Raw genomic sequence first — 57,032 nt, 5'->3', positions numbered from 1 at the left:
AGCTCATGCGGTGCGCCGAGGTCACCTTCATCCGTGACTGCGCGGAGATGGCCGCCCGTGCCTCGCTCGCCCGCACGGAGTCCCGCTGGGGTCTCTACCACGACCGCACGGACCACCCCGCGCGGGACGACGACGCCTGGTTCCACCACCTCGACCTGCGCAAGTCCCCCTCCGGCGCGATGGAGTTCACTGCCCGCCCCGTGGCCCCTTACCTGGTCCCCGTCGAGGGCTTCACCCCCTCCGGGGGCCCGTCCCGCCACCTCGGCGAGGTCCACCCGGAGGGCGTCGCCACCGCCGGGCCACGCGACGCGGCACCGGTGGCGGCGTCAATCCCCGGGGCAGCTCCGGGGGCGACGGCACGGTCGGCGTCGGACGGCTCCTCCCGTCTCGACGGTGACGCGGGGAGCGCGGGCGTCGAGGGTCGCGCCGGTGACGCGCGCGCGGCGGCCTCACCCCGGCTGCTGGAACTCCTCGCCCTCACCGAGGACGAGCCCGAGCTCTCCGCCGTACGGCCCTATCTGGCCGACCCCGAGCCCGCCGTGCGCCGTGCCGCCGTCGCCCTCCTCACCGAGACGACCCCGCCCGGCACCGGTCCCGCCGTCGGCGCCGCCCTGCGCGACCCCGACGGCGACGTCCGCGCCACCGCCGCCGCGTCGCTGCGCGAACTCGTCGAGACCCTCACCCCCGAACCGGCCCTGCACGACACCCTGGTGCACGCCCTCGCCGGGGAGGACCCCCTCGTCCGCACCACGGCGCTCGACGTCCTGCGCGCCCTGCGCCTCGGCTCCCCCGGCGTCTACGCCGATGCCCTGGACGACCCCGACACCGCCGTCCGCATCGCGGGCGTCCGGGGCCTGGTCTCGGTGGACGCGGCGGGGCCGCTGCTCGCCGCCGCGGGGGACCCGTCCCGCGAGGTCCGCGTCACCGTGGCCAAGGCCCTCGCCGGGGTGAGCCCGTCGGGCGCCGTCGAGGGCGCGCTCGGCCGGCTCACCGGGGACTCCGACGCCCTCGTCCGCGCCGCCGCCTACGAGGCGCTGGCCACCACCGGCTGCCCGCCCGCGCTCGCCGCCCGCGCCGTCGCCGCCGGTACCGATCCGGCCTGGCAGGTCAGGTCGGGCGCCGCCACCGCGCTGTCCGGCGCCGACCCCGAGGTCGCCGTCCCCGCCCTGGCCGGTGCACTCCGGGACCCGAACGCCGACGTCCGCAAGGCAGCCGTCCTCGCACTGGTCCGGCACACCGGGTTCCACGAGGACGCCCGCGCCGCCCTCGCCACGGCCACCTCGGACACCGACGCGGACGTCAGGGCGTATGCCGCACGCGCCCTGTGAGACCGGCGAGATGAGCGGGCCCGAGGGCGCCGCGCCCTACATCCAGTCCTCGGGCTCCGGCTCGGGTCCGTCCAGCTCGGGCCAGTCCGGGTCCGGGACATGAGCGGAACCGGAGCCGGAGGTACGCCCCGTGTCGTCGGAGACGGAAGCGGAGGCGGAGGCGGAGGCGTGCCCAGTCGTACGGCCGCCACCGGAGCCTGAGCTACGGCCCCCACCGGAACGGGCGCCGGAGCCCTCACCGGACCCGGGGCTGCTGTCGGCACCGGAACGGGAAGCGGGGACTTCACTGGACCTGCGGGTCAGTCCCTCATCGGAGCCGGAAGCGGGGCTCTGGCCGGAGCCGCGGGCGGCGCCGTCGCCGGAACCAGAGGTCGGGCTGTCCCCGGCGGCCGGGGCCGCTGTCGTGGCGCCCGCCTCGGCGAGTGCCGCGAGGACTCCCTCCCCGTACGTCGCCAGCTTCTTCTCGCCCACGCCGCCGATCCGGCCCAGCTCCGCCACCGAGGCCGGCGCCGCGGTGGCGATCTCCCGGAGGGTGGCGTCGTGGAAGATGACGTACGCGGGGACGCCCTGCTCCTTGGCCTGGGCCGCGCGCCAGGAGCGCAGGGCCTCGAAGACGGGGACCAGCTCGGCGGGCAGCTCGGCCACGGCGGCCTTGGTCCGCTTCTCGCCCCGGCCGGAACCCGACCGGGAGGTGACCGGCTTCGCCGACTCCTTGCGCAACGGCACCTGGCGCTCGCGTCGCAGCACCGTCCCGCTGGCCTCGGTCAGCACCAGCGTGCCGTAGTCCCCCTCCACCGCGAGCAGGCCCTGGGCCAGCAACTGCCGGACCACACCGCGCCATTCGGACTCCGACAGCTCCTCGCCGATGCCGAACACGGACAGCTGGTCGTGGTCGAACTGGATCACCTTGGCCGTGCGCCGGCCGAGCAGGATGTCGACGATCTGGACCGCGCCGAACTTCTGCCCCCGCTCCCGCTGGAGCCGGACGATCGTCGAGAGCAGCTTCTGGGCGGCGACCGTGCCGTCCCAGGTCTCCGGCGGGGCCAGGCACGTGTCGCAGTTGCCGCAGCGGTCGGCCTGCGGGTCCTGGCCGAAGTAGGCGAGGAGCTGGGAGCGGCGGCACTGGACCGTCTCGCACAGCGCCAGCATCGAGTCCAGGTGGGCGGCGGCCCGGCGGCGGAACGCCTCGTCGCCCTCGCTGCCCTGGATGAGCTTGCGCTGCTGCACCACGTCCTGCAGCCCGTAGGCCATCCAGGCCGTGGACGGCAGTCCGTCGCGTCCCGCGCGGCCGGTCTCCTGGTAGTAGCCCTCGACGGACTTGGGGAGGTCGAGGTGGGCGACGAACCGCACGTCCGGCTTGTCGATGCCCATGCCGAAGGCGATGGTCGCGACGACGACCAGCCCCTCCTCCCGGAGGAAGCGCGACTGGTGGGCCGCGCGGGTGCCCGCGTCCAGCCCCGCGTGGTACGGCACGGCCTCGATGCCGTTGCGCGAGAGGAACTCGGCGGTCTTGTCGACCGAGTTGCGCGAGAGGCAGTACACGATGCCCGCGTCGCCCGCGTGCTCCTCACGCAGGAAGGACAGCAGCTGCTTCTTGGGGTCGGCCTTCGGGACGATGCGGTACTGGATGTTGGGCCGGTCGAAGCTGGCCACGAAGTGGCGGGCGTCCGGCATGCCGAGGCGCTGGGTGATCTCCTTGTGCGTCGCGTGCGTGGCGGTCGCGGTGAGGGCGATGCGGGGGACGTCGGGCCAGCGCTCGCCGAGGAGGGACAGGGCCAGGTAGTCCGGGCGGAAGTCGTGGCCCCACTGGGCGACGCAGTGCGCCTCGTCGATCGCGAAGACCGAGATCTTGGCGCGCGAGAGCAGGTCCAGCGTGCCCTGAAGGCGCAGCCGCTCCGGGGCCAGGTAGAGCAGGTCCAGCTCGCCGGCCAGGAACTCCGCCTCGACCGTCCGCCGCTCGTCGAAGTCCTGCGTGGAGTTCATGAAGCCCGCGCGCACGCCGAGCGCCCGCAGCGCGTCCACCTGGTCCTGCATCAGCGCGATGAGCGGCGAGACGACGACGCCCGTGCCGGGTCTGACCAGGGCCGGGATCTGGTAGCAGAGGGACTTGCCGCCGCCGGTCGGCATGAGGACGACGGCGTCGCCCCCGTCGACCACGTGGTCGATGACGGCTCCCTGCTCGCCGCGGAAGGCCTCGTACCCGAAGACCCGGTGCAGCGTGGCCAGCGCCTCGCTCTGTGCCGGTCCCGTCATCGCGTCCGCTCCGGTCACCACAGCTGTCCCGCCCATCCCGCTCATCGCCCGTCGTCCCCCGTATGCCGTGCTTCGCCCACGACAGCCACCATAGGGCTCCGCACCGACAGCCCCGGGAGTTGTCCACAGGCTGCGACCGTCCCGTTCCGTTGCGCCACGCTCCCGCGGCCCGCACATCCGTACAGGTGTCCGACCCGGCGCCGAGTCCGGAACGCGCGCGGGCCCCGGTCCTCCCTGCGGAGGCCGGGGCCCGGCACGTACACGGTCGGCGTCAGCGGACGAAGACCCCCGCCTGGCCGGCCAGGTCAAGGAAGTACTGGGGCGCCACACCCAGCACCAGCGTGACGGCCACGCCGACCGCGATCGCCGTCATGGTCAGCGGCGACGGCACGGCGACCGTGGGGCCCTCGGGGCGCGGCTCGCTGAAGAACATGAGCACGATGACGCGGATGTAGAAGAAGGCCGCGATCGCCGACGAGATCACACCGACGACGACCAGCGCACCCGCACCGCCTTCCGCCGCCGCCTTGAACACGGCGAACTTGCCCGCGAACCCGGAGGTCAGCGGGATGCCCGCGAAGGCCAGCAGGAAGACCGCGAACACGGCCGCCACCAGCGGGGACCTGCGTCCGAGCCCCGCCCACTTGGACAGGTGCGTGGCCTCGCCGCCCGCGTCCCTGACCAGGGTCACGACCGCGAAGGCGCCGATCGTGACGAAGGAGTACGCGCCCAGGTAGAACAGCACGGACGAGACCCCGTCGGGCGTCGTGGCGATGACACCCGCGAGGATGAAGCCCGCGTGCGCGATGGACGAGTACGCCAGGAGCCGCTTGATGTCGGTCTGGGTGATCGCGACGATCGCGCCGCCCAGCATGGTGACGATCGCGACGGCCCACATGACCGGCCGCCAGTCCCAGCGCAGGCCGGGCAGGACGACGTACAGCAGGCGGAGCAGGGCGCCGAAGGCGGCCACCTTCGTCGCCGCGGCCATGAAGCCGGTGACCGGGGTGGGCGCGCCCTGGTAGACGTCCGGGGTCCACATGTGGAACGGCACGGCGCCGACCTTGAACAGCAGGCCCATGACGACCATCGCGACGCCGATCAGCAGCAGCGCGTCGTTGCCCATGGTGCCGGCGAGCGCCGGGTCCACGTTCTGCACGGTGCCGTCGACGACCTGGGCGACCGTCGCGTACGACACCGAGCCCGCGTACCCGTACAGCAGGGCGATGCCGAACAGGGTGAACGCGGAGGCGAAGGCGCCGAGCAGGAAGTACTTGACGGCGGCCTCCTGCGACATGAGCCGCTTACGGCGGGCCACGGCGCACAGCAGGTACAGCGGGAGGGAGAAGACCTCCAGCGCGATGAACAGCGTCAGCAGGTCGTTCGCCGCGGGGAAGACCAGCATGCCGCCGACCGCGAAGAGCAGCAGCGGGAACACCTCGGTGGTGGTGAAGCCCGCCTTGACGGCGGCCTTCTCGCTGTCGCTGCCGGGCACGGACGCGGCCTGTGCGGCGAAGGAGTCGACGCGGTTGCCGTGCGCCTCCGGGTCGAGCCGGCGCTCGGCGAAGGTGAAGACGCCGAGCACCGCGGCGAGCAGGATCGTGCCCTGCAGGAAGAGCGCGGGTCCGTCCACGGCGATGGCGCCCATGGCCGCGATGTGCGCCTTCGTCGTGCCGTATCCGCCGGCGGCGAGCGCCACGACCGCGGCGAACGCGGCGGCGAGCGCGACGACGGACACGAACACCTGGGCGTAGTAACGGGACTTGCGAGGCACGAACGCCTCGATCAGGACCCCGATGACCGCCGCCCCGATGACGATCAAGGTGGGCGACAACTGCCCGTATTCGATCTTCGGCGCGTCGATCTTCGAGATCGGGTCGGCCGCGTTTGTCCACAGGCTGTGGACGGCTACTGCGCTCACTTGGCCGCCTCCACCTCGGGCTTGGGGTCCTTCTTGTGTACGTCTGACATGGTCTGCTGGACCGCCGGGTTGACGATGTCGGTGAGCGGCTTCGGGTAGACGCCCAGGAAGATCAGCAGCGCGATCAGCGGGGCGACGACCAGGAGCTCACGCACCCTGAGGTCGGGCATCTCCGAGACTTCCGACTTCACCGGGCCCGTCATCGTCCGCTGGTAGAGGACGAGCGTGTAGAGCGCGGCGAGGACGATGCCGAAGGTGGCGATGATGCCGATGGCCGGGTAGCGCGAGAACGTGCCGACCAGCACCAGGAACTCGCTGACGAACGGCGCGAGTCCGGGCAGCGAGAGGGTCGCGAGACCGCCGATCAGGAACGTGCCGGCGAGCACCGGCGCGACCTTCTGCACCCCTCCGTAGTCGGCGATCAGACGCGAGCCGCGCCGCGAGATCAGGAAGCCGGCCACCAGCATCAGGGCGGCCGTCGAGATCCCGTGGTTGACCATGTACAGCGTCGCGCCGGACTGGCCCTGGCTGGTCATCGCGAAGATGCCGAGGATGATGAACCCGAAGTGCGAGATGGACGCGTAGGCCACCAGCCGCTTGATGTCGCGCTGGCCGACCGCGAGCAGCGCCCCGTAGATGATGCTGATCAGCGCCAGTACGAGGATGACGGGCGTCGCCCACTTCGAGGCCTCCGGGAACAGCTGGAGGCAGAAGCGCAGCATCGCGAAGGTGCCGACCTTGTCGACCACCGCGGTGATCAGGACGGCGACCGGGGCCGTGGCCTCACCCATCGCGTTCGGCAGCCAGGTGTGCAGCGGCCACAGCGGCGCCTTCACCGCGAAGGCGAAGAAGAAGCCGAGGAAGAGCCACCGCTCCGTGCTGGTCGCCATGTCCAGCGAGCCGTTGGCCCGGGCCTCGGCGATCTCCTGGAGCGAGAAGTTCCCGGCGACCACGTAGAGGCCGATGACGGCGGCCAGCATGATCAGGCCGCCCGCCAGGTTGTAGAGGAGGAACTTCACGGCGGCGTACGAGCGTTGTGTCGCCGCCACCGCGTCCCCGTGCTCGTGCGCACGGTCCCCGAAGCCGCCGATGAGGAAGTACATCGGGATGAGCATGGCTTCGAAGAAGATGTAGAAGAGGAAGACGTCGGTGGCCTCGAAAGAGATGATCACCATCGCCTCGACGGCCAGGATCAGGGCGAAGAAGCCCTGGGTCGGCCGCCAGCGGCTGCTTCCGGTCTCGTGCGGGTCGGCGTCGTGCCAGCCCGCGAGGATCACGAACGGGATCAGCAGGGCGGTCAGCGCGACGAGCGCCACCCCGATGCCGTCCACGCCCAGTTCGTACCGGACCCCGAAGTCCGCGATCCAGGAGTGGGATTCGGTGAGCTGGTAACGGTCGCCGCCCGGTTCGAAGCGGACCAGGACGACCGCGGCGAGGACCAGGGTGGCGAGCGAGATCAGCAGCGCCAGCCATTTGGCCGCGACGCGTCGCGCGGCCGGCACCGCGGCCGTGGCGATCGCCCCGAGGGCCGGGAGCGCCGCCGTCGCTGTCAGCAGGGGAAAGGACATCGGTATCAGACCGCCCTCATCAGCAGGGTCGCGGCGATGAGGACCGCCGCACCGCCGAACATCGAGACCGCGTACGAGCGCGCGTAGCCGTTCTGCAGCTTGCGCAGGCGCCCGGAGAGCCCGCCGACCGAGGCCGCCGTGCCGTTGACCACGCCGTCGACCAGGGTGTGGTCGACGTACACCAGGGAGCGGGTGAGGTGCTCCCCGCCGCGCACCAGCACGACGTGGTTGAAGTCGTCCTGGAGCAGGTCGCGCCGGGCGGCCCGGGTGAGCAGGGAGCCGCGCGGGGCGACCACCGGGACGGGGCGGCGCCCGTACTGGGCGTAGGCGACGGCGACACCGACGACGAGGACCACCATCGTGGCGAGCGTGACCGTCAGGGCGCTGAGCGGCGAGTCGCCGTGCTCGTGCCCCGTGACCGGCTCCAGCCAGTGCAGGAAGCGGTCGCCGATGCTGAAGAACCCGCCCGCGAAGACCGATCCGAAGGCCAGCACGATCATGGGGATCGTCATGGACTTCGGCGACTCGTGGGGGTGCGGTTCCGCGTGCTCGCCGTGCTGCTCCGCCGCGGGCTCCACGCTCGGCTCGGCCGGGGAGGGCGTCGGCGTGTTCCGCCAGCGCTCCTCGCCGAAGAACGTCATCAGCATCACGCGCGTCATGTAGTACGCGGTGATCGCGGCGCCCAGCAGGGCCGTGCCGCCGAGGATCCAGCCCTCGGTGCCGCCCTTGGCGAAGGCCGCCTCGATGATCTTGTCCTTGGAGAAGAAGCCGGACAGGCCCGGGAAGCCGATGATGGCCAGGTAGCCGAGGCCGAAGGTCACGAAGGTGACCGGCATGTACTTCCGCAGGCCGCCGTACCGGCGCATGTCGACCTCGTCGTTCATGCCGTGCATGACCGAACCGGCGCCGAGGAAGAGCCCGGCCTTGAAGAAGCCGTGCGTGACCAGGTGCATGATCGCGAAGACGTAGCCGATGGGGCCGAGTCCGGCCGCCAGCACCATGTAGCCGATCTGCGACATGGTCGAGCCGGCCAGCGCCTTCTTGATGTCGTCCTTCGCGCAACCGACGATCGCACCGAAGAGGAGCGTGACGGCGCCGACGACGGTGACGACCAGCTGCGCGTCCGGCGCGGCGTTGAAGATCTCGCCGGAGCGGACGATCAGGTAGACGCCCGCGGTCACCATGGTCGCGGCGTGGATGAGGGCCGAGACCGGGGTCGGGCCCTCCATCGCGTCGCCGAGCCAGGACTGCAGCGGCACCTGGGCCGACTTGCCGCAGGCGGCCAGCAGCAGCATCAGGCCGATGGCCGTCAGCTTGCCCTCACCGGAGTCGTCCACGCTGCTCAGCACCGGCCCGAAGGCGAAGGTCCCGAAGGTCGTGAACATCAGCATGATGGCGATCGACAGGCCGACGTCGCCGACGCGGTTGACCAGGAAGGCCTTCTTCGCGGCGGTGGCGGCGCTCGACTTGTGCTGCCAGAAGCCGATCAGCAGGTACGAGGCGAGGCCGACGCCCTCCCAGCCGACGTACAGCAGGAGGTAGTTGTCGGCGAGGACGAGCAGCAGCATCGCCGCGAGGAACAGGTTCAGATAGCCGAAGAAGCGGCGGCGCCGCTCGTCGTGCTCCATGTACCCGATCGAGTACACGTGGATCAGCGAGCCGACGCCGGTGATCAGCAGCACGAACGTCATCGACAGCTGGTCGAGCTGGAAGGCGACGTCCGCCTGGAAGCCCTCGACGGGCACCCAGCTGAACAGGTACTGCGTCAGGGTCCGGTGCTCGGCGTCCTTGCCCAGCATGTCGGCGAAGAGGACCGCGCCGATCACGAAGGACGCGGACGCGAGGATCGTGCCGATCCAGTGCCCGACGGCGTCCAGCCGGCGGCCGCCGCACAGCAGTACGGCCGCTCCGAGCAGAGGCGCCGCCACCAGCAGCGCAATCAAGTTACCCACGATTCAGCGACCCCTTACAGCTTCATCAGGCTGGCGTCGTCGACCGAGGCCGAGTGGCGGGAACGGAACAGCGACACGATGATCGCGAGTCCGACCACGACCTCCGCGGCGGCGACGACCATCGTGAAGAAGGCGATGATCTGGCCGTCGAGATTGCCGTGCAGGCGGGAGAAGGCGACGAACGCGAGGTTGCAGGCGTTGAGCATCAGCTCGACGCACATGAACACCACGATCGCGTTCCGCCTGATGAGCACACCGGTGGCGCCGATCGTGAACAACAGGGCGGCGAGATACAGGTAGTTGACCGGGTTCACTTGGGACCCTCCCCTGTCTTCGTGCGCTCCAGGCGCTCCTCGGCGCGCTGCTCCAGGGCCTTCAGGTCGTTCAGTGCCTCGGTCGACACGTCACGGATCTGGCCGCGCTCGCGCAGCGTCTTGTTGACCGTCAGCTCCGACGGCGTGCCGTCGGGCAGCAGGCCGGCGATGTCCACCGCGTTGTGCCGGGCGTAGACACCGGGCGCCGGCAGCGGCGGCAGGTGCTTGCCCTCGCGGACGCGCTCCTCGGACAGCTGGCGCTGGGTCTTGGCCCGCTCGGTGCGCTCGCGGTGCGTCAGCACCATGGCGCCGACGGTGGCGGTGATGAGCAGCGCGCCGGTGATCTCGAAGGCGAACACGTACTTCGTGAAGATGAGGGAGGCGAGGCCTTCCACGTTCCCGTTCGCGTTCGCCTGGGCGAGGCCGTTGAAGTCCTTCACCGACGCGTTGCCGATGCCGGCGAACAGCAGGATGCCGAAGCCGAGACCGCAGAGCAGGGCCAGCCAGCGCTGGCCCTTGATGGTCTCCTTCAGCGAGTCCGCCGCCGTGACGCCGACGAGCATGACCACGAAGAGGAACAGCATCATGATCGCGCCCGTGTAGACGACGATCTGCACGACGCCCAGGAAGTACGCGCCGTTGGCGAGGTAGAAGACCGCCAGGATGATCATGGTCCCGGCGAGACAGAGCGCGCTGTGCACGGCCTTCTTCATGAAGACGGTGCACAGGGCGCCGATCACGGCGACGGTGCCGAGGACCCAGAACTGGACAGCCTCTCCGGTGGAGGTGGAGTAGGCGGCGAGCGGCATCATCGGCGGATCACCTTCTCCGACGCCGGTTCGTCCTCGCCGAAGGTGGACGCGGCCTCCTGCGGCACCTCGCCCTGGGAGACGGCCACCTGGCGCTCCGTGCCCGGCGCGGCCTCGGTGACCAGTCCGCGGTAGTAGTCCTGCTCGTCCGTGCCGGGGAAGATCGAGTGCGGGCTGTCGACCATGCCCTCCTCCAGTCCGGCGAGCAGCTGCTCCTTGGTGTAGATCAGATTGGCGCGGCTGCTGTCGGCCAGCTCGAACTCGTTCGTCATCGTCAGCGCGCGCGTGGGGCACGCCTCGATGCACAGTCCGCACAGGATGCAGCGGGCGTAGTTGATCTGGTAGACGCGGCCGTACCGCTCGCCCGGCGAGTAGCGCTCCTCGTCGGTGTTGTCCGCGCCCTCCACGTAGATCGCGTCGGCGGGGCAGGCCCAGGCGCACAGCTCGCAGCCGACGCACTTCTCCAGGCCGTCCGGATGGCGGTTGAGCTGGTGCCGGCCGTGGAACCGCGGGGCGGTGGTCTTCGGCTGCTCCGGGTACTGCTCGGTCAGCCGCTTCTTGAACATGGCCTTGAAGGTCACGCCGAAGCCGGCGACGGGGTTCTGGAAGCCGGGTTTCGTCTGCCCGGTCTCCTTCGGCTCCTCAGCCATCGGACCCCTCCTTTCCGTCACGAGTCCCGCCGAGTGATCCGTCACTCGCAGTATCGGACCCACCACTGACAATCAACTCCCGCTCGCGGCGCGGGCGGCGCCGCGGGACCGGCGGCAGTTCCTGGCCGGGCAGCGGCGGCACGGGGAAGCCGCCGGCCATCGGGTCGAAGGCGGCCGGCTCGGCGGGTGCCTCCTGCTCCTTGGATCCCCGGTCGCGGAAGATGTCCACGACGAACGAGAGCAGCAGCAGGGCGAGGACACCGCCGCCCACGTACAGGGCGATGTCGGCGAAGTCGTAGTTCTCGTTGCGCAGGGTCCGGACGGTCGCGACGAGCATCAGCCAGACCACGGAGACCGGGATCAGGACCTTCCAGCCGAGCTTCATCAGCTGGTCGTAGCGGACCCGGGGCAGCGTGCCGCGCAGCCAGATGAAGAAGAACAGCAGCAGCTGCACCTTCACCGTGAACCAGAGCATCGGCCACCAGCCGTGGTTGGCGCCCTCCCAGAAGGTGCTGACCGGCCACGGGGCCCGCCAGCCGCCCAGGAAGAGCGTCGTGGAGACGGCCGAGACCGTCACCATGTTCACGTACTCGGCGAGCATGAACATCGCGAACTTGATCGACGAGTACTCGGTGTTGAAGCCGCCGACCAGGTCGCCCTCGGACTCCGGCATGTCGAACGGGGCGCGGTTGGTCTCGCCGATCATCGTCACGACGTAGATGACGAAGGAGACCGGCAGCAGCACGATGTACCAGCGGTCGTGCTGCTGCTCCACGATCGTGGACGTCGACATCGACCCGGAGTAGAGGAAGACCGAGGCGAACGCGGCGCCCATGGCGATCTCGTAGGAGATCATCTGGGCGCAGGAGCGCAGACCGCCGAGCAGCGGGTACGTCGACCCGGAGGACCAGCCCGCGAGGACGATGCCGTAGATGCCCACCGAGGCGACCGCGAGGATGTAGAGCATCGCGATCGGCAGGTCGGTGAGCTGCATCGTGGTGCGGTGGCCGAAGATCGAGACCTCGTTGCCGGCCGGCCCGAAGGGGATCACCGCGATCGCCATGAACGCCGGGATGGCCGCGACGATCGGCGCGAGGACGTAGACCACCTTGTCCGCGCGTTTGACGATGACGTCTTCCTTGAGCATCAGCTTGATGCCGTCGGCGAGCGACTGGAGCATGCCCCAGGGGCCGTGCCGGTTGGGGCCGATGCGCAGCTGCATCCAGGCGACGACCTTGCGCTCCCACACGATGGAGAAGAGCACGGTGATCATCAGGAAGGCGAAGCAGAAGACCGCCTTGACGACGACCAGCCACCAGGGGTCGCGGCCGAACATCGAGAGGTCTTCAGCGGCGAGGTACGGAGTCATGCCTCCACCTCCTTGGGGGCCTCGGCAGCGTGCGTCGCCGGGCCGATGTGGACGAGTGCGCCGGGCAGCGCCCCGGTGTCGGAGGCGACGCCCCCTCCGGTGGAGTTCAGCGGGAGCCAGACGACCCGGTCGGGCATCTCGGTGATCCGCAGCGGCAGTTCGACGACTCCGGCGGGGCCGGTGACGGCGAGGAGACCGCCCTCCTCGACGCCCGCCTCGGCGGCCGTGGCGGCCGACACCCGCGCGTGTGCGGCGTGCCGGGTCCCGGCCAGCGCCTCGTCGCCCTCCTGGAGGCGGCCGAGGTCGAGCAGCAGCCGGTGGCCCGCGAGCACGGCCTCGCCGGCGGCGGGCCGCGGCAGCAGCGCAGACGTCTCCAGCGGGTCGTCGGCGCGCGGCCCGTCCCAGGCGCCGAGCCGGTCCAGCTCGGCGCGCGCGGTGCGCAGGTCCGGCAGGCCCAGGTGGACATCCATCGCGTCAGCCAGCATCTGCAGGACGCGCGCGTCGGTGGGCGCGAGACGGCGGGTCATCTGGTCGGGCTTGAGCGCCGCCTCGAAGAGCCGCACCCTGCCCTCCCAGTTGAGGAACGTGCCCGACTTCTCGGCGACCGCGGCGACCGGCAGGACGACGTCGGCGTGGTCGGTGACCTCACTGGGACGCAGTTCGAGCGAGACCAGGAAGGGCACCTCGGCGAGGGCGGCACGCGCGCGTACCGGGTCGGGGAGGTCGTTGACCTCGACGCCCGCCACCACCAGCGCCTGCAGCTCACCGCCGGCGGCGGCGTCCACGATCTGGCCGGTGTCGCGGCCGTAGCGGTGCGGGAGTTCGGCGACGCCCCAGACGGCGGCGACCTCGTCCCGCGCGCGCGGGTCGGTGGCCGGGCGGCCGCCCGGCAGCAGCGACGGCAGCGCGCCCGCCTCGATCGCGCCGCGCTCCCCGGCCCGGCGCGGGATCCACACCAGCCGGGCCCCGGTCGCGGTCGCGGCCCGTACGGCGGCGGTCAGACCGCCCGCGACGGCGGCGAGCCGCTCGCCGACCGCGATGACCGCGCCCTCGGTGCGCAGCGCCTCGGCCGCCCGGGCCCCGTCGCCCTCCAGGCCGACGCCGCTCGCGAGGGCGTCCAGCCACTCGGTCTCGGTGCCGGGCGCGGCGGGCAGCAGCGTGCCGCCCGCCTTCTCCAGGCCCCGGGTGGCGTGCGTGGCGAGCGAGAAGGTCCGCTGGCCGTGTCCCCGCCAGGCCTTGCGCAGCCGCAGGAAGACGCCGGGCGCCTCCTCCTCGGACTCGAAGCCCGCGAGCAGCACGGCGGGCGCCTTCTCCAGGGAGGTGTACGTGACGCCCGTGCCGTCGAGGTCCAGGCCGCGGCCGGCGACCCGGGCCGCCAGGAAGTCGGCCTCCTCGCTGCTGTGCACGCGCGCGCGGAAGTCGATGTCGTTCGTGTCGAGGGCCACCCGCGCGAACTTGCTGTACGCGTAGGCGTCCTCGACGGTCAGCCGGCCGCCGGTCAGCACCCCGGCCCGGCCGCGCGCGGCCGACAGCCCGCGGGCCGCCGCCTCCAGCGCCTCCGGCCAGGAGGCGGGCTCCAGCTCACCGGACGCGCCGCGCACCAGCGGGGTGCCGATCCGGTCCGGCCGCTGCGCGTAGCGGAAGCCGAACCGCCCCTTGTCGCACAGCCACTCCTCGTTGACCTCGGGGTCCTCGGCGGCGAGGCGCCGCATGACCTTGCCGCGCCGGTGGTCGGTGCGGGTCGCGCAGCCGCCGGAGCAGTGCTCGCACACCGACGGCGAGGAGATCAGGTCGAAGGGCCGCGAGCGGAAGCGGTACGCCGCCGAGGTGAGCGCGCCGACCGGGCAGATCTGGATCGTGTTCCCGGAGAAGTACGACTCGAAGGGGTCGCCCTCGCCGGTGCCGACCTGCTGGAGCGCGCCGCGCTCGATCAGCTCGATCATCGGGTCGCCGGCGATCTGGTTGGAGAAGCGGGTGCAGCGTGCGCACAGCACGCACCGCTCGCGGTCCAGCAGCACCTGGGTGGAGATCGGGACCGGCTTCTCGTAGGTCCGCTTGCGGCCCTCGAAGCGGGAGTCGGCCTGTCCGTGGGACATGGCCTGGTTCTGCAGCGGGCACTCGCCGCCCTTGTCGCAGACCGGGCAGTCCAGCGGGTGGTTGATGAGCAGCAGCTCCATCACCCCGTGCTGCGCCTTCTCGGCGACGGGCGAGGTGAGCTGCGTCTTGACGACCATCCCGTCGGTGCAGGTGATGGTGCAGGACGCCATGGGCTTGCGCTGGCCCTCGACCTCGACGATGCACTGGCGGCAGGCGCCGGCCGGGGCGAGGAGGGGGTGGTCGCAGAACCTGGGGATCTCGATGCCGAGCTGTTCGGCGGCCCGGATGACCAGGGTGCCCTTGGGCACGCTGATCTCCACGCCGTCGATCGTCAGCGAGACCAGGTCCTCCGGCGGGATCGCCGCCTCGCCGCCTCCGGAGGGAGCGCTGGTGGTCACTGTCATGCGTTCACCTCCGCGTGCTTGTCCGCCCAGGCGGTCGACTTGGCCGGGTCGAAGGGGCAGCCCCGGCCCGTGATGTGCTGCTCGTACTCCTCGCGGAAGTACTTGAGCGAGGAGAAGATCGGCGAGGCCGCGCCGTCGCCGAGGGCGCAGAAGGACTTGCCGTTGATGTTGTCGGCGATGTCGTTCAGCTTGTCGAGGTCGGACATCGCGCCCTTGCCGGCCTCGATGTCGCGCAGCAGCTGGACGAGCCAGTACGTGCCCTCACGGCACGGGGTGCACTTGCCGCAGGACTCGTGGGCGTAGAACTCGGTCCAGCGGGTGACCGCGCGGACGACGCAGGTGGTCTCGTCGAAGCACTGGAGCGCCTTGGTGCCGAGCATGGAGCCCGCGGCGCCGACGCCCTCGTAGTCCAGCGGGACGTCGAGGTGCTCGTCGGTGAACATCGGGGTGGAGGAGCCGCCCGGGGTCCAGAACTTCAGCCGGTGTCCGGGGCGCATCCCGCCGCTCATGTCGAGCAGCTGGCGCAGGGTGATGCCGAGCGGCGCCTCGTACTGGCCGGGGCTCGCGACGTGGCCGCTGAGCGAGTACAGCGTGAAGCCCGGGGACTTCTCACTGCCCATCGACCGGAACCACTCCTTGCCCTTGTTCAGGATGGCGGGAACCGACGCGATCGACTCGACGTTGTTCACCACGGTGGGGCAGGCGTAGAGGCCCGCGACCGCGGGGAAGGGGGGACGCAGGCGCGGCTGGCCGCGGCGCCCCTCCAGCGAGTCGAGCAGCGCGGTCTCCTCACCGCAGATGTACGCGCCCGCTCCGGCGTGCACGGTGAGTTCGAGGTCGAGTCCGCTGCCGAGGATGTTCTCGCCGAGGTACCCGGCGGCGTAGGCCTCGCGGACCGCCTCGTGCAGCCGGCGCAGGACGGGGACGACCTCGCCGCGCAGGTAGATGAAGGCGTGCGAGGACCTGATCGCGTAGCAGGCGATGACGATGCCCTCGATGAGGCTGTGCGGGTTCGCGTAGAGGAGGGGGATGTCCTTGCAGGTCCCCGGCTCCGACTCGTCGGCGTTGACGACCAGGTAGTGCGGCTTGCCGTCGCCCTGGGGGATGAACTGCCACTTCATCCCGGTGGGGAAGCCGGCGCCGCCGCGGCCGCGCAGACCGGAGTCCTTGACGTACGCGATGAGGTCGTCCGGCGACATGGCGAGCGCCTTGCGCAGCCCCTCGTACCCCTCGTGCCTGCGGTAGACGTCCAGGGTCCAGGACTTCTCCTCGTCCCAGAACGCCGACAGCACGGGCGCGAGCAGCTTCTCGGGGCTGCTCCCCCCGCCGGCCTCCGGCTGGGAGGTGCCTCCGTATTGAGTGGACAAGGTCATCACTCCCCCTCCTCGGCTGCGGGACCCGCCGGGTGGGACGGGTCGGAGGCCGACGTGTCCTGCGGCGCGTCGTGCGAGCTGAGGTGTTCGGCAGGCGACGGCTCGTGCGGGGTCCCGTCCTGGGGGCCGGAGCCCCGCGGGTGGACCACCCGTGCGGCGCCGGTCTCGCCCTTGGCCAGCCGCAGACCGGTCAGCGAGGCGGGGCCCGCGCTGCCGCCGGCCTCCACGGCGCCTTCCCGCTCGTCGGGGAAGCCCGCCAGGATCCGGGCGGTGTCCTTGAACGTGCACAGGGGGGCGCCGCGGGTCGGCTCGACCCGGGCTCCGGTGCGCAGGTCGTCGACGAGCCGCTTGGCGGAGTCGACGGTCTGGTTGTCGAAGAACTCCCAGTTGACCATCACGACCGGGGCGAAGTCGCAGGCCGCGTTGCACTCGATGTGCTCCAGGGTGACCTTGCCGTCGCCGGTGGTCTCGCCGTTGCCGACGCCCAGGTGGTCCTGGAGCGCCTCGAAGATGGCGTCGCCGCCCATCACCGCGCACAGGGTGTTGGTGCAGACGCCGACCTGGTAGTCGCCGCTGGGCCTGCGGCGGTACATGGAGTAGAAGGTGGCGACCGCGGTGACCTCGGCGGTGGTCAGGCCGAGCATCTCGGCGCAGAACCGCTGTCCGGTGCGCGTGACGTGGCCCTCCTCGGACTGCACGAGGTGCAGCAGCGGCAGGAGCGCGGAGCGGGAGTCCGGGTAGCGGGCGATGATCTCGCGCGCGTCCGTCTCCAGCCGGGTCCGGACGTCGTCCGGGTAGTCGGGCGCGGGCAGTTGCGGCATGCCCAGGCTGACACCCTCGGGAGTGGTGGTCACCGGTCGACGCCTCCCATCACGGGGTCGATGGACGCGACGGCGACGATGACGTCGGCGACCTGGCCGCCCTCGCACATCGCCGCCATGGCCTGGAGGTTGGTGAAGGACGGGTCGCGGAAGTGGACCCGGTAGGGGCGGGTGCCTCCGTCGGACACGGCGTGCACGCCCAGTTCGCCCTTGGGCGACTCGACGGCCGCGTACGTCTGTCCCGGCGGGACGCGGAAGCCCTCGGTCACCAGCTTGAAGTGGTGGATGAGGGCCTCCATGGAGGTGCCCATGATCTTCTTGATGTGGTCGAGCGAGTTGCCGAGACCGTCGGGGCCGAGCGCGAGCTGGGCGGGCCAGGCGATCTTCTTGTCGGCGACCATGACCGGGCCGGGCTGGAGCCGGTCCAGGCACTGCTCGATGATCCGCAGCGACTGGCGCATCTCCTCCAGGCGGATCAGGAAGCGCCCGTAGGAGTCGCAGGTGTCGGCGGTCGGGACCTCGAAGTCGTAGGTCTCGTAGCCGCAGTACGGCTGGGCCTTGCGCAGGTCGTGCGGCAGGCCCGCCGAGCGCAGGACGGGCCCGGTGGCGCCGAGGGCCATGCAGCCGGCGAGGTCGAGGTAGCCGACGTCCTGCATACGGGCCTTGAAGATGGGGTTCCCGGTGGCGAGCTTGTCGTACTCGGGAAGGTTCTTGTGCATCTTCTTCACGAACTCGCGGATCTGGTCCACCGCGCCGGGCGGCAGGTCCTGGGCGAGTCCGCCGGGCCGGATGTACGCGTGGTTCATCCGCAGGCCGGTGATCAGCTCGTAGATGTCGAGGATGAGCTCGCGGTCGCGGAAGCCGTAGATCATGATCGTCGTGGCGCCGAGCTCCATGCCGCCGGTGGCGATGCACACCAGGTGGGAGGAGAGCCGGTTGAGCTCCATCAGGAGCACCCGGATGATCGTGGCGCGGTCGGGGATCTGGTCCTCGATGCCGAGGAGCTTCTCCACCGCGAGGCAGTACGCCGTCTCGTTGAAGAACGGCGTCAGGTAGTCCATGCGCGTCACGAACGTCGTGCCCTGCGTCCACGTCCGGTACTCGAGGTTCTTCTCGATGCCGGTGTGCAGGTAGCCGATGCCGCAGCGGGCCTCGGTGACGGTCTCGCCGTCGATCTCCAGGATGAGCCGGAGCACGCCGTGCGTGGAGGGGTGCTGCGGCCCCATGTTGACGATGATGCGCTCGTCGTCGGACTTGGCCGCGGCCTGGGCGATCTCGTCCCAGTCGCCGCCGGTGACGGTGTAGACGGTGCCCTCGGTCGTCTCGCGGGCCGAGGCGGCCGATGCCCCGGAAGGGGTCTGCGTGCTCATGAGTACGACCTCCGCTGGTCCGGAGCCGGGATCTGGGCGCCCTTGTACTCGACGGGGATGCCGCCGAGGGGATAGTCCTTGCGCTGCGGGAAGCCCGGCCAGTCGTCCGGCATCATGATCCGCGTCAGTGCCGGGTGGCCGTCGAAGACCAGCCCGAAGAAGTCGTACGTCTCGCGCTCGTGCCAGTCGTTCGTCGGGTAGACGGCGACCAGCGAGGGGACGTGCGGGTCGGCGTCCGGGGCGCTGACCTCCAGGCGGATCAGCCGGTTGTGGGTGATCGAGCGCAGGTGGTAGACGGCGTGCAGCTCGCGGCCCTTGTCCTCGGGGTAGTGCACGCCGGAGACGCCGGTGCACAGCTCGAACCGCAGGGCCGGGTCGTCGCGCAGGGTCCGCGCGACCTGGACCAGGTGCTCGCGCTCGATGTGGAAGGTCAGCTCGTCGCGGTCCACGACCGTCTTGCCGATCGCGTTCTCCGGGACGAGGCCCTGTTCCTCCAGGGCGCCCTCCAGCTCGTCGGCGACCTCGTCGAACCAGCCGCCGTAGGGGCGGGTGGCCGGGCCGGGCAGCCGGATGGAGCGGACCAGGCCGCCGTAGCCGGAGGTGTCGCCGCCGTTGTTCGCGCCGAACATGCCGCGCTGGACGCGGATCTCCTCGCCCTGGTCGCCCCGCTGGCCCGGGAGGTTGGAGGCGCCGAGGTCCTTCTCGGGGTTCACCCCGTTGCCGTTCGCGTCGCTCACCGCAGCAGGCCCTTCATCTCGATGGTGGGAAGCGCCTTGAGCGCCGCTTCCTCCGCCTCGCGGGCCGCCTCCTCGGCGTTCACGCCGAGCTTGGAGGTCTGGATCTTCTGGTGGAGCTTGAGGATCGCGTCCATCAGCATCTCGGGCCGCGGCGGGCAGCCGGGCAGATAGATGTCGACCGGGACGATGTGGTCGACGCCCTGCACGATGGCGTAGTTGTTGAACATTCCGCCCGACGAGGCGCACACCCCCATGGAGATCACCCACTTGGGATCGGGCATCTGGTCGTAGACCTGCCGCAGCACCGGCGCCATCTTCTGGCTGACCCGGCCGGCGACGATCATCAGGTCCGCCTGGCGCGGAGATCCGCGGAAGACCTCCATGCCGAAGCGCGCCAGGTCGTAGCGGCCCGCGCCGGTCGTCATCATCTCGATGGCGCAGCAGGCGAGTCCGAACGTGGCGGGGAAGACGGACGACTTGCGCACCCAGCCCGCGGCCTGCTCGACGGTGGTCAGCAGGAAGCCGCTCGGCAGCTTTTCTTCGAGTCCCATGGCTTAAGGCCCCTCAGTCCCATTCCAAGCCGCCGCGCCGCCATACGTACGCGTACGCGACAAAGACGGTGAGCACGAAGAGCAGCATCTCCACGAGCCCGAAAACACCCAGGGCGTCGAAGGTGACGGCCCAGGGGTAGAGGAAGACGATCTCGATGTCGAAGACGATGAAGAGCATCGCCGTCAGGTAGTACTTGATGGGGAAACGCCCGCCGCCGGCCGGCGTGGGGGTCGGCTCGATGCCGCACTCGTAGGCCTCGAGCTTGGCCCGGTTGTACCGCTTCGGACCGATCAGCGTGGCCATGACCACGGAGAAGATCGCAAAGCCTGCCCCGAGGGCTCCCAGTACGAGGATGGGCGCATACGCGTTCACCGCTCCTCGCTCCTCTCAGTCGGCACTGACTGCTGGCGGTTGTGCCGGACGAGTCACCGCCCCACCCGTCCCACGAGCCCCGTGCGTCCCGACGAAGATCGCGTACATGTGAAGCAGGTCACAAGCCCAACTGCCCCGCATCTTATGCCTGCCGGTCTGTGATCTGCGACACGGGGGTGGGGAAGGACTTTGTGATCTCCACCACCAGTCGAAGGATCATGAAGTCGGATGAGCGGTGATCTTCGTACGCGAAGCAGTCAAGTGATCACCAAGAGGTGACATTTTCGCTCGTCGCCGCTGGTCGGAGCCCTGGCGCATTATCAAGCCACCGCGAGCGCAGGCAAATTGGCGCTGGACCAGATCCCTTGATAGAGGGGCCCGTTCACACATCAGGGGGACCGGTGTGGACGGATGTGGACACGTGCGCCCGTTCACGAGCGGAGGGCGGTCGCGTTTTCGCGCGGGACGCGTCGGCCGGGGCCGCCGTTCCGTGACGTGCGTCACACCGGCGTCGGCTCCGGATAAACGGGGCTTGGCCACTGGCCTCAACCAGTGGTAGGCGCGGGGCAATTCGGGCGTAATTCCGAAAGCCCATGATCACAGGCGTGATCGACTCTGTCCGCAATGCCCGTTACGGCGTCAATGAGGGGCGCAGCGCCCGCTTTTCGGCCGTCCGTTGAACAACTGTGGCGCACCACACGTTTCTTGAAGGTATGGAGGAGCCCCTGGTACCGCTTGTACCCATGTCCCACACCGCTCACATACGCAGCCACCGGAAGCCCCGCCGCAACGCGTCGAGTCTCGCGATGCGCGCCGGAGTTGCCGGTGGCGTTCTCAGCACCCTGGCAGTGGCCGGGGCGTCCGGTGCGGCGAGCGCCGCCGAGCCCGTGACGCAGACCATCGAACTGCCGACCCTGACGGCCGACCTGTCCACTCAGGTCGCCCAGTCCGCGGACGCCACCCAGCAGGCGGCGGCCAACTACGAGCTGCAGGCGGAGCGCGACGCGGCCGCGGCCAAGGCCGCGAAGCAGGCCAAGGCCGACCTCGCCGACGCCAAGAAGAAGGCGGAGGCCCGGAAGAAGGCCGAGGCCGAGCGCAAGGCCGCCGCCACCCAGGCCGCCTCGCGGTCGTCCCAGCGCACCACCCTCGCGGCCTCGGCGGACGCCGACGTCCCCGTCGCCGCCAGCGGCAGCGTCGCCACCGTCATCGCCTTCCTGAAGGCACAGGTCGGTGACGCCTACGTCATGGGCGGCACCGGCCCCAACGCCTGGGACTGCTCCGGGCTCGTCCAGGCCGCGTTCAAGCAGGTCGGCGTCGACCTGCCGCGCGTCTCGGAGGCCCAGTCCACCGCCGGCACCCCCGTGTCGCTCTCCAACGTGCAGGTGGGGGACATCCTGTACTGGGGCTCGGCCGGATCGGCGTACCACGTCGGCGTCTACATCGGCAACGGCCAGTACCTGGACGCCGCCAACCCCTCCAAGGGCGTGGTGATCCAGGATCTTTCGGGCTATCCGGCCACCGGCGCGGTGCGGGTGCTGTAGCCGAGAGCGTTTCACCGAAGGCCACCTTCCGGGCGGGAAGGTGGCCTTCGCGCGCTCCCGACACACCCGCCCCACCCGCCCCGGGGGCCACAGACGCCCCTCAGCGGCCGCTCAGCGCCCTCCGAGAGCCGGAAAGGGGACGAGACCGCCCTACCGGGCGGACACCGCCCCCTGGGGCCGGCGGGCGGTCCGTGCCGTCGGGGGGCTGACTCCGCCCGTTCCGCATCCCGCCCGACCGGGAGCCGGACGCCGAGCCGATCGCCGGCCGCGCACGCACGGGTAAGGACCGAATGCCGGGTCTGCGGGGTTACTTCGCCGAAGCAGGACTCTGCGCGGACCAGAAACCCGACCAGACGTCGGGGGCAGGAATTTCCTTCCCCGCATAGTCGGGGCCGACCGTCTCGGCCTTGGGCGGGGAGACCTCGGACGTCTTCACGCACGGCGTCGCAACCTCGAAGGAGGCTTGCCCGTCGGCGCCGACAAGCACCCGCACGTCGAACCCGTCCGGCGTCCTGTAGTACACGGCCGGAGTCTTCGAGTTGTTCACGGCGAGCCGCTTGTAGCCCTCGCTCTTCCAGTGCCGCTCGATCACTCCGAGGAAGCTCCCTCTGCGCTCCTCGGAAATGATCGTCATGACGGTACGGCGCCGTTGAACGTCGCACTCGCCCTCGGTCGACTCTCCGTGCGTCCAGTGCACCGGCGGCTTGATGACCTGGAACGTTCCGTCGAGGACGGCGTCGGCACGGTCTGCCGCCTCTTGCATGTCCATCATCGACTTCTCCCGCCCGGTGGAGCCGTCCGACGAGCCACATCCGGCCAGGAGCAGAGCCCCGGCCGCGAGCACGACGACTCCTGGAGTCCACCTCATCGAGACGCCCCCAAAATGATCGCGTCGAACCTGCCGACCACGGACTTGGCGGGAGCGACAGCCGTCACTCCGTGGACGGGGACCCGCCGCATCGGCGAAGCGGGTCCCGACCACCTCGCATGGTCACGCCTTCGGTGCGACCTTCGACAGGCCGTTGATGATGCGGTCCATCGCGTCGCCGCCCGTCGGGTCGGTGAGGTTCGCGAGCATCTTCAGCGTGAACTTCATCAGCATCGGGTGGCTCAGCCCTCGCTGCGTCGCGATCTTCATGACCTTCGGGTTGCCGATGAGCTTCACGAAGGCGCGGCCGAGCGTGTAGTAGCCGCCGTAGGTGTCCTTCAGGACGCGCGGGTAGCGCTGGAGCGCCAGTTCGCGCTGGCCCGGCGTCGAGCGGGCGTGCGCCTGGACGATGACGTCCGCGGCGATCTGGCCGGACTCCATGGCGTACGCGATGCCCTCGCCGTTGAACGGGTTCACCAGGCCGCCCGCGTCGCCGACGAGCAGCAGGCCCTTGGTGTAGTGGGGCTGGCGGTTGAAGGCCATGGGGAGCGCGGCGCCGCGGATCGGGCCGGTCATGTTCTCCGGGGTGTAGCCCCAGTCCTCCGGCATCGAGGCGCACCACGCCTTGAGGACCTCGCGCCAGTCCAGCTCCTTGAAGGAGTCGGAGGTGTTCAGCACACCCAGGCCGACGTTCGACGTGCCGTCGCCCATCCCGAAGATCCAGCCGTAGCCGGGCAGCAGCCGGTCCTCGGCGCCCCGGCGGTCCCACAGTTCCAGCCAGGACTCCAGGTAGTCGTCCTCGTGCCGGGGGCTGGTGAAGTACGTGCGCACCGCGACGCCCATCGGACGGTCCTCGCGGCGGTGCAGGCCCATCGCCAGCGACAGCCGGGTCGAGTTGCCGTCGGCCGCCACGACGAGCGGCGCGTGGAAGGTGACCTCGCGCTTCTCCTCGCCGAGCTTGGCGTTGACGCCCGTGATGCGGCCGGTGCGGTCGTCCAGGATCGGGGCGCCGACGTTGCAGCGCTCGTACAGCCGGGCGCCCGCCTTCTGCGCCTGCCGGGCCAGCTGCTCGTCGAAGTCGTCGCGCTTGCGGACGAGTCCGTAGTCGGGGAAGGAGGCGAGATCCGGCCAGTCCAGCTGGAGCCGGACGCCGCCACCGATGATGCGCAGGCCCTTGTTCCGCAGCCAGCCGGCCTCTTCCGAGATGTCGATGCCCATCGCGACGAGCTGCTTGGTGGCGCGCGGGGTGAGGCCGTCGCCGCACACCTTCTCCCGCGGGAAGGCGGTCTTCTCGAGCAGCAGGACGTCGAGTCCGGCCTTCGCCAGGTGGTACGCGGTCGCGGAACCGGCTGGCCCGGCACCGACGACGATCACATCGGCGGTGTTTTCGGAGAGGGGCTCGGTCACGGCGGGTTCTCCCCAAGGTTCGGAATGTGCGTGCTGACGGGCACTGGACATGGGCAGTCTATGCAGCGGTACTGATCACCCGGCTGAAGGGCTGCCCCGTGAACCGAGCTCTCCCCGTAGTACAGCTTCGTGTGCCCACCGACGAGGACGCCTTCGCCTGGCACCGGCTCTTCGCCGACCCGGAGGTGATGGAGTTCCACGGGGGCGCGCCGGCCGAACTGTCCGTGTACGAGGAGCTGACCGCGCGGCAGCGCCGGCACGACGCCGAGCGCGGCTTCTGCCTGTGGACGATGACCGGCGCCGACGGCGAGGTGCTCGGCTTCACCGGCGCCCAGCCCTGGCCGCACGAGTGGGGCCCGCGGGGCGAGGTCGAGATCGGCTGGCGGCTCGGGCGCCGGTTCTGGGGCCGGGGATACGTCACCGCCGCCGCCCGCACGACGCTGGAGCGGGTGCGCTCGGCGGGCGTACCGAGTGTCGTGGCCATGGTCCACGCCCGCAACGAGCGGTCCATCTCGGTGACCAGACGCCTCGGCATGGAGCTGGCCGAGCGGTTCACGACCCCGGCCTCGCAACAGGAGGGCCACTGCTACCGGCTGGCCCTCTGACGGCTCCGGCGGTGCCCGTCCCGGCCGGGCGCCGCCGCCTCCGACGCCTTTCCCCGGCGCCGGGGCCGGGCTTACCCTTCCGGTACCGCTGGGGGGTGACGTCCGTGCGCTTGACACCCAGGACACCCGAGGTGCGCGTACCGCGGCTGGTCGGCCTGATGGCCGTGGACGCGCGCGAGACCGCCGAGACGCAGGGCATCGTGCTCGTCGCGCCCGACCGGCCGGACTTCCACCTCGCCGTCGTCGACTACGTCGTACGCCAGTACCCTCCGCCGGGTTCCGAGATCCCGCGCGGCGCCGCGGTCACCGTGTGGTGCGAGTTCACCGACGGCGAGGGCGGCGGGGGCTCGGGCGTGCGCGAGCCGCGCACGCCCGGTCCGCCACCCGGCGGCCTGCGCCGCGAACTGGACGAACCGGGCGACCCGTTCGAGCTGCTCAGGTGAGTCGCCAGGACTCCAGGGCGACCCGGAAGGTCTCCGAGAGGTCGCTGTCCCACAGCTCGCCGGGGCCGACGATCATGATCGCGTACTCGGTGCCGTTGTCGGCGACGTAGCCCTGGTCCTTCGCGTGGACGGTCCGGCCGGACTCGTCCGTGTACGTGTACTCCCAGATCGCTCCCGCGCGCCCCTGGAAGGTGTTCCGCTCCAGCTTGACGCGCCGGTAGTCGGTGTCCTTGCGCTTGGCGGTCTTCTCCAGGGTCACGAAGTTGTCGTACGAGGTGTAGCCCGCGTTCGCGATCACCCCGACCTGGAGGTGGGAGGACCCGGTCGATCCCGCGTACGTCACCTGCGTGCCGTTCTTGACGCCCTCGCGGCCCCACACCTCGGGGACGCCGAAGGAGAAGCCCATCGGGTCGGTCAGCCGGTGGTAGCCGTCGGGGAGTCCGGAGGCCGCCGCGGGCCCCTCCGTGGTCTCGTCCGGCGGGGACGGCTTGGGCGAGTCGCCGGTCTCCGCGGATGGGGCGGGGGCGCTCTCGTTCGCGGGCGTGGGCGTCACCTTCGTGCTCCCCTTGTCCGAGGTGCCTTCCGACTCCATGTCCTGCCACACGAGCACGCCGGCCGCGGCGCCTCCCCCGACGACGAACGCCACGACGAGGGTGACCACCCAGACGAGTGCCCTGCTCCGCGGCTTCGGGGTGACGGGTGCCGTGGAGAGGGTGGACGGGTCGTAGGCGGCGGGGCCCGCCGGCGCGACGGGGAGCGCGGGGAGCGCCGGGGCCGCGGGGAGCGCCGGGATGGCGGGGACGAAGGGGACCGGCGGGGCGGGCGGGCCCTGGTCGTGCGGAGCCTGGTCCGCCTGGGTCCGGTCGTGCGGGGCCGGGTCGGGCGGGGTCTGGTGGCCGAGCCGTACGGTGTGCGGGTCGCCGGGAGCGGAGGCGGGAGCGGAGGCGGGAGCCTCGAATCCGGCGGGGCCTGTGGGGCCGGTGGGGCCGACGAGCGGCGGGGGTGGCGGCGGCACGGCCGGGGCCGTCCGCGTCCCGGTCATCCGCAGGAGGTACGGCGCCAGGAGGGCCGCCCCGAAGATCCAGAGCAGCCCGAAGAGCAGCGCGTCCGGGACGCTCACCCCGATGCCGAAGCCGCCCGCGAGCGCGTCGCCGGAGCCGAAGCCCGAGCCCTGGTCCGAGCTGTCGGACAGACCGCCCGCGGCCTCCACGCCCAGGCCCCCGGTCCCGGCCAGCAGCAGGAACAGCCCGAGGAGGACACCGGCCGACAGCAGTTGCTCGCGCCGGTCGCCGGAGCGCCGCGCGGCCAGGACCCCCAGGGTCAGCGCGCAGACCAGGCCGAGGGCCAGCGCGCCCACTACGGCCCAGGAGTTGACGGCGTCACCGAGGTCCGAGAGACCGAAGGCGCGGTGCTCGTGCCCGCCGCCGTACGGTGTGCTGCCGCGGGCCTCCACCTCGACGGGCGCGCCCCAGGACAGGCCGAGGACCAGCACCGCGAGGTTGGGCAGCAGGAGCAGCGCGATCAGGAACGGGGAGACGCCGGAGCCGTCGAGCTCGGACCCCTCACCGAGGTCGTCGGCCTGCGCCAGCCGGACGAGGACGACGAGGGAGCACAGGACCAGGACGACGGCGAGCGCCCGCAGGGCCGTGCCGGTCGCGCGGACGAACGCCCGCGCCCCCGGCCGGACGGCGAGCCACTGGGCGAGGCCGTCGCGGTGCAGCATCCCGGCGCCGACGGCGAGGCCGAGCAGCAGGGCGCCGAGCGTGGCGAGCCACGGCGACGTCGAGATCTCGACCTCGTCGGCCACGGTCGGCTGCGCGAACAGCCCGAGCACGAGCACGGCGCCGGTCACCAGGAGCGCCACCCGCAGGGCCGCCTCCAGTCCGGCGGTGACGCCGCGCTCCGTGCGCACGGCGAGTCGCGTGCGCAGCATCCGCACGCCGACCGCGTACGCGGCGAGCCACAGCGCGGTGACGGTCAGCGGGATCAGCGACAGCTCCGCCCCGCCGCCGAGTTCGGAGCCGAGGCCGCTGCCGCCGTCGGTGCCGAAGACCGAGTCGGTGGCCTCCTTCACCTCGAATCCGCCGCCGAGCGCCTGGAGCAGCACGGCCAGGGCGATCCGCATCCGGTCGCCGAACCCGACGACGACGTCGTCGCCCTGCCCGTAGGAGGGGATCGCCAGGGCCACGGCCGCGACGAGCAGCAGTCCGACCGGCCACAGCGCGGCCTGCGCGGCCCCCGCCCAGTCGCCCCGCAGCGCGCGGCCGAGGAAGGCGCCGACGGGCGACGGCCCGGCGGGCGCGGGCGGGTGCGGGGGTGGCGGCGGTCCGGGCGGCACGGCTCCCGGGAGGGGCGGAGCACCGGGCGCGGCGAACGCCCCGGGAGCGGGCGCGGCGGCCGGCGGCCCGGGCGGCGGATCCGCGGCGGGTACCGCCGGCCGCTCACGGCCGCACTTCATGCAGAAGCGCGCCTCCTCGGGAGCGGGTGCACCGCAGTGCGGGCAGTACGACGCCATGGGAACGCTCCGTCATTCAGAGAACTCGTGCCGTGACCGGACGAAGTCAGGCGTTATGAACGGACACGAGTTTCCCATTGACCGGTTCCCGACAACGCCCCCCTCGTACGGGTGAATTGACGCCGCGTCGGACCGTCGGCCGCGCTCAGCCCTGCTTGTAACCCCGGTGCAGCGCCACGACCCCGCCCGTCAGGTTCCGCCAGGCCACCTTCGACCAGCCCGCCTTCTGCAGGCGCTGGGCCAGGGCCGGCTGGTCGGGCCAGGCGCGGATGGACTCGGCCAGGTAGACGTACGCGTCCGGGTTCGAGGACACCGAGCGGGCGACCGGCGGCAGCGCGCGCATCAGGTACTCGGTGTAGACGGTCCGGAAGGGCGCCCAGGTCGGGTGCGAGAACTCGCAGATCACGACCCGCCCGCCGGGCTTGGTCACCCGGTACAGCTCGCTCAGGGCGGCGTCCGTGTCCTGCACGTTGCGCAGCCCGAAGGAGATCGTCACCGCGTCGAAGGTGTCGTCCCGGAAGGGCAGCTTCGTCGCGTCGCCCGCCGTCAGCGGCAGCCAGGGGTTGCGCCGCTTGCCGACCTGGAGCATGCCGAGCGAGAAGTCGCAGGGCACCACGTAGGCGCCGGTGCGGGCGAAGGGGAGGGAGGAGGTGGCGGTGCCGGCCGCCAGGTCCAGGACCTTCTGGGCGGGCCGGGCGTCGACCGCCTTCGCGACCTCTTTCCGCCAGAGCCGGGCCTGACCGAGTGACAGCACGTCGTTCGTCAGGTCGTACCGTTCCGCCACGTCGTCGAACATCGAGGCGACTTCGTGCGGCTGCTTGTCCAGGGATGCGCGGGTCACGGGCCCATTGTGGCAGTACGGGCCGGGCGCGTCCCAGGCGCCCGGCCCGTACGCCGGTCGATCGGCCACCGCTCAGGGCGGCAGCCGCGGTCTCCTGCGCGCCGCGACGTCCTCGACCCACCCGGCGAGCGGAAGGGCGATCCCGGTCAGCACCCAGCCGACGGCGAACAGGAACCACTGGCTCCAGCGGCAGGTACGCCTCGAAGGCCGGCACCTGCCAGAACCGGTCGACCAGCGGGACCGCGAGCACCAGCGCGATCTCGTGCCAGAGGCAGATCGTCACCGCCCGCGCGTTGAAGACCGTGACGATCCGGTCGAGCCGCTCGCGGCGGGCGAGCCACGCGAGGTCCACACCGCGGTACGCCGTGCAGTACAGGAGCAGCGTCACGAACCCGGCGGACCAGAACGCCTGCGCGAGCGGGATGTCGTCCAGGTCGTACGTGCCGAACCCGCCCGGTGCGCGAGCGCGAACCAGCCCCCGTAGGCCGGGGCGGCGGCCGCCGGCACGATCACCGCGGCGGGCCTGAGCCCCGCCGGAGGACGCCCTTTCGCCAAGGCGTTCGCGGGCTGAGCGGGCGCCGGGTGCCGGGTGCCGTGATCAGCGGCTCCGGTACACCAGCCGCCCGCCGATCACGGTCGCCACGCAGGTCCCCGCACCACGCCGGACCAGTTCGGCGCGGTCCGCGACGTCGAACACGGCGAATCGCGCGGGACCGCCGGGCACCAGCGCCGGCAGCACGATCAGCGGGCTCGGGGACAGTGCCGGCGGACCCGGGAGCCGGTCCGGCCGCCGTCCCACCGCGAGGCCCACCCTGCGCACCGCGTCGGCCACGGCCCGCGACCGCAGCTCCCCGGCCACCGCCACCATGCCGTGCGCCAGCAGGCGTTGGATCCCGCGCCGCGCGCTCGCGCCGACGCGTGCGGGATCGGCGCGGAAGATCCGCCGGGCCCGCTCCCCGCCGATGGGCTCGGTGCCGAAGCCGTCGGCCTCGCGCGGGTCCGGGTGGTACATGGCTTCCAGGAGCTCCGGGCCGTACGGGTTGAGCAGTCCCGGCGTCAGGATGCCGGGCCACCGCCGCACCTTCGCGTCCGGGTGGGCGGCGGCCAGCTCCTCGTACGGGCCGACGGCGGCGACGACTGCCCCGTCGACCAGGACCGCCGCCTCGGGCGAATGCTCGGCTACGTGAAGTGTCAGCACCAGGGGCCTAGTTGGAGGCCAGCAGCTTCAGCTCGGGGTGAGCCGTGCCGCCCTCGATCGCGGTGGACGAGATGTGCGAGACCACGCGCTCGTCGACCGGGTCGTCCGCCGGGTCGTCGTGCACGACGATGTGCTCGTACGTCGTGGTCCGCTGCGCCGGGACCCGGCCCGCCTTGCGGATCAGGTCGATGATCTCCATGCGGTTGGAGCGGTGCTTGGCGCCGGCCGAGGAGACCACGTTCTCCTCCAGCATGATCGAGCCGAGGTCGTCCGCGCCGTAGTGCAGCGACAGCTGGCCGACCTCCTTGCCGGTGGTCAGCCACGAGCCCTGGATGTGGGCGACGTTGTCGAGGAACAGCCGGGCGATGGCGATCATGCGCAGGTACTCGAAGAGCGTGGCCTGCGTCCGGCCCTTGAGGTGGTTGTTCTCGGGCTGGTAGGTGTACGGGATGAAGGCGCGGAAGCCGCCGGTGCGGTCCTGCACGTCCCGGATCATCCGCAGGTGCTCGATGCGCTCGGCGTTCGTCTCGCCGGTGCCCATCAGCATGGTGGACGTCGACTCCACTCCCAGCCCGTGCGCGATCTCCATGATCTCCAGCCAGCGCTCGCCGCTCTCCTTCAGCGGGGCGATCGCCTTGCGGGGCCGCGCGGGCAGCAGCTCGGCGCCGGCACCGGCGAAGGAGTCGAGCCCGGCGGCGTGGATGCGCTGGATCGCCTCCTCCACGGAGACACCGGAGATGCGGGCCATGTGCTCGACCTCGCTGGCCCCCAGGCTGTGGATGACGAGCTGCGGGTACGCCTGCTTGATCGCGGCGAAGTGCTTCTCGTAGTACTCGACGCCGTAGTCCGGGTGGTGGCCGCCCTGGAACATGATCTGCGTGCCGCCGAGTTCGACCGTCTCCGCGCAGCGGCGCAGGATGTCGTCGAGGTCGCGCGTCCAGCCCTTGGCGGTGTCCTTGGGGGCCGCGTAGAACGCGCAGAACTTGCACGCCGTGACGCACACGTTCGTGTAGTTGATGTTGCGCTCGATGATGTACGTCGCGATGTGCTCGGTGCCGGCGTACCGGCGGCGGCGTACGGCGTCGGCGGCGGCGCCCAGCGCGTGCAGCGGGGCGTCGCGGTAGAGGTCGAGCGCCTCTTCGGGGGTGATCCGCCCACCCTCGGCGGCACGGTCGAGGACGGACTGGAGGTCGGCCTTCTCGGTCACCGGGTGTGTCCCTTTCGTAAGGGTGTGGACGGACCGAACCAGCCTACGCCAGCGCTTCGGGCGCCCCGACGTCAGGCCGCGTACGCCCCGACCAGCAGGCCCGCGAAGGCTCCCGCGAGCAGGAACGGGCCGAAGGGGATCGACGTCCGGCGTCCGGCGCGCCGCGCCACGACGAGCGCCAGCCCGTAGAGACCCCCGAACAGGAACCCGGCGAAGGTCCCGAGGAACAGCACGCTCCACCCGTACCAGCCGAGGACGGCGCCGAGTCCGAGGGCCAGCTTCACGTCCCCGAAGCCCATCCCCCGGGGGCTGATGAGGAACAGGACGAAGTAGGCGCCGCCGAGGGCGAGCGAACCGAGGAGCGCGGTCGGCCAGTCCCCCGCGTGCTCCGGCGCCAGCGCGGCCACCCCGAGCAGGGCGAGCGCGGCGGCCGCGAGCGGCAGGGTGAGCGCGTCGGGCAGCCGCTGCACCCGGAAGTCGACGAGGGCGAGCAGCACCGCGAGCGGCGCGAGCAGCAGCCAGGCGAACAGTTCGGGCCGCGTCCCGGTGGCGAGCGCCAGGGCGGCGCAGACGAGGGCGGTGGCCAGGCAGACGGCGGCGGTCGCGGGCCCGTACCGGTCGCCGTCCGGGCAGCGCGCCGGGCCGAGCCAGCCGCCCGCGACACCGGTGATCGCGTGGCCGTCGGGGCAGCGGTCCCGCCACGGCTCGTCCGGCGCGACGGCGAAGCGGTACGCCGCCCGCGGCACCAGCAGCCCGACGGCCGCGCCCCATCCGGCGGCGAGCGCGGTGAGCCACACGACGAGATCCACGCGCCCACCCTACGAGGGCGGGCCGCGCGGATGAACCCCGACAGCGGCCCCGGGCCCGCTACTTGACCCGGGACATCTTCGCGGTCGGGTTGCCGGCCGCCTGGTTGTCCGTCTCGTAGGCGAGATCGCCGCCGGTCGGGGTGAGCCGCACCTCGTGCCGGCCCGTCGTGCACTGCGAGCCGTTGGACTTCTCGGCCACGCTGGTGGCGACGAGCTGCTTGGCGGTGACCTTCTTCAGCACGAGGACGTCGTCGCAGACCCCGCCGAGCTGGTCGGTCTGCCGGAACGTGCCGAACTCCTTTCCGGGCGCGGCCTGGCGCACGGTGACGCGGATCGTGCCGGCGGGAAGGGCGCCGTCGAGCGCGAGGGCGTCCCCCTCCCAGGTGCCGAGGTAGGACGCCGGGATGCCGGACGCGTCACTGCCGGGCTCGGGGGTGCTCGCCGAGACCGACGGGCGCCCGCCCGCCGTGTCGTTGCCGCCCGAGTCCTCGCCCTGGATGAGGCGGAAGAGGGACACCGACCCCACCGTCACCGCGGCCAGCGCACCGACGACCGCGAGTGCGACCGTGCAACTCAGCCTCCTGCCGCGCCCGTTCGCCCCGGGCGCGGAGGTCGCGGCCACGCTCACGGAGAGCCTGCCGGGCCGTCCGCCCTCGTCCGGTCCGGCGTCCTCGCGGGGCGGTACGGAGTCCGCGGGCCCCACAGCGCCCTCGGTCCCCGGGGAGGAACGCGGCGGACCGTCGGGGACGCGCGGCACCGGCAGGGACGCGGACGGCATCGCGGGCGGCGGCCCGAACACCCCCGTCGGCGGCCCGGACCGCCCGCCGGAGCCTCCCGCCGCGAGGGCCCCCTCGGCCGGCACGGCCTCCCGGGCGGACCCGGCGCCCGCGGACAGCGGCCCCGGCGTCCCGGCCACCGAGGGACTGGTGAACCCGACCGGCCCCGAGGGCGCCGCCTCGCCCGCCTCCAGGTTCAGCAGTTGTACGGCGCTGCGGCTGACCTGCTCCACCAGCGGCCCCGGCAGCCAGCCCGCCGCGACCAGCCGGGCCGCGCCCTGCGGGGCCAGCCGCCGGGCGACCTCCTCCGGGGCGGGCCGGGCGCCGGGGTCCTTCGCCAGGCAGCGGGACACCAGCTCCCGCAGCTCGCCCGCCAGTTCGCCGAGTTCGGGCTCCTCGTGCACCACCTTGTAGAGGAGCGAGGCGGAGGAGTCGCCGGGGAAGGGGGACCGGCCCGTCGCCGCGTACGCCAGCACCGCGCCCAGGGAGAAGACGTCCGCGGCGGCGGCGACGCCCCTGCCGAGGATCTGCTCGGGCGCCATGTAGCCGGGCGAGCCGATCGACACGCCCGTCGAGGTCAGGGAGGCCGTGCCGTCCGTGGCCCGGGCGATGCCGAAGTCGATCAGCAGCGGGCCGTCCAGGGTCAGCAGGACGTTGGACGGCTTGACGTCGCGGTGGACCAGCCCGAGCGCGTGCACCGCCGCGAGCGCCTCGCCGAGGCCCGCGCCGAGCACCCGTACGGAGTGCTCGGGCAGCGCTCCGCCGTCCGCGACCGCGCCCGCCAGCGAGGGGCCCGCCGCGTATCCGGTGGCGACCCAGGGCACCGGGGCCTGCGGGTCGGCGTCCAGCACGGGGGCCGTCCAGGCGCCGCCGACCCGGCGCGCGGCGTCCACCTCGCGCCGGAAGCGGGCCCGGAACTCCTCGTCCAGCGCGAAGTGCGGGTGCACCATCTTGACCGCGACCGTGCGCCCGCCCGCGCTGCGTCCCAGATAGACCCGGCCCATACCGCCGGAGCCGAGCCGGCCGAGCAGCCGGTAGGGCCCCACGACGGTGGGTTCGCCGGATTCCAGCGGCTGCATCGCGCCCACCTCTCCCCCGTACGCGTGCGTTCCCCCAGCAGGGTAGTGCCGCCGGGGCCGGGAGCCTCAGGGCTTCAGCAGCCGCACCTCGACGTCGGCCGGGAACCCGGTCGTGGGCCCGACGCGGCGGGCGAACTCCGTGACGGCCTCCAGCTGCGGGCCGCCGAAGCGGAAGTCGAGCGTCGTGAAGTACCGCTCCAGGACCCGCTCGTCGAAGGCCTCCCAGCGGGCCGCCTGCTCGGCGACCTTGGCGACCTCGTCGAGCGAGAGGTCCCGGGAGGCGAGGAAGGCCTCGTGGACCTTGCGGGTGACGACGGGCTCGCGCTCCAGGTAGTCGCGCCGGGCCGCCCACACCGCGAAGACGAACGGCAGGCCCGTCCACTCCTTCCACAGCGCGCCCAGGTCGTGCACCTCCAGGCCGAACTTCGGGCCGTCCAGGAGGTTGGCCCGCAGCGCCGCGTCGCCGATGAGGACGGCGGCGTCGGCCTCCTGCATCATCAGGCTGAGATCCGGCGGGCACGTGTAGTACGAGGGCTGGACCCCGACCTTCTCCGCCAGCAGCAGCTGGGCCAGGCGCACGGAGGTGCGCGAGGTCGAGCCGAGGGCGACCCGGGCGCCGTCCAGCCGGTCCAGCGGGACCTGCGAGACGATCACGCACGACATCACCGGGCCGTCGCAGCCGACCGCGATGTCGGGGAAGGCGACCAGGTCGTCGGCGTGCTTGAGGAACTCGACGAGCGTGATCGGCCCGATGTCGAGATCTCCCTGCACCAGCTTCTCGCTGAGCTTCTCCGGGGTGTCCTTCGTGAGCTCGAAGTCGAGGAGCGTGCCCGTTCTCGCGAGCCCCCAGTACAGGGGCAGGCAGTTCAGGAACTGGATGTGGCCGACGCGCGGCCGGGTGCGAGAATTGTCCACAACGCGAGGCTAGCCCCCATGCGGTACGGTGCAGGTTCCGGGTCCCCGAGTGGTTCGAGAAACCCTCCCGACCTCTTGTGTCAACCCTCGTGACAGCGAGTCGGCACCGCTACGTCAACCCCGGCCAGAGGCTGGTCGGACATCCGGGTGACGTGATCTTTCCCTCTGTTGCTTTCGGCTGCCCGCATGCTAGGCTCGCCGCAAGTTGCAGTTTGGTTTCCCTTGCAGTACAGAGCCTGCGGAGCATGTGACCGCGGGCTCTCGTCGTTTTCAGACGAATGCAGTTGTCAACACGCAGTTGTTTACACCTTGCAGGTTCTGGAGCAGGGCAACCCTTTGGGCCCAAGGAGGGCTTATGGCTACCGGAACCGTGAAGTGGTTCAACGCCGAAAAGGGCTTTGGCTTCATTGCCCAAGAAGGCGGCGGCCCGGACGTCTTCGTCCACTACTCCGCCATCAACGCGAGCGGTTTCCGCTCTCTCGAAGAGAACCAGTCGGTTTCCTTCGACGTCACCCAGGGCCCGAAGGGTCCTCAGGCGGAGAACGTCACCCCGCTCTAAGCCTTCGGCTCCAAGAGCCCAGTGCTTTGATCCGGAACGATCAGTAGTACCCAAGGAGCCCCGCACCAGCCCGGTGCGGGGCTCCTGCCTTTCCCCTCACCGCTCGTACATCGCCTCCACCTGGCGGGAGAAGTCCCGCAGGATCACCTCGCGGCGCAGCTTCATCGACGGGGTCAGCTGGCCGGCCTCCTCGGTGAAGGCGCCGGGCAGGATGGCGTAGCGGCGGATGGACTCCGGGCGGGAGACGAGCTTGTTGGCCTCGTCGACGGCGCGCTGGAGGACGGCGTGCAGGTCCGGGTCGTCCAGCAGGAGCTGCGGCGGCACGCCGTGCTTGCCGTTCATCTGGCGCCAGTGGGTGATGCCCTCGGGGTCCAGGGTGATGAGGGCCGTGATGTAGGGGCGGCGGTCGCCGAGGACCATGCACTGGGCGATCAGGGGGTGGGCGCGGAGCCAGTCCTCCAGCGGGGCCGGGGCCACGTTCTTCCCGCCGGCGGTGATCAGGATCTCCTTCTTGCGGCCGGTGATGGTCAGATAGCCGTCGTCGTCCAGCTCGCCGAGGTCGCCCGTGGCGAACCAGCCGTCCGGAGCCGCGTCGACGACGCCGCCCGCGTGCGGGTCCCAGTAGCCGCGGAAGACCTGTCCGCCGCTCAGCAGCACCTCGCCGTCGGCGGCGACGCGCACCCGGGTGCCCGGCAGGGGCAGGCCGACGGTGCCCAGCCGGGGCTTGGCCGGCGGGGTGACGGTGGCGGCGGCGGTGGTCTCGGTGAGGCCGTAGCCCTCGTAGATCTCGATGCCGGCGCCGGCGTAGAAGGCGGCCATGCGGCGGCCGAGCGGGGAGCCGCCACAGATCGCGTAGCGCACCCGGCCGCCGAGGGCGTTGCGGATCCGGCGGTAGACCAGCGGGTCGTAGAGGGCGCGGGCCGCCCGCAGGCTGCGGCCGGGGCCCGGGCCGGTGCCGTGCTGACGGGCCTCCAGGGCCTCGCCGTAGCGGCGCGCGATGCCGGCCGCGCGGTCGAAGGAGGAGGCGCGGCCCAGCTTCTCGGCCGTCGCGCGGCCGGTGTTGAAGACCTTCTCCAGGACGTAGGGGATGGCCAGCAGGAAGGTGGGCCGGAAGCCGGCCAGGTCGGCGAGGAGATCGTCGGTGCGCAGGCTCGGGGCGTGGCCCAGTTTGACCCGGGCGCGCAGACAGGCGATGGCGACCATCCTGCCGAAGACGTGCGACAGCGGCAGGAAGAGCAGCGTGGAGGCGGCTTCCGAGGTCCGCGCCTTGAAGATCGGGTAGAGCAGTTCGATCGCGTTGTCGATCTCGGCGAAGAAGTTGCCGTGGGTGAGGGCGCAGCCCTTGGGGCGGCCGGTGGTGCCCGAGGTGTAGATGAGGGTGGCGAGGGTGTCGGGGCCGAGCACGCCCCGGCGTACGGCGACCTCCTGGTCCGGGATCTCGCGGCCCAGCTCGGCGAGCCGCTCCAGGTGGCCCTTCTCGAAGACCCACATGTGCCGCAGGTCCGGGATGCGGTCGCGCTCGGGGCCGAGGGCGGCGGCCTGGGCGACGGACTCCGCGGCGAGGGCGACGGCTCCCGAGTCCTGGAGGATCCAGCGGGTCTGGAAGACGGAGGAGGTCGGGTAGACGGGGACAGTGACCAGGCCGGCCGCCCAGGCGGCGAAGTCCAGGAGCGTCCACTCGTACGTGGTCCGCGACATGATGGCGATGCGGTCGCCCGGCATCAGGCCCTCGGCTATCAGGCCCTTGGCGACCGCGAGCACCTCGGCCGCGAACTCGGCGGCGCTCACGTCGTGCCAGCGGCCGTCCTGGTCCTTGCGGCTGAGGACGGGGTCCCCGGGAGCGGCCGTCGCGTTGTCGAAGGGGATGTCCGCGAGCGAGCCGTGGGTGACCGGTGCGACGAGGGGCGGCAGGGACACCTCGCGCACGACGCCGTCCAGCCGCTTGATCTCCGGTTCCGCCGGCGGGGGCGGGGACGCGTACAGGCTGGACACGGGGCGGCTCCTTGGCTGCGGGGACCCGGAAGGGACGAGGGTCGCGCTCCCTCGTACGGCGCCGGGGGTCGGGAAGTTCAGCCGGGCGGCGTCCGCCGCGCCGGGTGAGACGGGGATCGTACGGCGCCCGCGTGTGGGGCTTGTGGGGCTCCGGGGCGGGCGGCGTGCGAGTTGTTACCGCCGGTAGGCGCGGGCGTCGCGGCGTCGGGCGCCCGCGTCCGTCAGGGGCGCTCCAGGATCGCCGTCACCCCCTGGCCGCCGGCCGCGCAGACGGAGATGAGTCCGCGGCCCGGCGTGCCCCGCTCGGCGAGGAGCGCGGCGAGGGTGGCGACGATGCGGGCGCCGGTCGCGGCGAAGGGGTGACCGGTGGCCAGGGACGAGCCCGCGACGTTGAGGCGGGCGCGGTCGACGGGGGCGAGTCCGCGCTTCTCCCAGGCGGCCAGCGTGGCGAGGACCTGGGAGGCGAACGCCTCGTGGACCTCGACGAAGTCGAAGTCCTCGATGCCGAGTCCGGCCCGCTCCAGCATGCGCGGCACCGCGTACGCCGGTGCCATCAGCAGCCCGTCCTCGCCGCCCGCGACGTCGCCGCCGACGAAGTCGACCGCGGCGGTCTCGTACGCCGTCAGGTACGCGAGCGGCTCCAGGTCCCGGGCCTCCGCCCACTCCTGGCTCGCCAGCAGGACGACGGCCGCGCCGTCCGTGAGCGGCGTCGAGTTGCCCGCCGTCATGGTCGGGCCGGGGGCGCCGGTGCCGAACACCGGCTTGAGCGTGGCGAGTTTCTCCACCGTGGACCCCGGCCGCAGGTTCTGGTCCCGGGTGAGCCCGCGGAAGGGGACCACCAGGCCGTCGAGCAGGCCCCGGTCGTACGCGGCCGCCAGCCGCCGGTGGCTCGTCGCCGCGAGTTCGTCCTGCGCCTCGCGCGGGACGCCCCAGGCGCGGGCGGTGACGGCGGCGTGCTCGCCCATGGACAGGCCGGTGCGCGGCTCGGCGTTGCGGGGGATGTCGGGGACGACGTGCGAGGGCCGGATCCGGGCCAGGGCCTTCAGGCGCGCGCCGGGCGACTTGGCGCGGCGCGCTTCGAGAAGGATGCGGCGCAGCGAGTCGTTGACGCCGAGGGGCGCGTCGCTCGCGGTGTCGGCGCCGCCCGCGACGGCGGACTCGGTCTGGCCGAGGGTGATCTTGTTGGCGGCGGCGACGACCGCCTGGAGGCCGGTGCCGCAGGCCTGCTGGATGTCGTACGCGGGGGTGCGGGCGTCCAGCAGCGAGCCGAGCACGGTCTCGCGGGCGAGGTTGAAGTCGCGGCTGTGCTTGAGGACGGCGCCGGCGACCAACTCCCCGACGGCGCCCGGCTCCTGGAGGCCGAAGCGCTCCACGAGGCCGTCGACGGCGGCGGTCAGCATCTCCTGGACGGAGGCCGTCGCGTACGGGCCGTCGGAGCGGGCGAAGGGGATGCGGGTGCCGCCGACGACCGCGACGGGGCGTGCGGCCGCCGCGCCGAGGGGCGCCCGTGCCGGACCGATGGGGTTCATCTCGACCTGCTCCTGACCCTGCCGTAGCCTTACCAGCGGTAACCTTACTCCGGAGTAAAGTAACGTCCTAGCCGGGAGTTGGACAATGGCCGACCGCTATCTGCGCTTCGCCGGCACCGCGCCGGGCCGCTTCCTGACCCGCGGACTCGGGCTGCCGCAGCCCGCCGCGCTGCACCGCTGGTCGGCCGAAAGGCCCACGCTGGAGGGGCCGTTGCTGCATCTGACGGCGGGGAAACCGGGCTTCGACCTCGCGGACGTGCCGGCGCGCACGGGTCTGGAGGTGCGCACGGAGGCCGCCCGGCCGGCGGCCGTGCTGCTCGACGCCACCGGGGTCGCCGACGTCGACGCACTCGCCGAGGTCCACGCCGAGCTGCACCCCGTGGTCGGTTCGGTCGCCGCGAGCGGGCGGGTCGTGGTCCTCGGGACGCCGCCCGACCCCGCCGACCATCACCGGGCCGCGGCCCAGCAGGCGCTGGAGGGGTTCGTCCGCTCGCTGGGCAAGGAGATCGGACGCGGCCGCACGGTCACGCTGGTGCGCGTCACCGGCACCGCGACCGCCGCCGCCCTCGAATCGACGCTGCGCTTCCTCCTCTCCCCCAAGTCGGCGTACGTCAGCGGGCAGGTGATCGAGGTCGGCGGCGGCGAGGTGACGGCGCCCGAGGACTGGTCGCGGCCGCTCGCCGGGCGGACCGCGCTCGTCACGGGAGCCGCGCGCGGCATCGGTGAGGCGGTCGCCGCGACGCTGGCCCGGGACGGGGCCACGGTGGTGTGCCTGGACGTGCCCTCGGCGGGCGCCGAGCTGACGGCGGTCGCCGAGCGGCTCGGCGGCAGCGCGCTCGCGCTCGACATCACCGCGGCCGACGCGGGCGCCCGGATCGCGGACGCGCTGCCCGGCGGGCTCGACGTCCTCGTCCACAACGCGGGCATCACCCGGGACCGGCGGCTCGTCAACATGCCCGCCGAGCGGTGGAGTCCGGTCCTCGACGTGAACCTCGCGAGCGTGCTGCGCACGACCGACGCGCTGCTGGACGCCGGGGCGCTGCGGCGGGGCGGGCGGATCGTGGCCACCGCGTCCATCGCGGGGCTCGCCGGGAACGCGGGGCAGACGAACTACGCCGCCGCCAAGGCGGGTGTGGCCGGACTCGTCCGGTCACTGGCGCCGCGGGCCCTGGCCGAGCACGGGATCACGGTCAACGCGGTCGCCCCCGGATTCGTCGAGACCCGCATGACCGCCGCGGTGCCGCTGTTCATCCGGGAGGCGGGGCGCCGGATGAACTCCCTCGGGCAGGGCGGCCTGCCGGTCGACGTCGCCGAGACCACGGCCTACTTCGCCCATCCGGCATCCGGGGCCGTGAACGGGCAGGTGCTACGGGTGTGTGGCCAGAGCCTCCTAGGAGCGTAGGGCTGACGCGCCCGGCTCACCGGAGAGGCCGGCCCGCTCCCCTCGCCCACACCGGCACCCGGCGCCGCCGTGGACGCGGCGGCGGTTCGACGCACCCGGCACCCCCGCCGCACCGCCGGACAGGCCAACTCCCCTCATCCGCATCAGCACCCGGCGCCGCCGTGGACGTGCGGGCGGGTCGGCGAACCCGGCACCCCATCGCACCGCCCGAGCGGGCCAACTCCCCTTCTCCTGCATCAGCACCAGCGTTGCACTCCACGTCGAGGTGGGTCGGCGAGCCCGGCGCCTACGGGGCACCGCCTGCGCCCACCCTCCCCCATTCTCGGCTCCGCTCGAGCGGGGGGGACCCCCATCGCCCCAGCGGCACGATTGCCCGCAGCTCATGCGGCAGACTGCCGCCCCACGCCGCACGCCTGGCGGCCTCTGGAGGAGGCCGGTCCGCCGGCGCCAGCCGGGTGGGTGGGCGCCACCCCACGCCGCATGCCCGTCCGCCAGGTTGGCGTCGCCCACCGGCCCGCACCCGAGCCACCGGGCCGGCGCCCCCTCGGCTCAGCCCCCACGGCCCGCAGTCGCCATCGCACCGAAGGGGCCGTGCCGGTACATCAAATGGCCGTCGAGACGGGGACGTACGCAACCGAGGAACGCTGGTGACGGACGCCGACACCAACTACCGACGGCCGGATGTACCGGCACGGCCCCGACCCACCCACCGGACGGCCAGCGCCCCGACGCCCACCACACCGCACCCACGCCAGGAGCCCCCGTGCACAACCGCACCACCGTCCTCGACGCGCCCCCCGCGCTCACTCCCCTTCTCGCCCGTGGTGCCGCCCTCTCCCTGTTGAAGCGGCGGCCCCGCCCCGGGGTCGTTCACACGCCGACGCGCCTCACCCTGCCCGGCGTCCGCATCGACCTGGCCCGGCTCGCGGCCTACGAGCGCGTGTGCGGTTTCGTGACCGGCGCCGACGCCCTCCCGGTGACGTACCCGCACGTCCTGGGCTTCCCGCTCGCCATGCGGCTCATGGCGGCCCGCTCGTTCCCGCTACCGCTCCTCGGCCTGGTGCACACCTCGATAGAGATCACCCGGCACCAGCCCCTCAGCACCACGTCGGAGTACGAACTCACCACGTACGTGGAGGAGTTGACGCCCCATCACCGGGGCACGCAGGCGGTCGTCGTGACCAAGGCCGGCACCGACGGCACCGTCGTGTGGGAGTCCCGCAGCACCTACCTGGCCCGCCACCGCACACCCCGCCAGACCGGTCCCACCCCACCACCGACGGCGCCCAGGGAGCAGAACCCCACGTCGTCCGAGGCCGGGCGCCCGCCCGTCATGGCGACCTGGCGGGTCGGAGCCGACACCGGCCGGCGCTACGCCGCCGTCTCCGGCGACCGCAACCCGATCCACCTGCACCCCCTCACCGCCCGCCCCTTCGGCTTCCCCCGGGCCATCGCCCACGGCATGTGGACGGTCGCCCGCTGTCTGGCGGAGCACCCCAGCGACGGTCCGGTGCACGTGCGCGCCGAGTTCAAGGCCCCGGTCCTGCTCCCGGGCACGGTGACGTACACGTCCGAGGGGACGTCCTTCGCGCTCCGGGGCGAGGGCGACCGCCTGCACCTGACGGGCGAGGCCCGCGACCTCGGCGCCCTCCCGGCGGACGGCTAGTGCTCCGCCGGCGGCGACCAGGGACGCCCCGCCATCAGCTCTCCGAGCCCCGCCCAGGCGAAGTTCATGAGGGTCGCCGACGCCTGCTTGGCCGAGACGCCCGGCGTCGCGTTGGCCCAGGCGGCGAGCGACTCGGCGGCACCGACGAGGGCCTCCGCGAGCCCGGCGACCTCGCGCTCGGCGAGCGAGGGATCCCGGTGCGCCTCACGGGCCGCGATGACGATCAACTGGGTGACGAACGCGACGAGTTCCTCCCGCATCGCGGTGACCTCGGCGGCGAACGGCTCCCCGTGCGTACGGGCCTGCCGGTGCAACACCGCCCACCCGTCGGGGTTGCGCGCGGTGTGCTCGAAGAACGCCCGCAGCCCTTCCCAGAGTTGGCGGTCGGCGGGCAGCCCCGCCCGCACCCCCGCCCGCACCGCCGCGGTCAGCGCCTTCGCCTCACGCCGAATGCATGCCGTGAACAGGTCTTCCTTGGAGTTCAGGTACAGGTACACCAACGGCTTGGACACGCCCGCCAGATCGGCGATCTCGTCCATCGACGCGGCCCGGTACCCCCGTTGCCCGAAGGTCTGTACGGCGGCGTCGAGCATCTGCTGCTCCCGCACCGCACGCGGCATCCGCTTGTTCTTCACAGCACCCATACGGGCAAGCGTACGATCGGCCGCTCGCGCCCGGGGGCGGAGCGGAACGTCAGGAAGCGCCGCCGTGCGCGCCCCGGGCGGCGTCGTCGACGACGTCCTCCTGGGAGCGGTTGCGCTCCAGGTTGGCCTTGGCGCGGTCGACCCGGGCCACGACCTGCGCGGAGGCGCGGTCGCGCTCGCCGCGCAGCACGACGAAGCTGATGGGTGCGGAGATCACCAGGGCGAGCAGGACGACCCACATGTAGTTGGAGTCGCCGAGGCCGCGCGGGGCGATGCCGGAGTAGACGAGGCCCCAGACGACCACGAAGCAAGCCACGAAGACACCGAGGCGCATCAGTGTGTAGCGGAGCATCTCAATCCACTCTTCCGTTCCGTGGGGATCTCCCCTCCCGCGTTCCCGGGGGCGCGGGGAGGTCCCGAAGGGGCACTCTCCAGTGAAGCACGCCCCAAAGCGGATCTTTCGCCGGGGGCTCGCTCGCCGGGGGCGGCCAGCGGCAGCAGCATCGTGACGTCGTCGCGGTCGTCGCCGGGCGCGACCCGGATCGCGCCGGGCACCCGGCCGACCTCCTGGTAGCCGCAGGAGGCGTAGAAGCGCTCCAGGCCCTCGCCGCCGCGGCAGGTGAGCCGTACCGCCTCGATACCGGGCAGGGTGGCGGCGGCCTCCGCGGCGGCGGCGAGCAGGTCACGGCCGTAGCCGCGGCCCTGGTGCCGGGGGTGCACCATCACCGTGTAGAGCCACAGCCAGTGCCGCATCAGCCGGTGCGTGTTGAGGGCGAGGAAGGCGGTGGCGGCGACCGCGCCGTCCTCGTCGTGACCGACGAGGAGGCGGGTGCGCCGCTCGGTCATCGCGGCGAGGTGCTTGAGCCACTCGGGCCGGATGTCCTCGGCCGTCACGGGCGGTACGAAGCCGACGGAACCGCCCGCGTTGGAGACGTCCGTCCACAGCGCTAGCACGCCGTCACGGAGCTCCGGGCCCACGGGCGGGTCCAGGCGGAAGGTCAGTCCCATCGGAGGGTCAGACCCGCATCGGCTGGGGGGACTCGCGGCGCGCCGGGTCGGGACCGTCGTACTCGCGGATGATCTCGTACCGGGTGTTGCGCTCGACCGGGCGGAAACCGGCGTCGCGGATCAGGTCGAGCAGGTCCTCGCGGGTCAGCTTGTTCGGCGTGCCGTAGTTGTCCGCGTCGTGCGTGATCTTGTACTCGACGACCGAGCCGTCCATGTCGTCCGCGCCGTGCTGGAGGGCGAGCTGGGCGGTCTGCACGCCGTGCATGACCCAGAACACCTTCACGTGCGGCACGTTGTCGAAGAGCAGCCGGGAGACCGCGAAGGTCTTGAGGGCCTCGGCGCCGGTCGCCATCTGCGTGCGCGCCTGGAGCCGGTTGCGGACCTTGCCGTCCTTCACGTCCACGAAGTCGTGCTGGTAGCGCAGCGGGATGAAGACCTGGAACCCGCCGGTCTCGTCCTGGAGTTCGCGCAGCCGCAGCACGTGGTCCACGCGGTGGCGCGGCTCCTCGATGTGGCCGTACAGCATCGTGCACGGGGTCTTGAGACCCTTCTCGTGCGCGAGGCGGTGGATGCGCGACCAGTCCTCCCAGTGCGTGCGGTGGTCCACGATGTGCTGGCGGACCTCCCAGTCGAAGATCTCGGCGCCGCCGCCGGTCAGCGACTCCAGACCGGCGTCGATCAGCTCGTCGAGGATCTCGGAGGCGCTCAGCCCGGAGATGGTCTCGAAGTGGTGGATCTCCGTCGCGGTGAACGCCTTCAGCGAGACGTCCGGGAGGGCCTTCTTCAGCTCGCTGAGCGACCGCGGGTAGTAGCGCCACGGCAGGTTCGGGTGCAGGCCGTTGACGATGTGCAGCTCGGTGAGGTTCTCGCCCTCCATCGCCTTGGCGAGCCGGACGGCCTCCTCGATGCGCATCGTGTACGCGTCCTTCTCGCCCGGCTTGCGCTGGAACGAGCAGTACGCGCAGGAGGCGGTGCACACGTTCGTCATGTTCAGGTGACGGTTGACGTTGAAGTGGACGACGTCGCCGTTCTTGCGCGTCCGCACCTCGTGCGCGAGACCGCCGAGCCAGGCGAGGTCGTCCGACTCGTACAGCGCGATGCCGTCCTCGCGGGTCAGCCGCTCACCGGCCCGGACCTTGTCCTCCAGCTCGCGCTTGAGCCCGACATCCATGCGTGTACCTCTCCCTGTGACGAACCGAGTCCACGGTACTCCCCCGCGGATCGCGGGCGAGCGGCCCCCATCAGGCGCTTTCGGCGCCCTACTCCTCTTCCGGCAGCTCGCCGACGCGGTTCTCCCACTTCGTGGAGAGCACGATCGTCGTACGGGTCCGGGAGACGCCCTTGGTGCCGGACAGCCGGCGGATGGTCTTCTCCAGTCCGTCCACGTCGCTGGAGCGCACCTTGAGCATGAACGAGTCGTCGCCGGCGATGAACCAGCAGTCCTCGATCTCGGTGAGGTCCTTCAGCCGGCGCGCCACGTCCTCGTGGTCGGCGGCGTCGGAGAGCGAGATGCCGATCAGGGCGGTGACGCCGAGACCGAGCGAGGCGGAGTCGACCGTCGCGCGGTAACCGGTGATGACCCCGGCGGCCTCCAGCCGGTTGATCCGGTCGGTGACACTGGGTCCCGACAGTCCGACGAGGCGTCCCAGCTCCGCGTAGGAGGCCCGGCCGTTCTCCCTCAGGGCCTGGATGAGCTGCCTGTCCACCGCGTCCATGCGATCGATAGCCTTCCGCTGAAGAGATCCTGAAAGTTGATGACGTGCTGTGCTCAGGTGGTGCCGTGGGAACCGCCGCCGAGTTCGCCCTTCCAGCGGCGGTAGAGCCGGTGCTCGACGCCCGCCGCGTCGAGGACCCGTCCGGCGACGAAGTCCACCAGGTCCTGGATGTGCGTGGCGCCCGCGTAGAACGCGGGTGAGGCGGGGACGACGGCCGCGCCCGCGTCGTCCAGCGTGACGAGGTGACGCAGCGTCTGCCCGTTCAGCGGGGTCTCGCGGACGGCGACGACGAGCGGGCGCCCCTCCTTGAGGGTCACGCTCGCCGCCCGCTGGAGCAGGTCCTTGGAGAGGCCGAGGGCGACTCCGGCGACACAGGCGGTGGAGGCGGGCACGATGATCATGCCCTTCACGGGGTACGAGCCGGAGGACGGCCCGGCCGCCAGGTCCCCGGCGCTCCAGTGGCGTACGGCGTCGATCCGGTCCTCGAAGGCGTCGAAGGTGCCGGGCTTGCCGTCGGCCCCGCGGGCCAGCCAGGCGCGCAGGTCGTCCCGCCAGTGCGCGTCCCGGAAGCTGATCCCGGTCTCGTCGAGCAGGGTGAGGCGGGAGGCCCGGCTGACGACCAGGTCGACGCTCTCCTCGGCGTCCAGGAGGGCGCGCAGCACGGCCGCCGCATACGGGGTTCCGGACGCGCCGGACACCCCCACGATCCAAGGCCGCCGCTGTGTTTCTCCTGCGTTCACACCCCGAGCCTACCGGCGTCGCGGCATCGACTCAGGACCGGCGGGCCTTTGGGTCCACGGGCAGCCGGTCCGTGCGCAGCGTCAGCTCGCCCAGGGGCGAGTCCACGGTCAGATCGACGCCGTACGGGACGACGTCCCGCCCGCGGTAGCCGTCGGGGCCCGGGTTCCACATCGTCACGCAGTGGCCTTCGAGCGGGTCGACGACGAGATAGTTGGCGATGCCTCGGGAGGCGTACCACCAGGGTTTGACCTCGTGGTCACGGCGGACGCTGCTCGGCGAGACCACCTCGACGACGAACTCGATCACGTCGGCGGGGTAGGCACTCACGCCGACGACGCCGACGCGGGCCGGCGGCTAGACCGTCAGCCCGCGCACCAGCAGGTCCAGCAGGGCGCAGACGAAGAGCGCGATGCCGATGAAGCCGTTGACCTGGAAGAACGCCCGGTTGAGCCGGGAGAGGTCGTGCGGGCGCACGATGGAGTGCTCGTAGAGGAACGCGCCCGCGACGATCACCAGGCCGAGCCAGAAGAACGCGCCGGCGCCGGTGGCCGCCCCGTACCAGACGAACAGGCCGGTGGTGACGGCGTGACAGACGCGCGCTCCCCGGATCGCGGCGGGGATGCCGAAGCGGGCCGGGACCGACTTCACGCCGACCTCGCGGTCGGTCTCGACGTCCTGGCAGGCGTAGATCAGGTCGAAGCCGCCGATCCAGACGCCGACCGCGAGGCCGAGGATCACCGCGTCCCAGGACCACTCGCCGGTGATCGCGAGCCAGCCGCCGATCGGGCCCATGGCCTGGGCCAGACCGAGGATGGCCTGGGGGAAGTTCGTGAACCGCTTGCCGTACGGATAGACCACCATCGGGACGACGGCGATGGGCGCGAGGGCGAGGCACAGCGGGTTGAGCAGCGCCGCCGCGCCCAGGAAGAAGACGAGGGCGACCAGGGCGCCGGTCCAGGCGTGCTTCACCGACATGGCGCCGGTGACCAGTTCGCGGTGGGCGGTGCGGGGGTTGCGGGCGTCGATCTCGCGGTCGATGATCCGGTTCGCGGCCATGGCGAACGTCCGCAGCCCGACCATCGCGACCGTGACGAGCAGCAGCCGTCCCCAGTGGATGTTCCCGTCGAGCTCGAACATCGCCGTCAGCGCCGCGATGTACGCGAAGGGCAGCGCGAAGACGGAGTGCTCGATCATGACGAGGCGCAGGAACGCCTTGGTGCGCCCCGGCTGCGGGATCGCCGCTGATGCGCTGCTCACGAGAGTCCGTACTCCTTCCAGCGGCGGTCGACCTTCGCCGCCGTCTCCGGGTCCGACAGCACCATGTCGGGCCAGCCGCCGTCCCGGGTGTAGCCCTCCTCGGGCCACTTCCGCGTCGCGTCGATGCCCGCCTTGCCGCCCCAGAACTGCTGGTAGGAGGCGTGGTCGAGGTGGTCGACCGGGCCCTCGACGACGGTGAGATCGCGGGCGTAGTCGGTGTTGCCGAGGGCACGCCAGGCGACCTCGTGCAGATCGTGGACGTCACAGTCGGAGTCGACGACGACGATCAGTTTGGTCAGGGACATCATGTGGGCGCCCCACACGGCGTGCATGACCTTCTGGGCGTGCTTGGGGTACTTCTTGTCGATCGAGACGATCGCGCAGTTGTGGAAGCCGCCGGCCTCGGGGAGGTGGTAGTCCACGATGTCCGGGACGATGATCTTGAGGAGGGGGAGGAAGAACCTCTCCGTCGCGCGGCCCAGCGGGCCGTCCTCGGTCGGCGGGCGGCCGACGACGATCGACTGGAGCAACGGCCGCTTGCGCATGGTGACGCAGTCGATGGTCAGCGCCGGGAACGGCTCCTGCGGGGTGTAGAACCCGGTGTGGTCGCCGAACGGGCCTTCGGGCAGCATCTCGCCGGGCTCCAGCCAGCCCTCCAGGACGACCTCGGCGTTCGCCGGCACCTGGAGCGGCACCGTCTTGCAGTCGACCATCTCGATCCGCTTGCCCTGCACGAACCCGGCGAACAGGTACTCGTCGATGTCGCCGGGCAGCGGGGCGGTGGAGGCGTACGTGACGGCGGGCGGGCAGCCGAAGGCGATCGCGACCGGCAGCCGCTCACCCCGGCGGGCCGCCACCTGGTAGTGGTTGCGGCTGTCCTTGTGGATCTGCCAGTGCATGCCGATGGTCCGCTTGTCGTGGCGCTGGAGGCGGTAGAGCCCGAGGTTGCGGATGCCGCTCTCGGGGTCCTTGGTGTGGGTCAGCCCGAGGTTGAAGAAGGAGCCGCCGTCCTTCGGCCAGGTGAAGAGGGCGGGCAGCGCGTCGAGGTCGACGTCGTCACCGCGCAGGACGACCTCCTGGACGGGGGCGTCCTTCACCTTCTTCGGCGGTACGTGGGTCATCGCGCCGAGCTTGCCGAACGCCTCGCGCACCCCGACGAACCCGTGCGGCAGCTCGGGCCTGAGCAGGCCGCCGATCTTGTCGCTGATGTCGCCGTACGACTTCAGGCCGAGCGCCTTGAGGAGGCGGCGGTCGGTGCCGAACACGTTCATCGCGAGCGGCATGGAGGAGCCGCGCACGTTCTCGAAGAGGAGCGCCGGGCCCTGGGCCTTCTGGACCCGGTCGACGATCTCCCCGACCTCCAGATACGGGTCGACCTCGGCCTTGATGCGCTTGAGGTCGCCCTCGCGCTCCAGCGCCCGGAGCAGGGAGCGAAGATCGTCGTAAGCCATGCGTCCCAGTATCGCCGAGGCACCCCGTCCGCCCGCGCGCGCCCCACCCGGCGGACGCGGGCGGCCCGGGTCCGGGGCCGGGCAGCGCCCCCTTGGCCGACATCCGCACCCGCTACCCTGTGGCCGTCACCGGGGCCCCGCGTCGCCCCGCCGTCGTTCAGTGGGGGATCGTCCGGCCATGCTGAGGTATCTGCCGTTCCTGTTGGTTCTGGCACTGTGGATCTACGCGTTCATCGACTGCCTGAACACGCCGGAGGAAGAGGTCCGCGGCCTGCCCAAGGTCGTCTGGGTGATCATCATCCTGCTCTTCGGCGAGGTGCTGGTCGGTCCGATCGCCTGGCTGGTGGCCGGCAAGGTCCGCCACACCCCGGCGAACGGCTCCACGCCCTCCCAGTGGCACCGCAACCACGGCACCCGGCAGCTCGCGCCCGACGACGACCCGGAGTTCCTGAACTCCCTCAAGGCCGAGAACCGCAAGGACGAGTCGCTCCTCAAGGACTGGGAGGCCGACCTGCGGCGCCGCGAGGAGGAGCTGCGGCGGCGCGAGCGGGGCGAGGACGCCAAGGAGTGACGGCTCCCCGCGAGCGGCCCGCGCCCGGCCGCCCACGTCCCTGACGCCGGTTCAGGGCTCCACGGCCGGCACGGGTGCGAGCAGCCCCGGGAGGACGGGAAGCCCGTCGCGCGTTGCCCCGACCGTCCGGCCGCAGCAGAGTGGGGGCATGGAGCCCATCGACCAGGCACAGGCCCGCGCGTGGCTCGCCACCGCCGTCGCCGAGGCCCGCGCCGGGCTCGCCGAGGGCGGCATCCCTGTCGGGGCGGCGCTGTACGGCGCGGACGGCACCCTCCTCGGCCGCGGCCGCAACCGCCGCGTCCAGGACGACGACCCCTCCGTGCACGCCGAGACCGCGGCCTTCCGGGCCGCCGGACGGCAGCGGACGTACCGCGGCACGACGATGGTGACGACCCTGTCGCCGTGCTGGTACTGCAGCGGCCTGGTGCGCCAGTTCGGCATCTCCCGGGTCGTGATCGGGGAGTCCGAGACCTTCCACGGCGGCCACGACTGGCTCGCGGAGCACGGCGTGCGGGTGGTCCTCCTCGACGATCCCGAATGCGTCGCCCTCATGCGCGACTTCGTCCGCCGCGAACCGGCCCTGTGGAACGAGGACATCGGTGAGTGACCCCCGGCCCCCGCTCGTCCCCCGCGACCCCGCCGCGCACGCCACCGAGCCGGCCACCGCGCCCGGGGCCCGGACCGGCCCGCGCATCCCCACGATCGACCTGCGCCCCTGGCTCACCGGGGACGCCGACGCCCGCGCCGGTATCGCCCGCACCGTCGACGACGCCCTGCGCACCGCCGGGTTCCTGCTCGTCACCGGCCACGGCGTGGACCCCGGCCTGCGCACCCGCGTCCGCGCGGAGGCCCGCGCCTTCTTCGCGCTGCCGGCCGAGGTGAAGCAGCGCTACGCCACCCGGGTCGGCGGCCGGGGCTGGCTGGGCCGGGGAGCCGAGGCCAACGGCGGCGCCGAGGGCACCCCGACCCCGCCCGACCTGAAGGAGTCGCTGACCTTCGCCACCGACGAGCCCTTCGGCGACCCCGAACTCGACGCGCGGTGGTACGCCCCCAACGTCTGGCCCGCCGAGGTCCCCGGACTGCGCGGCCCGTGCGAGGAGTACCTCACGCGGATGAGCGGCCTCCAGCACCATCTCCTCGCCCTCCTCGGCGAGGCCCTGGGCCTGGAACCCGACTTCTTCACCCGGCACATGGCCCACCCGACGTACGGCTTCAACATCAACTGGTATCCGGGCACCGAGGTCGTCGGCGCCCCCGAGCCCGGCCAGTTCCGCATCGGCCCGCACACCGACTTCGGCACCGTGACGATCCTCGACCGCCAGACGGGCAAGGGGGGCCTCCAGGTCTTCACCGACGACGGCGGCTGGGAGGACGCGCCCCACGACCCGGCCGCGTTCACCGTCAACATCGGTGACCTGATGGCCCGCTGGACGGGCGACCGCTGGCGCTCGGGCCGCCACCGCGTGCTGCCGCCGCCCGCCGACGCCCCCGCGGAGGAGCTGATCTCCCTGGTGTACTTCGGCGAGTGCACCCCCGGCACGCGGGTCGAGTCGGTGCCCGCCCCCGTCGGCCGCGTCGCCCACGAACCGGTCGACTCCCACGTGTACCTCCGGGAGAAGCTCGACTCGATCACAGTCGGCTGACCGGCGAAAGCGTTGCGCGGCCGAACGGACAGCACGTGCCCTACTCCGAAGCAACTCCCCGCGCCGCGCACCGCTGTTGATACACCTCACCTCAGCCATGACAGGAACAGCGGCGGGACCGACGGCGACCGGCGGAGCGCGCACCGCGACGGACGAGGACGCGCTGCGCGCCGGACTGCGCGGGCGCGGGCCGCTCTTCGGCGCGGATCCGCCCGGACTCGCGGCCCGGCTGGTCGGCCGGACGCCCTACCGGCACGGCCCGGTACCGCAGGAGCACGCGCGGACCTCCCCGTTCGTGTTGCTCACCGGCGCCCGCGGACTGGGCGGGACCACCGTCCTGCGCGAACTGCGCGAGTCCTTCCGCGGCCACGTTCCGGTCGCGCTGATCGACGGTGCCGACAGCCGGCGCGCCGCCGGACCGCCCCGCCCGCCCGAAGCCTGGTCGCCGGTCGCACAGGCCCTCGCCGACGCCGCCGAACAGCTCGCGGAGCCGGTGAGCGGCGCGGGACGCCTCCAGTTCCCGCGTCTCGCGTGCGGGCTGCTGGCCGTCGCGGCGGGCGGCTGGGGCGACCGCGACGAGACCCGCGTGCGGCGGGAGTCCGAGCGCGTCCTGCTGCTCAACGACTCCGGCTCCTGGGTCCCGGGCCTCGCCGGGCGCTGGGTCGGCCGGGTCGTCACCCGGCTGACCGACACGGTGTCCGGCACCGGCCAGGGGGTGGAACCGCTCATCGAGGCGGCCCTGGAAGCCTTCTCCGAAGGGGTCTCGCCCACCCATCTGCGGCTGCGCAAGGGCGCCACCTGGTACCGGGACTGCCCGGACGCGGGCGGCAGCCCCAAGCTCGGGCTGGTCCTGCTCTCCGGCCGCTTCCGGGCGGGCGGCGACTCCCGCGCCCGGGCCGAACGCCACCTCGTACGCGCCCTGCTGGCCGATCTGGACGACGCCTACGCGGGGCCGCTCCAGCGCACCAGGCGGACCGGCCGGCCCCTCGTCCTCGTCGACGACGTGCAGGCGGCGCCCGGCCTCGCGCTCATGGAGGCGGTCCTGCGCGACCGCGCCGACGGCTTCCCCGACCCCGCCGTGTTCTTCGCCGCCCTGCGCGGCCCCACGCACCCGGCCCTGCGCGACGCCGCCCGCCGTACGCTCCCGGACCTCGCCCGGCACACCGGCTGGACGCCGGGCACCTCGCCGTCCTCCGGCGCGCTGCTCGTCCCGCTGCCGCCGCTGGCCCCCGACGACACCGCGCACCTCCTGGGCGCCGCGTGCCGGCCGGTCCCGGTGCCGCCGCACCTCCCGCCCGCCGTCCACCGGCTGACCGGGGGCAGTCCGCTGGGGGTCGCGCTGTTCGCCGAGTGCGCCCGGCAGAACCCGGCCGCGGCCTCGCCGGGCGCGCTCCTCACCGCCTCCCTCGTGCTGCCCGGGGACCACGAAGCGCGCCCCCTCCACCGGGAACTGCTCGACCGGCTGATGCCCGCAGGCGTGCTGGACGCGCTCACCGTGCTCGCCGCCGCCCACGACCGCGACTCGGCCCACGCCCTCGCCGCGGCACGGCTGCCCGACGGCTCGGGCGCCCCGGGAGTGCGCGACCTGGAGGAGCTGCTCGCGCGGGAGGGCCGTCCCGCGGCCGGCGGACACTTCGTCGGGGACCCGTTCCTGCGGGCGCTGCTGCTCCTGCGGCTGCACCGCCTCGACCCGGGCCGCCTCGCGTGGCGGGCCGCCCACCGCGCGCTCGTCCGCCACTACACCGACCCTCCCGGGGCCGCGGGCGGCCCCGGGCGCGCCCGCCTGCGCCTGCACCACGAACTGGCCCTGGGCGACACCGAGGGCGCGGTCGCCCACCTGCGCGACACCTTCGCCCGCGCCGACTGCGGCGACTGGCTGTCCTCCCTGTTGTTCATCGCCTCCGCGCCGTACCACCCCGGTCCCGACGGCCGCGACCGGCGGACCCCGGTCGCGCTCGGCCGTACGGACCCGGCCGTGCCCCCGCCGGACGGCACGCACGGCGCCCTCCATCTGCGGACACGCCGGCTGCTGCACGCTCTCTGGCGGCTGACCGACCCGCTCGTACCGCCGGACCCCGAGATGGGCAGGCGGGTGCGGTCCGAGCTGGAGGAGCTGTCGCAGGCGCGGCCCGCGGACGGCGCCGCGCTGCGGCGGGCGGCCCGGGACTGGCCGGCGGACGCCCTGGCCGGCCGGCCCCCGCGCACACCCGACGCGAGCGGCGACACGGCCGGGGAGCGGTGACCGCGGCCCGGGGCGGGCTCAGTCCCGGGCGAGCGCGGTCACGAGCCGCTCCAGGCGGGCGCGCCAGCCGGGCTCCGGGCCGCTCCGCGTCTCGTGGGTGAAGCGGAGCGTGGTGCCGCCGTCCGGCGCGGCCTCCAGGTGGAAGCGGATCCGCCCGCGCTCCTCGGCCGTGTACTCGGCGACGCGCTCCACGTCCCACGCCGTGACCCGTCCCTCGCCCAGCTCGCCCAGGCGGGCCGCTCCGCCGAGCCGCGGCTCCAGGTCCACGGCGCCGGCGAGCCATTCCCGCAGGCCCTCGGCGGTGGCCACCGCCGGCCAGACGTCCTCCACGGGCTGGGGAAGGCGCAGCAGGTAGTGCAGCAGACGCAGGTCCCCGCGGGTCTCGGCGGTGCCCTCTTCGATGACGTCGCTCATGACACCAGCGTGGCGCGGCACCAGGGGATGCGCACCCCTGCCCGTACGCCGAGGGCCGGCCGCCCGTGCCCCGGGTCGGGGTCACGGGCGGCCGGCCCTGTCGGTCGTGCGTGCGTGCGGATCAGACGCCGGCGTAGGAGTGCTTGCCGGTGACGAAGATGTTGACGCCGTAGTAGTTGAACAGCCAGCACGCGAAGGCGATCAGCGCGATGTAGGCGGCCTTGCGGCCCTTCCAGCCGGCCGTGGCCCGGGCGTGCAGGTATCCGGCGTACGCGACCCAGGTGATGAACGACCAGGTCTCCTTGGGGTCCCAGCCCCAGTAGCGGCCCCAGGCGTCGCCCGCCCAGATCGCGCCCGCGATGATCGTGAACGTCCACAGCGGGAAGACGGCGGCGTTCACGCGGTAGGAGAACTTGTCGAGCGAGGCCGCCGCGGGCAGCCGCTCCAGCACCGAGGTCGCGAACCGGCCGGGCTTCCCGCCGCCCGCCAGCTTGTTCTCGTAGGAGTCCTTGAAGAGGTACAGCAGGGTGCCGACCGCGCCCACGTAGAAGACGGCGCCGCAGAAGATCGCGGTGGAGACGTGGATGTACAGCCAGTACGAGTGGAGCGCGGGGACCAGCTGGTCGCTGGCGGTGTACAGGACGGTGACGGCGAGACCGAGGTCGAGCAGGACCGTCGTGACCAGCGGGAGGCCGAGCCAGCGGATGTTCTTCTTCAGCGCCAGCAGCGCGAGGTACACGCCGACGGCCACCGTGGAGAAGGTGAGGTTGAACTCGTACATGTTGCCCCACGGCGCCCGCTGCACCGACAGGGCGCGGGCGAGCACGCCCGCCGCCTCGACGGCGAAGGCGAGCACGGTGAGGGAGACGGCGATGCGGCCGTAGAGGTCGCCCTGCTCGTCGCCGCCGTGCGCGCCGGGGCCGTCCGGCACGTCACGGGCGCCGGCCGCGGAGCGGACGACGACCTTGGGCCGCTCCAGGACGGCGGTGCCGCCGGCCTGCTGCACGGTGACCGCCGGCGCCTGCGCGGCACCGCTCTGCGTGAGCGCGGCGGCCGTGCGGCCGACCTTGCTGCGGCTGCCGAAGAGCCACTCGGCGATGTACGCGAAGAAGGCCAGGGTGTAGACGGCCATCGACGAGTAGATCAGCGTGTTGCTGATACTGGCGAGGTTTTCGTTCGTTGCGGCGGCGAGAGTCACTGCTTCTCAGCCCCTTCGGCGGCAGGTACGGCGTGGGGTTCGGGGATGTCCGGGTCGGGCTCGGTCGGGTCGGGGTCGGGGGCGCTCGGTGCCCGGTCGTGCACGAGCGCCGCCAGGTCGCCGAGTTCCTCGGGGAGCTTCGCGGACTCGCTGCGGCCGAGCCCGGCCATCTCCACGACGGTCACCCCGTCCGCCCCGGTGGTGGCGCGCACCCAGACCCTGCGGCGCTGGATGAACAGGGAGGCGGCGAGGCCGAGGATCGCGGCGATGGCACCGGCCAGCGCCCAGTCACTGCCGGGCTGCTGAGTGACCTGGAAACCGGCCCACTCCTTGATGTCCTTCTCGAAGGTGATCGAGCCGGCGCCGTTCGGGAGCTGCATGGTCTCGCCGGGGGTCAGCCGCTGCTTGAGGATGTCGCCCTGGGCGTTCTTGAACTGCTTCAGCTTCGCGGTGTCGAGCTGGTACACGTTCTGCGGGATGCCCGAGTCGACGCCCAGGCTGCCGTGGTACGCGGACAGCGCGAGCACCGGCCGGTCCAGCGCCGGGAACTGGGAGAACATCGTGCCCTTGCCGGCGCCCGCGAAGGTCGGCACGAAGAACGCGGAGAAGCCGAGCTGCTCCTTCTTCCCCGCGGCGTTCCGGTAGCCGTCGAGCACCTTGATGGCGCCCTGCGAGGTCACGTTGGAGTCGAGCGGAAGCATCGGCACGGGCTGGCGGAAGACGACGTCGCCCTTGCCGTCCCGCACGGTGACGACGGGCGCGTAGCCGTGGCTGACGAGGTAGACCTTGGAGTCGCCGATCACCAGCGGCTCGTTGACCTGGACGGACGTGCGCTTCGGGGTGCCGTCGGCGCCCTCGCTGTAGGTGATGTCCGCCTGGTACGTGCGCGGGGTGCCCTTGTTGGGGCCGGTCCGCTCGTAGGTGCCGGTGAACTTCTTCAGGTCGAAGCTGAACGGCGTCAGGTCGTCGACGTCGAAGAGGCTGCCGGACTTGAAGTCGTCGTACTGCAGCAGCGTGTTGGAGAAACCGTCGCCCTCGACGACCAGCTTGTTGCCCTCGGACTTGAAGAGCTGTCCCCAGGCGAAGGCGACCAGCATCACGATCAGGGCGATGTGGAAGAGCAGGTTGCCCGCCTCGCGCACGTAGCCCTTCTCGGCGGCGACCGCGTCCCCGGCGACGTGCGCCCGGAAGCGGCGCTGCTTGAGCACCGTGAGCGCGGCCTCGCGGACCTGCTCGGGCTCGGCCCCGGTGCGCCAGGTGGTGTACGCGGGCAGCCGGGTCAGCCGCTTCGGGGCGCCCGGCGGACGGCTGCGCAGCTGCCCCACGAACTGCCAGGTGCGCGGCACGATGCAGCCGATGAGCGAGACGAACAGCAGGATGTAGATCGCGGAGAACCACACCGAGCTGTAGACGTGGAAGAGGCCGAGCTTCTCGTAGACGGGCGCGAGCGTGGTGTGCCCCTGCTGGAACTCGGCGACCTTCGTCGCGTCGTTCCCGGTCTGCGGGATCAGCGAGCCGGGGATCGCCCCGAGCGACAGCAGGAAGAGCAGGATCAGCGCGACCCGCATGGAGGTGAGCTGGCGCCAGAACCAGCGGGTCCAGCCGACGAGCTCACGCCCGGTCCAGGCGAGCCAGCCGGCGGCGCCGGGGGCCCGGTTGCCGCCGAAGGAGCCGGGGACGACCGTCTCGGTGGGCGCCGTGGACAGCTGCGAGCCGGCCTCGCCGAGTTCCCGCGCGTCCCGGGCGGCCTCCGCGCCGGGACCGTCCCCGGAGGGGGATCCGTCGGCCGGACCGGTCGTGGTGCTGGTGTCAGTCGTGCTCATGGAACCGGTTTCGGTCTCGGCGTCGGTTTCGGCCTTGCGCATGGATCAGATCCCCACCGCGAAGCCGTTGGACCAGGTCTGCATCTGCTGCATCATGCTGTCCCACGCACCGGTCAGCAGCAGCACGCCGGTCACGATCATCATGCCGCCGCCGATCCGCATCACCCACGCGTAGTGGCGCTTGACCCAGCCGAAGGCGCCGAGCGCCTTGCGGAAGGCGACCGCGGCGAGCACGAAGGGCACCCCGAGGCCGGCGCAGTACGCGACCGTCAGTATGGCCCCGCGCCCGGCGCTCGCCTGGTCGACCGCGAGGGCCTGCACGGACGCGAGGGTCGGGCCGATGCAGGGGGTCCAGCCGATGCCGAAGAGGGCGCCGAGCACCGGCGCCCCGGCCAGACCGGCCACCGGCCGCTGGTGGAAGCGGAACTCGCGCTGGGTGAGCCAGGGCATCAGCCCGAGGAAGAAGACACCCATGAGGATCATGAGTCCGCCGAGCACGGTGGTCAACGTGTCCTGGTACTCCTGCAGGGTCGAGCCGAAGTAGCCGAAGAGCGCTCCGCCGGAGACGAAGACGGCCGTGAAGCCGAGCACGAACAGGGACGCGCCCGCGGCCATCCGCCCGCGCCTCGCGTCCGCGAGGTCGGTGCCGCTGACCCCGGTGACGTACGAGAGGTATCCGGGCACCAGCGGCAGCACGCACGGGGAGAAGAAGGAGACGAGTCCGCCGAGCACGGCGACCGGCACGGCGAGCAGCAGCGCGCCGTTCAGCACGGTGTGGTTCACCCCGTCGGACGCGGCGAGGACCGCGGTGGCGTGGAGCACGGAGGCGTCGCTCACGTCACTTCTCCGCGAGGATCGGCTTGAGCATGCCGCGCAGCTTGTCCTCGCTCAGCGGCGACAGCGAGCGGGCCGCGATCTTCCCGTCCCGGTCGAGGACGACGGTGGAGGGGATGGCCTGGGGGTTGAGCGAGCCCTTGGGGAAGCGGAGCATCAGCTTGCCGGTGGGGTCGTACAGGCTCGGGTAGGGCACCTCGTAGTCCTTCTCGAACTCCTTGGCCGGACCCGTGCTGGTGTCACGCGTGT

Annotated in this window: 50 protein-coding genes and 2 pseudogenes (2 of these 52 running past the window's edge); 11 read left to right on the top strand and 41 right to left on the bottom strand. The window is 72.3% G+C overall.

The window, feature by feature from the left end; all coding sequences use genetic code 11:
- A protein-coding gene (locus ACZ4VA_RS21525) for a fumarate reductase/succinate dehydrogenase flavoprotein subunit (protein ID WP_468082374.1) crosses the window boundary here: on the top strand, positions 1–1,328 show its final stretch. The gene continues 1,519 nt to the left of window position 1, outside the view; the window shows 1,328 of its 2,847 coding nt (coding positions 1,520–2,847); its start codon lies off the left edge, out of view; the stop codon is at positions 1,326–1,328.
- 36 nt (positions 1,329–1,364) lie between these two features.
- Here the strand turns inward: ACZ4VA_RS21525 and recQ are convergent, their stop codons facing one another.
- The 15 genes from recQ to ACZ4VA_RS21450 form a co-directional block, all read right to left on the bottom strand.
- Positions 1,365–3,617 (bottom strand): DNA helicase RecQ, encoded by a 2,253-nt coding sequence (gene recQ / locus ACZ4VA_RS21520; RefSeq protein ID WP_388906551.1) that lies wholly within the window; start codon positions 3,615–3,617, stop codon positions 1,365–1,367.
- A 235-nt stretch (positions 3,618–3,852) separates the two neighbouring features.
- On the bottom strand, positions 3,853–5,502 hold the full coding sequence (gene nuoN / locus ACZ4VA_RS21515; RefSeq protein ID WP_356167088.1) for an NADH-quinone oxidoreductase subunit NuoN: 1,650 nt from the start codon (positions 5,500–5,502) through the stop codon (positions 3,853–3,855).
- Complete coding sequence (locus tag ACZ4VA_RS21510) at positions 5,499–7,070, bottom strand: NADH-quinone oxidoreductase subunit M (protein ID WP_356167085.1); 1,572 nt, start codon at positions 7,068–7,070, stop codon at positions 5,499–5,501. The genes nuoN and ACZ4VA_RS21510 overlap by 4 nt, the downstream gene beginning before the upstream one ends.
- Before the next feature lie 5 nt (positions 7,071–7,075).
- Entirely contained in the window at positions 7,076–9,022 is a 1,947-nt protein-coding gene (gene nuoL / locus ACZ4VA_RS21505) for an NADH-quinone oxidoreductase subunit L (protein ID WP_355786329.1), read from the bottom strand.
- Positions 9,023–9,036: 14 nt separating this feature from the next.
- Complete coding sequence (gene nuoK / locus ACZ4VA_RS21500) at positions 9,037–9,336, bottom strand: NADH-quinone oxidoreductase subunit NuoK (protein WP_006133113.1); 300 nt, start codon at positions 9,334–9,336, stop codon at positions 9,037–9,039.
- Positions 9,333–10,148: an NADH-quinone oxidoreductase subunit J gene (locus ACZ4VA_RS21495; RefSeq protein ID WP_355786325.1), complete on the bottom strand. Its 816-nt coding sequence runs from the start codon at positions 10,146–10,148 to the stop codon at positions 9,333–9,335. The genes nuoK and ACZ4VA_RS21495 overlap by 4 nt, the downstream gene beginning before the upstream one ends.
- Positions 10,145–10,795 carry an NADH-quinone oxidoreductase subunit NuoI gene (gene nuoI, locus ACZ4VA_RS21490; protein WP_355786322.1) on the bottom strand — a complete coding sequence of 217 codons (651 nt, stop codon included), beginning with the start codon at positions 10,793–10,795 and terminating at the stop codon, positions 10,145–10,147. The genes ACZ4VA_RS21495 and nuoI overlap by 4 nt, the downstream gene beginning before the upstream one ends.
- Positions 10,788–12,164, bottom strand: a complete 1,377-nt coding sequence (gene nuoH, locus ACZ4VA_RS21485) for an NADH-quinone oxidoreductase subunit NuoH (RefSeq protein WP_388906557.1) — start codon at positions 12,162–12,164, stop codon at positions 10,788–10,790. Before nuoH ends, nuoI begins: the two co-directional genes overlap by 8 nt.
- Complete coding sequence (locus ACZ4VA_RS21480) at positions 12,161–14,665, bottom strand: NADH-quinone oxidoreductase subunit G (RefSeq protein ID WP_356167074.1); 2,505 nt, start codon at positions 14,663–14,665, stop codon at positions 12,161–12,163. Before ACZ4VA_RS21480 ends, nuoH begins: the two co-directional genes overlap by 4 nt.
- A complete protein-coding gene (gene nuoF / locus ACZ4VA_RS21475) occupies positions 14,662–16,038 on the bottom strand; it encodes an NADH-quinone oxidoreductase subunit NuoF (protein ID WP_355779453.1) in 1,377 nt (458 codons plus the stop codon). Before nuoF ends, ACZ4VA_RS21480 begins: the two co-directional genes overlap by 4 nt.
- Positions 16,038–16,859 (bottom strand): NADH-quinone oxidoreductase subunit NuoE, encoded by an 822-nt coding sequence (nuoE, locus tag ACZ4VA_RS21470; protein WP_355779494.1) that lies wholly within the window; start codon positions 16,857–16,859, stop codon positions 16,038–16,040. The genes nuoF and nuoE overlap by 1 nt, the downstream gene beginning before the upstream one ends.
- Positions 16,860–16,888: 29 nt before the next feature.
- The gene (locus ACZ4VA_RS21465) at positions 16,889–18,229 is read right to left on the bottom strand and encodes an NADH-quinone oxidoreductase subunit D (protein ID WP_355779456.1); all 1,341 of its coding nucleotides are present in this window, start codon (positions 18,227–18,229) and stop codon (positions 16,889–16,891) included.
- Entirely contained in the window at positions 18,226–18,966 is a 741-nt protein-coding gene (locus tag ACZ4VA_RS21460; protein ID WP_355779458.1) for an NADH-quinone oxidoreductase subunit C, read from the bottom strand. Before ACZ4VA_RS21460 ends, ACZ4VA_RS21465 begins: the two co-directional genes overlap by 4 nt.
- On the bottom strand, positions 18,963–19,517 hold the full coding sequence (locus ACZ4VA_RS21455) for a NuoB/complex I 20 kDa subunit family protein (RefSeq protein WP_355779461.1): 555 nt from the start codon (positions 19,515–19,517) through the stop codon (positions 18,963–18,965). The genes ACZ4VA_RS21460 and ACZ4VA_RS21455 overlap by 4 nt, the downstream gene beginning before the upstream one ends.
- Positions 19,518–19,530: 13 nt before the next feature.
- Complete coding sequence (locus ACZ4VA_RS21450) at positions 19,531–19,890, bottom strand: NADH-quinone oxidoreductase subunit A (protein ID WP_007383963.1); 360 nt, start codon at positions 19,888–19,890, stop codon at positions 19,531–19,533.
- Between the two features lie 713 nt (positions 19,891–20,603).
- Between ACZ4VA_RS21450 and ACZ4VA_RS21445 the strand changes: the two genes are divergently transcribed.
- The gene (locus ACZ4VA_RS21445) at positions 20,604–21,431 is read left to right on the top strand and encodes a C40 family peptidase (RefSeq protein WP_121405424.1); all 828 of its coding nucleotides are present in this window, start codon (positions 20,604–20,606) and stop codon (positions 21,429–21,431) included.
- Between the two features lie 307 nt (positions 21,432–21,738).
- Here ACZ4VA_RS21445 and ACZ4VA_RS21440 read toward each other — a convergent pair whose 3' ends face one another.
- Positions 21,739–22,299, bottom strand: coding sequence for a hypothetical protein (locus tag ACZ4VA_RS21440; RefSeq protein WP_388906563.1), 561 nt, complete (start codon positions 22,297–22,299; stop codon positions 21,739–21,741).
- A gap of 123 nt (positions 22,300–22,422) precedes the next feature.
- Positions 22,423–23,757 (bottom strand): geranylgeranyl reductase family protein, encoded by a 1,335-nt coding sequence (locus ACZ4VA_RS21435; RefSeq protein ID WP_356167065.1) that lies wholly within the window; start codon positions 23,755–23,757, stop codon positions 22,423–22,425.
- A 47-nt stretch (positions 23,758–23,804) separates the two neighbouring features.
- On the opposite strand from ACZ4VA_RS21435, the gene ACZ4VA_RS21430 reads away from it, so the two are divergent.
- The gene (locus ACZ4VA_RS21430) at positions 23,805–24,311 is read left to right on the top strand and encodes a GNAT family N-acetyltransferase (protein ID WP_355792547.1); all 507 of its coding nucleotides are present in this window, start codon (positions 23,805–23,807) and stop codon (positions 24,309–24,311) included.
- Positions 24,312–24,415: 104 nt separating this feature from the next.
- The gene (locus tag ACZ4VA_RS21425) at positions 24,416–24,754 is read left to right on the top strand and encodes a PASTA domain-containing protein (protein WP_356242372.1); all 339 of its coding nucleotides are present in this window, start codon (positions 24,416–24,418) and stop codon (positions 24,752–24,754) included.
- On the opposite strand, the gene ACZ4VA_RS21420 is transcribed toward ACZ4VA_RS21425, so the two are convergent.
- The 8 genes and pseudogenes from ACZ4VA_RS21420 to ACZ4VA_RS21385 all read right to left on the bottom strand — a co-directional run bounded on the left by ACZ4VA_RS21420 (position 24,747) and on the right by ACZ4VA_RS21385 (position 34,094).
- On the bottom strand, positions 24,747–27,269 hold the full coding sequence (locus ACZ4VA_RS21420; RefSeq protein ID WP_468082373.1) for a zinc ribbon domain-containing protein: 2,523 nt from the start codon (positions 27,267–27,269) through the stop codon (positions 24,747–24,749). The two genes, ACZ4VA_RS21425 and ACZ4VA_RS21420, sit on opposite strands and share 8 nt — an antisense overlap.
- A gap of 145 nt (positions 27,270–27,414) precedes the next feature.
- Positions 27,415–28,110, bottom strand: coding sequence for a demethylmenaquinone methyltransferase (locus ACZ4VA_RS21415; RefSeq protein WP_355785342.1), 696 nt, complete (start codon positions 28,108–28,110; stop codon positions 27,415–27,417).
- A gap of 72 nt (positions 28,111–28,182) precedes the next feature.
- Positions 28,183–28,638: pseudogene (locus ACZ4VA_RS21410) on the bottom strand (acyltransferase family protein); the annotation flags it as partial.
- 70 nt (positions 28,639–28,708) lie between these two features.
- Complete coding sequence (locus ACZ4VA_RS21405; protein WP_468082372.1) at positions 28,709–29,308, bottom strand: imidazolonepropionase-like domain-containing protein; 600 nt, start codon at positions 29,306–29,308, stop codon at positions 28,709–28,711.
- A gap of 7 nt (positions 29,309–29,315) precedes the next feature.
- Entirely contained in the window at positions 29,316–30,515 is a 1,200-nt protein-coding gene (gene mqnC / locus ACZ4VA_RS21400) for a cyclic dehypoxanthinyl futalosine synthase (RefSeq protein WP_356167056.1), read from the bottom strand.
- A 71-nt stretch (positions 30,516–30,586) separates the two neighbouring features.
- Positions 30,587–31,324: an A24 family peptidase gene (locus tag ACZ4VA_RS21395; protein ID WP_355785333.1), complete on the bottom strand. Its 738-nt coding sequence runs from the start codon at positions 31,322–31,324 to the stop codon at positions 30,587–30,589.
- Between the two features lie 58 nt (positions 31,325–31,382).
- The gene (locus ACZ4VA_RS21390; protein WP_468082371.1) at positions 31,383–33,179 is read right to left on the bottom strand and encodes a serine/threonine-protein kinase; all 1,797 of its coding nucleotides are present in this window, start codon (positions 33,177–33,179) and stop codon (positions 31,383–31,385) included.
- Between the two features lie 66 nt (positions 33,180–33,245).
- Positions 33,246–34,094 carry a menaquinone biosynthetic enzyme MqnA/MqnD family protein gene (locus tag ACZ4VA_RS21385; protein WP_356242379.1) on the bottom strand — a complete coding sequence of 283 codons (849 nt, stop codon included), beginning with the start codon at positions 34,092–34,094 and terminating at the stop codon, positions 33,246–33,248.
- Positions 34,095–34,449: 355 nt separating this feature from the next.
- On the opposite strand from ACZ4VA_RS21385, the gene ACZ4VA_RS21380 reads away from it, so the two are divergent.
- Positions 34,450–34,653 carry a cold-shock protein gene (locus ACZ4VA_RS21380; RefSeq protein WP_010986243.1) on the top strand — a complete coding sequence of 68 codons (204 nt, stop codon included), beginning with the start codon at positions 34,450–34,452 and terminating at the stop codon, positions 34,651–34,653.
- A 96-nt stretch (positions 34,654–34,749) separates the two neighbouring features.
- Here the strand turns inward: ACZ4VA_RS21380 and ACZ4VA_RS21375 are convergent, their stop codons facing one another.
- A complete protein-coding gene (locus ACZ4VA_RS21375) occupies positions 34,750–36,645 on the bottom strand; it encodes an AMP-dependent synthetase/ligase (RefSeq protein WP_356167044.1) in 1,896 nt (631 codons plus the stop codon).
- Positions 36,646–36,866: 221 nt separating this feature from the next.
- Positions 36,867–38,174 carry an acetyl-CoA C-acetyltransferase gene (locus tag ACZ4VA_RS21370; RefSeq protein WP_468082370.1) on the bottom strand — a complete coding sequence of 436 codons (1,308 nt, stop codon included), beginning with the start codon at positions 38,172–38,174 and terminating at the stop codon, positions 36,867–36,869.
- Between the two features lie 85 nt (positions 38,175–38,259).
- Between ACZ4VA_RS21370 and ACZ4VA_RS21365 the strand changes: the two genes are divergently transcribed.
- Both ACZ4VA_RS21365 and ACZ4VA_RS21360 read left to right on the top strand, forming a co-directional pair.
- Positions 38,260–39,576, top strand: coding sequence for a 3-oxoacyl-ACP reductase (locus ACZ4VA_RS21365; RefSeq protein WP_389391130.1), 1,317 nt, complete (start codon positions 38,260–38,262; stop codon positions 39,574–39,576).
- A 763-nt stretch (positions 39,577–40,339) separates the two neighbouring features.
- Positions 40,340–41,242 carry a MaoC family dehydratase gene (locus ACZ4VA_RS21360; protein WP_356242386.1) on the top strand — a complete coding sequence of 301 codons (903 nt, stop codon included), beginning with the start codon at positions 40,340–40,342 and terminating at the stop codon, positions 41,240–41,242.
- Here ACZ4VA_RS21360 and ACZ4VA_RS21355 read toward each other — a convergent pair.
- The 9 genes and pseudogenes from ACZ4VA_RS21355 to ACZ4VA_RS21315 all read right to left on the bottom strand — a co-directional run bounded on the left by ACZ4VA_RS21355 (position 41,239) and on the right by ACZ4VA_RS21315 (position 48,058).
- Positions 41,239–41,886 (bottom strand): TetR/AcrR family transcriptional regulator, encoded by a 648-nt coding sequence (locus tag ACZ4VA_RS21355; protein WP_355783967.1) that lies wholly within the window; start codon positions 41,884–41,886, stop codon positions 41,239–41,241. The genes ACZ4VA_RS21360 and ACZ4VA_RS21355 overlap by 4 nt on opposite strands.
- A gap of 49 nt (positions 41,887–41,935) precedes the next feature.
- Positions 41,936–42,238 carry a DUF4229 domain-containing protein gene (locus tag ACZ4VA_RS21350; protein ID WP_355783970.1) on the bottom strand — a complete coding sequence of 101 codons (303 nt, stop codon included), beginning with the start codon at positions 42,236–42,238 and terminating at the stop codon, positions 41,936–41,938.
- Between the two features lie 137 nt (positions 42,239–42,375).
- Positions 42,376–42,894, bottom strand: a pseudogene (locus ACZ4VA_RS21345) (GNAT family N-acetyltransferase); the annotation flags it as partial.
- 7 nt (positions 42,895–42,901) lie between these two features.
- Positions 42,902–44,065 (bottom strand): aminofutalosine synthase MqnE, encoded by a 1,164-nt coding sequence (gene mqnE, locus ACZ4VA_RS21340; RefSeq protein WP_355783973.1) that lies wholly within the window; start codon positions 44,063–44,065, stop codon positions 42,902–42,904.
- Between the two features lie 88 nt (positions 44,066–44,153).
- Positions 44,154–44,609, bottom strand: coding sequence for an Lrp/AsnC family transcriptional regulator (locus ACZ4VA_RS21335; protein WP_121405402.1), 456 nt, complete (start codon positions 44,607–44,609; stop codon positions 44,154–44,156).
- A gap of 53 nt (positions 44,610–44,662) precedes the next feature.
- Positions 44,663–45,349, bottom strand: a complete 687-nt coding sequence (locus ACZ4VA_RS21330; RefSeq protein ID WP_355783977.1) for a UbiX family flavin prenyltransferase — start codon at positions 45,347–45,349, stop codon at positions 44,663–44,665.
- A gap of 31 nt (positions 45,350–45,380) precedes the next feature.
- On the bottom strand, positions 45,381–45,677 hold the full coding sequence (locus ACZ4VA_RS21325; protein ID WP_355783980.1) for a Uma2 family endonuclease: 297 nt from the start codon (positions 45,675–45,677) through the stop codon (positions 45,381–45,383).
- Positions 45,678–45,704: 27 nt separating this feature from the next.
- Entirely contained in the window at positions 45,705–46,607 is a 903-nt protein-coding gene (gene mqnP / locus ACZ4VA_RS21320; RefSeq protein WP_355783983.1) for a menaquinone biosynthesis prenyltransferase MqnP, read from the bottom strand.
- Positions 46,604–48,058 (bottom strand): menaquinone biosynthesis decarboxylase, encoded by a 1,455-nt coding sequence (locus ACZ4VA_RS21315; protein ID WP_355783986.1) that lies wholly within the window; start codon positions 48,056–48,058, stop codon positions 46,604–46,606. Before ACZ4VA_RS21315 ends, mqnP begins: the two co-directional genes overlap by 4 nt.
- Before the next feature lie 178 nt (positions 48,059–48,236).
- On the opposite strand from ACZ4VA_RS21315, the gene ACZ4VA_RS21310 reads away from it, so the two are divergent.
- The 4 genes from ACZ4VA_RS21310 (at position 48,237) to ACZ4VA_RS21295 (ending at position 52,514) form a co-directional block, all read left to right on the top strand.
- The gene (locus ACZ4VA_RS21310) at positions 48,237–48,629 is read left to right on the top strand and encodes a PLD nuclease N-terminal domain-containing protein (RefSeq protein ID WP_356167028.1); all 393 of its coding nucleotides are present in this window, start codon (positions 48,237–48,239) and stop codon (positions 48,627–48,629) included.
- Between the two features lie 148 nt (positions 48,630–48,777).
- Positions 48,778–49,236: a nucleoside deaminase gene (locus ACZ4VA_RS21305; protein ID WP_356167025.1), complete on the top strand. Its 459-nt coding sequence runs from the start codon at positions 48,778–48,780 to the stop codon at positions 49,234–49,236.
- An 85-nt stretch (positions 49,237–49,321) separates the two neighbouring features.
- On the top strand, positions 49,322–50,272 hold the full coding sequence (locus ACZ4VA_RS21300; RefSeq protein ID WP_356167254.1) for an isopenicillin N synthase family dioxygenase: 951 nt from the start codon (positions 49,322–49,324) through the stop codon (positions 50,270–50,272).
- A 97-nt stretch (positions 50,273–50,369) separates the two neighbouring features.
- Positions 50,370–52,514 (top strand): hypothetical protein, encoded by a 2,145-nt coding sequence (locus ACZ4VA_RS21295; protein ID WP_356242390.1) that lies wholly within the window; start codon positions 50,370–50,372, stop codon positions 52,512–52,514.
- A gap of 18 nt (positions 52,515–52,532) precedes the next feature.
- On the opposite strand, the gene ACZ4VA_RS21290 is transcribed toward ACZ4VA_RS21295, so the two are convergent.
- From ACZ4VA_RS21290 to ACZ4VA_RS21270, 5 genes are all read right to left on the bottom strand, one after another.
- Entirely contained in the window at positions 52,533–52,928 is a 396-nt protein-coding gene (locus ACZ4VA_RS21290) for an SRPBCC domain-containing protein (protein WP_452922834.1), read from the bottom strand.
- A 121-nt stretch (positions 52,929–53,049) separates the two neighbouring features.
- Positions 53,050–54,126, bottom strand: coding sequence for a c-type cytochrome biogenesis protein CcsB (gene ccsB / locus ACZ4VA_RS21285; RefSeq protein WP_356167018.1), 1,077 nt, complete (start codon positions 54,124–54,126; stop codon positions 53,050–53,052).
- Positions 54,123–55,949, bottom strand: a complete 1,827-nt coding sequence (gene resB / locus ACZ4VA_RS21280) for a cytochrome c biogenesis protein ResB (protein ID WP_468082369.1) — start codon at positions 55,947–55,949, stop codon at positions 54,123–54,125. Before resB ends, ccsB begins: the two co-directional genes overlap by 4 nt.
- Before the next feature lie 45 nt (positions 55,950–55,994).
- Entirely contained in the window at positions 55,995–56,786 is a 792-nt protein-coding gene (locus tag ACZ4VA_RS21275; RefSeq protein ID WP_388906595.1) for a cytochrome c biogenesis CcdA family protein, read from the bottom strand.
- Position 56,787: 1 nt separating this feature from the next.
- Positions 56,788–57,032 carry the end of a TlpA family protein disulfide reductase gene (locus ACZ4VA_RS21270; RefSeq protein ID WP_355791987.1) on the bottom strand. The gene runs 388 nt beyond the window's last position, so only the last 245 of its 633 coding nucleotides appear in the window; the start codon falls outside the window, past its right edge; its stop codon occupies positions 56,788–56,790.

It is taken from the genome of Streptomyces sp. NPDC028308 (assembly GCF_055565855.1).
This window is presented reverse-complemented; position numbering and strand designations above follow the sequence as displayed.

Excerpts from the sequence above, each read along its gene's own strand:
- ACZ4VA_RS21355 (WP_355783967.1), bottom strand. The coding sequence starts at position 41,886 with ATGGGTGCTGTGAAGAACAAGCGGATGCCGCGTGCGGTGCGGGAGCAG.
- nuoF (WP_355779453.1), bottom strand. The coding sequence starts at position 16,038 with ATGACCTTGTCCACTCAATACGGAGGCACCTCCCAGCCGGAGGCCGGC.
- mqnE (WP_355783973.1), bottom strand. The coding sequence starts at position 44,065 with ATGGATGTCGGGCTCAAGCGCGAGCTGGAGGACAAGGTCCGGGCCGGT.
- ACZ4VA_RS21465 (WP_355779456.1), bottom strand. The coding sequence starts at position 18,229 with ATGAGCACGCAGACCCCTTCCGGGGCATCGGCCGCCTCGGCCCGCGAG.
- ACZ4VA_RS21420 (WP_468082373.1), bottom strand. The coding sequence starts at position 27,269 with ATGGCGTCGTACTGCCCGCACTGCGGTGCACCCGCTCCCGAGGAGGCG.
- ACZ4VA_RS21295 (WP_356242390.1), top strand. The coding sequence starts at position 50,370 with ATGACAGGAACAGCGGCGGGACCGACGGCGACCGGCGGAGCGCGCACC.
- ACZ4VA_RS21445 (WP_121405424.1), top strand. The coding sequence starts at position 20,604 with ATGGAGGAGCCCCTGGTACCGCTTGTACCCATGTCCCACACCGCTCAC.
- ACZ4VA_RS21370 (WP_468082370.1), bottom strand. The coding sequence starts at position 38,174 with ATGAACCCCATCGGTCCGGCACGGGCGCCCCTCGGCGCGGCGGCCGCA.
- ACZ4VA_RS21380 (WP_010986243.1), top strand. The coding sequence starts at position 34,450 with ATGGCTACCGGAACCGTGAAGTGGTTCAACGCCGAAAAGGGCTTTGGC.
- ACZ4VA_RS21350 (WP_355783970.1), bottom strand. The coding sequence starts at position 42,238 with ATGCTCCGCTACACACTGATGCGCCTCGGTGTCTTCGTGGCTTGCTTC.
- ACZ4VA_RS21455 (WP_355779461.1), bottom strand. The coding sequence starts at position 19,517 with ATGGGACTCGAAGAAAAGCTGCCGAGCGGCTTCCTGCTGACCACCGTC.
- nuoI (WP_355786322.1), bottom strand. The coding sequence starts at position 10,795 with ATGGCTGAGGAGCCGAAGGAGACCGGGCAGACGAAACCCGGCTTCCAG.
- nuoE (WP_355779494.1), bottom strand. The coding sequence starts at position 16,859 with ATGCCGCAACTGCCCGCGCCCGACTACCCGGACGACGTCCGGACCCGG.
- ACZ4VA_RS21305 (WP_356167025.1), top strand. The coding sequence starts at position 48,778 with ATGGAGCCCATCGACCAGGCACAGGCCCGCGCGTGGCTCGCCACCGCC.
- ACZ4VA_RS21290 (WP_452922834.1), bottom strand. The coding sequence starts at position 52,928 with ATGAGCGACGTCATCGAAGAGGGCACCGCCGAGACCCGCGGGGACCTG.
- ACZ4VA_RS21310 (WP_356167028.1), top strand. The coding sequence starts at position 48,237 with ATGCTGAGGTATCTGCCGTTCCTGTTGGTTCTGGCACTGTGGATCTAC.
- ACZ4VA_RS21335 (WP_121405402.1), bottom strand. The coding sequence starts at position 44,609 with ATGGACGCGGTGGACAGGCAGCTCATCCAGGCCCTGAGGGAGAACGGC.
- ACZ4VA_RS21480 (WP_356167074.1), bottom strand. The coding sequence starts at position 14,665 with ATGACAGTGACCACCAGCGCTCCCTCCGGAGGCGGCGAGGCGGCGATC.
- nuoH (WP_388906557.1), bottom strand. The coding sequence starts at position 12,164 with ATGACTCCGTACCTCGCCGCTGAAGACCTCTCGATGTTCGGCCGCGAC.
- ACZ4VA_RS21390 (WP_468082371.1), bottom strand. The coding sequence starts at position 33,179 with ATGCAGCCGCTGGAATCCGGCGAACCCACCGTCGTGGGGCCCTACCGG.
- ACZ4VA_RS21365 (WP_389391130.1), top strand. The coding sequence starts at position 38,260 with ATGGCCGACCGCTATCTGCGCTTCGCCGGCACCGCGCCGGGCCGCTTC.
- recQ (WP_388906551.1), bottom strand. The coding sequence starts at position 3,617 with ATGGGCGGGACAGCTGTGGTGACCGGAGCGGACGCGATGACGGGACCG.
- ACZ4VA_RS21495 (WP_355786325.1), bottom strand. The coding sequence starts at position 10,148 with ATGATGCCGCTCGCCGCCTACTCCACCTCCACCGGAGAGGCTGTCCAG.
- ACZ4VA_RS21440 (WP_388906563.1), bottom strand. The coding sequence starts at position 22,299 with ATGAGGTGGACTCCAGGAGTCGTCGTGCTCGCGGCCGGGGCTCTGCTC.
- ACZ4VA_RS21315 (WP_355783986.1), bottom strand. The coding sequence starts at position 48,058 with ATGGCTTACGACGATCTTCGCTCCCTGCTCCGGGCGCTGGAGCGCGAG.
- resB (WP_468082369.1), bottom strand. The coding sequence starts at position 55,949 with ATGAGCACGACTGACACCAGCACCACGACCGGTCCGGCCGACGGATCC.
- ACZ4VA_RS21435 (WP_356167065.1), bottom strand. The coding sequence starts at position 23,757 with ATGTCCAGTGCCCGTCAGCACGCACATTCCGAACCTTGGGGAGAACCC.
- ACZ4VA_RS21510 (WP_356167085.1), bottom strand. The coding sequence starts at position 7,070 with ATGTCCTTTCCCCTGCTGACAGCGACGGCGGCGCTCCCGGCCCTCGGG.